The sequence below is a fragment of the Methylobacterium nonmethylotrophicum genome (genome assembly GCF_004745635.1).
Classification (GTDB): domain Bacteria; phylum Pseudomonadota; class Alphaproteobacteria; order Rhizobiales; family Beijerinckiaceae; genus Methylobacterium; species Methylobacterium nonmethylotrophicum.
In genome coordinates this window covers 56,250-113,920 of the sequence record NZ_SRLB01000004.1, presented here as the reverse complement: position 1 = coordinate 113,920, position 57,671 = coordinate 56,250, and the positions used below count along the sequence as shown (strand labels likewise).

At 71.9% G+C, this 57,671-nt stretch carries 44 protein-coding genes and 1 pseudogene (2 of these 45 cut by a window edge); 19 read left to right on the top strand and 26 right to left on the bottom strand.

The annotated features are described in order from the left end of the window. From EU555_RS05570 to EU555_RS05510, 13 genes are all read right to left on the bottom strand, one after another. On the bottom strand, positions 1-157 hold the 5' portion of the coding sequence (locus tag EU555_RS05570) for an amidohydrolase family protein (protein ID WP_135413679.1). It extends 1,130 nt beyond the left edge of the window; only the first 157 of its 1,287 coding nucleotides appear in the window; the start codon lies at positions 155-157; its stop codon lies off the left edge, out of view. Between the two features lie 23 nt (positions 158-180). After that, positions 181-1,125: an ABC transporter permease gene (locus tag EU555_RS05565; RefSeq protein ID WP_135413678.1), complete on the bottom strand. Its 945-nt coding sequence runs from the start codon at positions 1,123-1,125 to the stop codon at positions 181-183. Positions 1,126-1,129: 4 nt separating this feature from the next. Continuing rightward, positions 1,130-2,203 carry an ABC transporter permease gene (locus EU555_RS05560; RefSeq protein WP_135413677.1) on the bottom strand — a complete coding sequence of 358 codons (1,074 nt, stop codon included), beginning with the start codon at positions 2,201-2,203 and terminating at the stop codon, positions 1,130-1,132. Further along, complete coding sequence (locus EU555_RS05555) at positions 2,200-3,807, bottom strand: ABC transporter ATP-binding protein (RefSeq protein ID WP_135413947.1); 1,608 nt, start codon at positions 3,805-3,807, stop codon at positions 2,200-2,202. Before EU555_RS05555 ends, EU555_RS05560 begins: the two co-directional genes overlap by 4 nt. A gap of 19 nt (positions 3,808-3,826) precedes the next feature. Continuing rightward, a complete protein-coding gene (locus EU555_RS05550) occupies positions 3,827-4,837 on the bottom strand; it encodes a BMP family protein (protein ID WP_135413676.1) in 1,011 nt (336 codons plus the stop codon). Positions 4,838-5,023: 186 nt separating this feature from the next. Then, complete coding sequence (locus EU555_RS05545) at positions 5,024-6,484, bottom strand: DHA2 family efflux MFS transporter permease subunit (RefSeq protein ID WP_205820794.1); 1,461 nt, start codon at positions 6,482-6,484, stop codon at positions 5,024-5,026. Positions 6,485-6,599: 115 nt separating this feature from the next. Beyond that, the gene (locus EU555_RS36625) at positions 6,600-7,067 is read right to left on the bottom strand and encodes an RrF2 family transcriptional regulator (protein ID WP_135413674.1); all 468 of its coding nucleotides are present in this window, start codon (positions 7,065-7,067) and stop codon (positions 6,600-6,602) included. Positions 7,068-7,447: 380 nt separating this feature from the next. Beyond that, a complete protein-coding gene (locus EU555_RS05535) occupies positions 7,448-16,189 on the bottom strand; it encodes a hypothetical protein (RefSeq protein WP_135413673.1) in 8,742 nt (2,913 codons plus the stop codon). 106 nt (positions 16,190-16,295) lie between these two features. Then, a complete protein-coding gene (locus EU555_RS05530) occupies positions 16,296-16,721 on the bottom strand; it encodes a hypothetical protein (protein WP_135413672.1) in 426 nt (141 codons plus the stop codon). Positions 16,722-16,785: 64 nt separating this feature from the next. Beyond that, positions 16,786-18,642 (bottom strand): 2Fe-2S iron-sulfur cluster-binding protein, encoded by a 1,857-nt coding sequence (locus EU555_RS05525; protein WP_135413671.1) that lies wholly within the window; start codon positions 18,640-18,642, stop codon positions 16,786-16,788. Further along, on the bottom strand, positions 18,614-21,466 hold the full coding sequence (locus tag EU555_RS05520; protein WP_135413670.1) for an ATP-binding cassette domain-containing protein: 2,853 nt from the start codon (positions 21,464-21,466) through the stop codon (positions 18,614-18,616). Before EU555_RS05520 ends, EU555_RS05525 begins: the two co-directional genes overlap by 29 nt. Continuing rightward, entirely contained in the window at positions 21,463-23,616 is a 2,154-nt protein-coding gene (locus EU555_RS05515; protein ID WP_167858448.1) for a cysteine peptidase family C39 domain-containing protein, read from the bottom strand. Before EU555_RS05515 ends, EU555_RS05520 begins: the two co-directional genes overlap by 4 nt. 44 nt (positions 23,617-23,660) lie before the next feature. Next, complete coding sequence (locus tag EU555_RS05510) at positions 23,661-24,977, bottom strand: NHLP bacteriocin system secretion protein (RefSeq protein ID WP_135413668.1); 1,317 nt, start codon at positions 24,975-24,977, stop codon at positions 23,661-23,663. A 1,057-nt stretch (positions 24,978-26,034) separates the two neighbouring features. On the opposite strand from EU555_RS05510, the gene EU555_RS05505 reads away from it, so the two are divergent. From EU555_RS05505 to glnT, 5 genes are all read left to right on the top strand, one after another. Beyond that, positions 26,035-26,640 (top strand): helix-turn-helix domain-containing protein, encoded by a 606-nt coding sequence (locus EU555_RS05505; protein WP_135413667.1) that lies wholly within the window; start codon positions 26,035-26,037, stop codon positions 26,638-26,640. A gap of 179 nt (positions 26,641-26,819) precedes the next feature. Continuing rightward, on the top strand, positions 26,820-27,713 hold the full coding sequence (locus EU555_RS05500) for a class II glutamine amidotransferase (RefSeq protein WP_135413666.1): 894 nt from the start codon (positions 26,820-26,822) through the stop codon (positions 27,711-27,713). After that, on the top strand, positions 27,713-28,402 hold the full coding sequence (locus tag EU555_RS05495) for a GltB/FmdC/FwdC-like GXGXG domain-containing protein (protein ID WP_135413665.1): 690 nt from the start codon (positions 27,713-27,715) through the stop codon (positions 28,400-28,402). Before EU555_RS05500 ends, EU555_RS05495 begins: the two co-directional genes overlap by 1 nt. Further along, positions 28,402-29,742: an FMN-binding glutamate synthase family protein gene (locus EU555_RS05490; RefSeq protein ID WP_135413664.1), complete on the top strand. Its 1,341-nt coding sequence runs from the start codon at positions 28,402-28,404 to the stop codon at positions 29,740-29,742. Before EU555_RS05495 ends, EU555_RS05490 begins: the two co-directional genes overlap by 1 nt. A gap of 60 nt (positions 29,743-29,802) precedes the next feature. After that, positions 29,803-31,101, top strand: a complete 1,299-nt coding sequence (gene glnT / locus EU555_RS05485) for a type III glutamate--ammonia ligase (protein WP_135413663.1) — start codon at positions 29,803-29,805, stop codon at positions 31,099-31,101. Between the two features lie 299 nt (positions 31,102-31,400). Here the strand turns inward: glnT and hpaH are convergent, their stop codons facing one another. After that, positions 31,401-32,183 (bottom strand): 2-oxo-hept-4-ene-1,7-dioate hydratase, encoded by a 783-nt coding sequence (hpaH, locus tag EU555_RS05480; RefSeq protein ID WP_135413662.1) that lies wholly within the window; start codon positions 32,181-32,183, stop codon positions 31,401-31,403. 25 nt (positions 32,184-32,208) lie between these two features. Continuing rightward, on the bottom strand, positions 32,209-33,093 hold the full coding sequence (locus EU555_RS05475) for a dioxygenase family protein (protein WP_135413661.1): 885 nt from the start codon (positions 33,091-33,093) through the stop codon (positions 32,209-32,211). A 703-nt stretch (positions 33,094-33,796) separates the two neighbouring features. On the opposite strand from EU555_RS05475, the gene EU555_RS05470 reads away from it, so the two are divergent. From EU555_RS05470 to EU555_RS05460, 3 genes are all read left to right on the top strand, one after another. Next, positions 33,797-34,489, top strand: a complete 693-nt coding sequence (locus EU555_RS05470; protein ID WP_135413660.1) for a GntR family transcriptional regulator — start codon at positions 33,797-33,799, stop codon at positions 34,487-34,489. Positions 34,490-34,506: 17 nt separating this feature from the next. Beyond that, positions 34,507-35,316, top strand: a complete 810-nt coding sequence (locus tag EU555_RS05465) for a sugar phosphate isomerase/epimerase family protein (RefSeq protein ID WP_135413659.1) — start codon at positions 34,507-34,509, stop codon at positions 35,314-35,316. A gap of 64 nt (positions 35,317-35,380) precedes the next feature. Next, positions 35,381-36,214, top strand: coding sequence for a shikimate dehydrogenase family protein (locus EU555_RS05460; protein ID WP_135413658.1), 834 nt, complete (start codon positions 35,381-35,383; stop codon positions 36,212-36,214). Between the two features lie 37 nt (positions 36,215-36,251). On the opposite strand, the gene EU555_RS05455 is transcribed toward EU555_RS05460, so the two are convergent. Beyond that, on the bottom strand, positions 36,252-37,043 hold the full coding sequence (locus EU555_RS05455) for a GntR family transcriptional regulator (protein WP_135413657.1): 792 nt from the start codon (positions 37,041-37,043) through the stop codon (positions 36,252-36,254). A gap of 166 nt (positions 37,044-37,209) precedes the next feature. On the opposite strand from EU555_RS05455, the gene EU555_RS05450 reads away from it, so the two are divergent. The 6 genes from EU555_RS05450 (at position 37,210) to EU555_RS37460 (ending at position 41,923) form a co-directional block, all read left to right on the top strand. After that, entirely contained in the window at positions 37,210-37,878 is a 669-nt protein-coding gene (locus EU555_RS05450; protein ID WP_135413656.1) for an amino acid ABC transporter permease, read from the top strand. Between the two features lie 9 nt (positions 37,879-37,887). Next, positions 37,888-38,529: an amino acid ABC transporter permease gene (locus tag EU555_RS05445; protein ID WP_135413655.1), complete on the top strand. Its 642-nt coding sequence runs from the start codon at positions 37,888-37,890 to the stop codon at positions 38,527-38,529. Between the two features lie 37 nt (positions 38,530-38,566). Next, complete coding sequence (locus tag EU555_RS05440; RefSeq protein ID WP_135413654.1) at positions 38,567-39,400, top strand: transporter substrate-binding domain-containing protein; 834 nt, start codon at positions 38,567-38,569, stop codon at positions 39,398-39,400. Positions 39,401-39,452: 52 nt separating this feature from the next. After that, positions 39,453-40,175 (top strand): amino acid ABC transporter ATP-binding protein, encoded by a 723-nt coding sequence (locus EU555_RS05435; RefSeq protein WP_135413946.1) that lies wholly within the window; start codon positions 39,453-39,455, stop codon positions 40,173-40,175. A 37-nt stretch (positions 40,176-40,212) separates the two neighbouring features. Further along, positions 40,213-40,665 carry a type II 3-dehydroquinate dehydratase gene (locus EU555_RS05430; RefSeq protein WP_135413653.1) on the top strand — a complete coding sequence of 151 codons (453 nt, stop codon included), beginning with the start codon at positions 40,213-40,215 and terminating at the stop codon, positions 40,663-40,665. A gap of 526 nt (positions 40,666-41,191) precedes the next feature. After that, complete coding sequence (locus EU555_RS37460; protein WP_167858447.1) at positions 41,192-41,923, top strand: CatB-related O-acetyltransferase; 732 nt, start codon at positions 41,192-41,194, stop codon at positions 41,921-41,923. A gap of 334 nt (positions 41,924-42,257) precedes the next feature. Here EU555_RS37460 and EU555_RS05420 read toward each other — a convergent pair whose 3' ends face one another. Beyond that, positions 42,258-43,016, bottom strand: a complete 759-nt coding sequence (locus EU555_RS05420; protein WP_135413651.1) for a GntR family transcriptional regulator — start codon at positions 43,014-43,016, stop codon at positions 42,258-42,260. A 133-nt stretch (positions 43,017-43,149) separates the two neighbouring features. On the opposite strand from EU555_RS05420, the gene pcaB reads away from it, so the two are divergent. The 4 genes and pseudogenes from pcaB to EU555_RS05400 all read left to right on the top strand — a co-directional run. After that, on the top strand, positions 43,150-44,502 hold the full coding sequence (gene pcaB, locus EU555_RS05415) for a 3-carboxy-cis,cis-muconate cycloisomerase (protein ID WP_135413650.1): 1,353 nt from the start codon (positions 43,150-43,152) through the stop codon (positions 44,500-44,502). Positions 44,503-44,864: 362 nt separating this feature from the next. After that, the gene (locus EU555_RS05410) at positions 44,865-46,220 is read left to right on the top strand and encodes a cation:dicarboxylate symporter family transporter (RefSeq protein WP_135413649.1); all 1,356 of its coding nucleotides are present in this window, start codon (positions 44,865-44,867) and stop codon (positions 46,218-46,220) included. Between the two features lie 76 nt (positions 46,221-46,296). Continuing rightward, positions 46,297-47,718, top strand: coding sequence for a class II fumarate hydratase (locus tag EU555_RS05405; RefSeq protein WP_135413648.1), 1,422 nt, complete (start codon positions 46,297-46,299; stop codon positions 47,716-47,718). A gap of 125 nt (positions 47,719-47,843) precedes the next feature. After that, positions 47,844-48,321: pseudogene (locus tag EU555_RS05400) on the top strand (transposase); the annotation flags it as partial. 78 nt (positions 48,322-48,399) lie between these two features. Here the strand turns inward: EU555_RS05400 and EU555_RS05395 are convergent. The 8 genes from EU555_RS05395 to EU555_RS05360 all read right to left on the bottom strand — a co-directional run bounded on the left by EU555_RS05395 (position 48,400) and on the right by EU555_RS05360 (position 55,184). Beyond that, positions 48,400-48,885 carry a hypothetical protein gene (locus EU555_RS05395; RefSeq protein ID WP_135413647.1) on the bottom strand — a complete coding sequence of 162 codons (486 nt, stop codon included), beginning with the start codon at positions 48,883-48,885 and terminating at the stop codon, positions 48,400-48,402. Continuing rightward, the gene (locus EU555_RS05390) at positions 48,882-49,550 is read right to left on the bottom strand and encodes a GspMb/PilO family protein (RefSeq protein ID WP_167858446.1); all 669 of its coding nucleotides are present in this window, start codon (positions 49,548-49,550) and stop codon (positions 48,882-48,884) included. Before EU555_RS05390 ends, EU555_RS05395 begins: the two co-directional genes overlap by 4 nt. Next, positions 49,547-50,623: a hypothetical protein gene (locus tag EU555_RS05385; protein ID WP_135413645.1), complete on the bottom strand. Its 1,077-nt coding sequence runs from the start codon at positions 50,621-50,623 to the stop codon at positions 49,547-49,549. Before EU555_RS05385 ends, EU555_RS05390 begins: the two co-directional genes overlap by 4 nt. Next, on the bottom strand, positions 50,614-51,264 hold the full coding sequence (locus EU555_RS05380) for a PulJ/GspJ family protein (protein ID WP_135413644.1): 651 nt from the start codon (positions 51,262-51,264) through the stop codon (positions 50,614-50,616). The genes EU555_RS05385 and EU555_RS05380 overlap by 10 nt, the downstream gene beginning before the upstream one ends. Continuing rightward, entirely contained in the window at positions 51,261-51,689 is a 429-nt protein-coding gene (locus tag EU555_RS05375) for a prepilin-type N-terminal cleavage/methylation domain-containing protein (protein ID WP_167858445.1), read from the bottom strand. The genes EU555_RS05380 and EU555_RS05375 overlap by 4 nt, the downstream gene beginning before the upstream one ends. 67 nt (positions 51,690-51,756) lie before the next feature. Further along, positions 51,757-52,236 carry a GspH/FimT family pseudopilin gene (locus EU555_RS05370; RefSeq protein ID WP_135413642.1) on the bottom strand — a complete coding sequence of 160 codons (480 nt, stop codon included), beginning with the start codon at positions 52,234-52,236 and terminating at the stop codon, positions 51,757-51,759. Then, positions 52,233-53,480 carry a type II secretion system F family protein gene (locus EU555_RS05365; RefSeq protein WP_135413641.1) on the bottom strand — a complete coding sequence of 416 codons (1,248 nt, stop codon included), beginning with the start codon at positions 53,478-53,480 and terminating at the stop codon, positions 52,233-52,235. Before EU555_RS05365 ends, EU555_RS05370 begins: the two co-directional genes overlap by 4 nt. Before the next feature lie 15 nt (positions 53,481-53,495). Continuing rightward, a complete protein-coding gene (locus tag EU555_RS05360) occupies positions 53,496-55,184 on the bottom strand; it encodes a GspE/PulE family protein (RefSeq protein ID WP_245524155.1) in 1,689 nt (562 codons plus the stop codon). A gap of 378 nt (positions 55,185-55,562) precedes the next feature. Between EU555_RS05360 and gspD the strand changes: the two genes are divergently transcribed. Continuing rightward, on the top strand, positions 55,563-57,596 hold the full coding sequence (gene gspD / locus EU555_RS05355) for a type II secretion system secretin GspD (protein WP_135413639.1): 2,034 nt from the start codon (positions 55,563-55,565) through the stop codon (positions 57,594-57,596). Here gspD and EU555_RS05350 read toward each other — a convergent pair. Beyond that, on the bottom strand, positions 57,590-57,671 hold the final stretch of the coding sequence (locus tag EU555_RS05350; RefSeq protein WP_135413638.1) for a hypothetical protein. Its footprint extends 593 nt past the window's final position; only the last 82 of its 675 coding nucleotides appear in the window; the start codon falls outside the window, past its right edge — the gene reads right to left on this strand; it ends in the stop codon at positions 57,590-57,592. The genes gspD and EU555_RS05350 overlap by 7 nt on opposite strands.

The window sequence follows — 57,671 nt, the reverse complement described above, 5'->3', positions numbered from 1 at the left end:
GCGGGCTCACGAGGCGGCCGGCCGCGTCGATCTCCTCCACGCCCTGCGCCGGGAGCGCCGCCTCGATCGCCACGATGCGCCCGCTCGCGATCGCGATGTCGCGGCCGGTGCGGCCGTCCGGCAGGGTGGCGTTGCGGACGATGAGGTCGGGGGTCACGCGGGATCCTCCTTGGCCGCCGCCTATCGCTCGCCGCGGATGTAGGGACGCATCAGCGCCTTCGGGGCGGAGGCGTGGCGCGCCCCCACCAGGAGGGCGGCGATCGACAGAAGGTAGGGCAGCATCAGGAAGACCTGCCCCGGCACGAGCCCGCCCAAGGCCTGCTGGAGGCGGACCTGGAAGGCGTCGAAGGCGCCGAACAGCACCGCCCCGAGCAGCGCCTTCATGGGGCGCCAGCCGGCGAAGACCGTGAGCGCGATGCAGATCCAGCCGCGTCCGGCCACCATCTCGAAGAAGAAGGCGTTGAACGCCGACAGGGTCAGGAAGGCGCCGCCGAGCGCCATCAGGGCGGAGCCGGCCACCACGGCGCCGAGGCGCAGGGCATGGACGTCGATGCCCTGCGCCTCGACCGCGGCCGGGTTCTCGCCGACGGCCCGCACCGCGAGCCCGAGGGGCGTGCGGCCCAAGAACAGGCCGAGCGCGAGGATCGCCGCGATGGCGAGGAGGGTCAGGGCCGTCTGCTGGAACAGGATCGGCCCGATCACCGGCAGGTCGGACAGGACCGGCAGGTCGAGCGGCCGGAACGGCTCGATCCGGGGCGGGCTCGCGGCCGCCGGCAGGGCGAGGCGGTAGCCGAAATAGCTGGCGCTCGTGGCAAGCAGCGTCACGGCGAGCCCGCTCACGTGCTGCGACAGGCCGAGCTTCACCGTCAGCACGGCGAGCAGCAGGCCGAGGCCCGCCCCGGTGAGCGCCGCGACGAGGACGCCGCCCCAGAGCCCGGCCCCGAGATGGACCGCGAGCCAGCCGGTCATCGCGCCGGCGGTCATGATGCCCTCGATGCCGAGGTTGAGCACGCCGGCGCGCTCGCACAAAACCGCGCCGGCGACCCCGAAGATCAGCGGCGTGGCGATCCGCAGGGCGGCGGCCCAGAAGGCGACGGTCATGAGCAGGTCGAGGCTCGCCTGCATCGCGTCAGGCTCCCGCCGCCGGCCTGCCGACGCGCCGCAGCCGGTAGCGGGTCAGCAGACCTGCGACGAGCACGGCGATCAGCGACAGGGCCACGATCAGGTTGGCGATGTAGCTCGAGACGTTGACCGCCCGGCTCATCGAATCCGCGCCGACGAAGACCGCGGCCACGAACAGGGCCGCCGCGACCGTGCCCAGCGGCGAGAGGCCCGCCAGCATCGCCACGACGATCCCCGCATAGCCGTAGCCCGGCGACAGGTCGGCGGCGAGGAAGCCCTTCACCCCCGCCACCTCCCCGGCCCCGGCGAGCCCCGCGAGGGCCCCCGACAGGGCCCCGACGGCGACCAGCGTGCCGCCGACCGGCAGCCCGGCGAAGCGCGCGGCGGGCGGCGACTCGCCGACCGCCCGGATGGCGAAGCCCGCCACCGTGCGGGCCATGAGGCCGTGCAGCAGGACGGCGGCCGCGAGCGCGATGAGCAGGCCGGCATGCAGCCGCGTCTTCTCCATGAGGCGGGGCAGGGTCGCGGCCTCGAGGAGCGGCTCCGATTGCGGCCAGCCCATGCTCATCGGGTCCTTCATCGGCCCCTCGATCATCATCTGCACCAGGAGCAGCACCACGAAGTTGAGGAGCAGGGTCGTCACCACCTCGTCGGCGCCGATCGTCACGCGGGCGAGCGCCGGCCCGATCATCATGGCGGCACCCGCGAGCGCGCCCGCGAAGAGGACCAGGGGCAGCAGGAGGGGCGCCGGCCAATCGAACGCGCCCGCGCCGACCGCGATGGCGGCGAGCGCCCCGCCATAGAGCTGCCCCTCGGCGCCGATGTTGAAGAGCCGCGCCCGGAACGCGATCGCCGCGGAGAGCCCGGTGAGGATCAGGGGCGTGGCGCGGGTCAGCACCTCCGACAGGGCGAAGCGCGAGCCGAGCGCGCCCTCCGCCATCGCCGCATAGGCCCGCCCCAGGGGAGCGCCGGCCAGCATCAGCGGCACGGCAGCGAGGCCTAAGGCCGCCAGGGCGGCGCAGGCGGGCACCGCGAGCGCGAGGCTCCGGGAAGGGGTGCCGCGGGGCTCCAGGCGGATCATGCGGGCTGCCTCGCGCGCGCGTGGTCTTGCCCACGCTCCTGCGCCTCCCCGTGCTCGGCCGCCTGGCCGGCCATCATCAGGCCGAGGCGGGTCCGGTCGAGGGTCTCGGCCGGCAGGGCCGCCGAGAGGCGGGCGCGCGCCATCACGGCGATGCGGTCGGACAGCGCGAACACCTCGTCGAGGTCCTCCGAGATCAGCACGATGCCCGCACCCCGCCCACGGGCCTCGAGGAGGCGGCGGTGGATCTCGGCGACGGCCCCGACGTCGAGCCCGCGGGTCGGCTGCGCGGCGACGATCAGGGCTGGCGCGCCGTCGAGCGCCCGGGCGATGATGACCTTCTGCATGTTGCCGCCGGAGAGGAGGCGGATCGGCGCGTCGGGGCCGGGGCAGCGGATGCCGTAGGCCTCGATCGCTCCTCGCGCCCGCGCCGCCATGGCACGCCGCCGCAGGAAGCCGAGGCGCTGGAAGGGCCCGCGGATCTCCTCGATCGCCACGTTCTCGGCCACGCTCATCGCGCCGACCGCCCCCTCGCGGTGACGGTCCTCCGGGATGCGGCCGATGCCGGCACGGATCGCCTCGGTCGGATCGAACCGGGTCACGACCCGGCCCTGCAGCCGCACCGTCCCGGCTCTGGGCCGGGCGAGGCCGAAGAGCAGGCGCGCCAGCGCCGCCTGGCCGTTGCCGGCCACGCCCGCGACGCCGACGATCTCGCCCGCCCGCACCACGAGGTCGGCCCGGTCGAGGCGGCTGCGCAGGTCGGGCCCTGCCACCGCCACGCCCTCCAGCGCCAGCACCTCCGGCCCCGGCGGGCGGGCGGTCCGGCGCACCGGGGCCACCGCGCGGCCGACCATCAGGGCGGCGAGGTCGGCCCGGTCGGCCCCCGCGGTGGCGCGCTCGGCGACCTTGCGGCCGGCCCGCAGCACGGCGACCCGGTCGCTGCCGGCCGCGACCTCGCCGAGCTTGTGCGAGATGAAGGCGATCGCCAGCCCCTGGGCGGCCAGCGCCCGCAGCACCGAGAACAGCCCCTCGCTCTCGGCCGGCGTCAGCACGGCGGTCGGCTCGTCGAGGATCAGCACCTGCGCGTCGCGGTAGAGCGCCTTCAGGATCTCGACCCGCTGACGCTCCCCGACCGTGAGGGTGCCGACCGGCACGGCGAGGTCGACGGTCAGGCCCGCCCGCGCCATCAGCGCCGCGAGCCGGTCGCGGGCCTCGGCAATGCGGCGGCGCAGGCGCCAGAGCGGCTCGGTGCCCAGCGTGATGTTGTCGAGCCCGGTCAGGGCCTCGGCCAGGGTGAAGTGCTGGTGCACCATGCCGATGCCGGCGGCGAGCGCCGCCCGCGGCCGCCCCGCCGGCAGCGGCACGAGCCGACCGGCCGCGTCGGCCACCCGCACCGTGCCGGCATCGGCGGTGTAGTGGCCGAACAGGATGTTCATCAGGGTGGTCTTGCCGGCCCCGTTCTCGCCGAGGATCGCCAGGATCTCGCCCCGATGCAGGGTGAGATCGATGCCGTCATTGGCGAGAAGCGGGCCGAAGCGCTTGGTGATCCCGCGCAGTTCGAGGGCGACGGGGCGCGGCGCCCGGGTGCCGTCGACGGCCCCGTCGATGGCGGCCGTTCCCGCCACGTCAGGCGGTCGGCTTCGGTTCGGAATCGTCGATGGCGACCTTGAAGGCACCCGAGCGGATCTCCGCCTCCCGCGCCCGCACCTGGTCGATCACCGGCTGCGGCACCAGGCCGGGGTCGAGCGGGGCGAGGGAGCAGCCGCCCTTGGCCATGCCGCTCCAGGGACCGTAATCCTCCGCGCTCCAGCTCCCGTCGATCACCTTGGCGACCGCCCGGTCGATGGTCGGCTCCATGTGCCAGAGCGCGGACGCGATCACCGTGCCGGGATACTGGCCTGCCGTGTCGATGACGTTGCCGATCGCCTTGACGCCGCGCTCCTTGGCGGCATCGGAGACGCCGAAGCGCTCGGCGTAGAGCACATCGGCCTTGCGCTCGATCATCGCGAAGGCCGTCTCCTTGGCCTTGGGCGGGTCGTACCAGGAGTTGATGAACGAGACCAGGAACCTGACGTCCGGGTTGACCGACTTGGCCCCGGCCATGAAGGCGTTCATCAGCCGGTTGACCTCCGGGATCGCGTAGCCGCCGACCATGCCGATGACGTTCGACTTCGTCGCCTTGCCGGCCACGATGCCGGTCAGGTACGAGGCGTCCTGGATGTAGTTGTCGAAGACCGAGAAGTTCGGCCCTTGCGCCGGGAAGGACGAGCCCATCAGGAAGGCCGTTCCCTTGTAGTCGGTCGCGATCTTGCGCGCGGGCCGCTCCAGGCCGAAGGCCTCGGCGATGACGAGGTCCTTCTTGGCCTCGGCGTATTCGCGGATCACCCGCTCGGCATCGGTGTTGGCGACGTTCTCGGAATAGACGTAGGCGATGTCGCCCCGCGCGACCGCGGCCTTCAGGGCGAGGTGGATGCGGCTGACCCATTGCTGCTCGATCGGCACGGACGCGACCAGGGCGACGGAGACCGGTCGCGCCTTGGCGGCCCGGGCCGGACCGCCCATCAGGCCGGCGATCCCGGCGGCGCCGATCCCGGCCAGTACCCTCCTGCGGCTCCCGCTCAGCCGGTCGAGATCCATCGCACGCCCCGCATCAAGGCCACGATCCGTGGCACAGCCTTCCCGCCCGGAGAGGACCATGACCATCCGGCGTGGACAAGGCCCATCTTTGAGCAGTCCTGTGCTCGAAATCGGCACCGACGACAGGAGAGACGTGCCGTGGACGCGACCGCAAGGCGCGGCCGCGTCATGCCGAACCGCTCCGGCTCACCCGGCCCGCCCGGAGGACCTCGTCCTGAGAAGGGGAAGCGGGAGCAGGGCCACGAGCGTGATCGCCGCCGTCAGCCACCAGGCGCGCTCGTAGGCGGCGAGCCGGCCGAGTGCCGTGTCCGGCGCGCCGATGACGGCCACGAAGATGGCGACGCCGAGCGCGAGGGCCGTCTGCCTGATCATGTTGAGGACGCCCGACCCGGTGGCGAAGGCGGAGGCCGGCAAGGCCGCGGTCCCGGCGCCCATCACCGTCGGGAAGGTGAGCCCCACGCCGATGCCCGAGAGCACCATGCCGGTCACGGCGACCGGCATGCTCGGCTCGAGCCCCGGCACCATTGCCCACCACGCCATGCCCGCCGCGAACAGCGCGACGCCGAGCGCGACGACGGAAGCGGGACCGATGCGCGCGATGAGGCGCCCGGCGAGGAGGAGCGAGGTGACCGGCACCAGGAACGGGCCCGGCGCGATGGCGAGGCCCGCCTTGAGGCCGGACCAGCCCCAGCCGTCCTGCAGCCACAGCGCGATCGACAGGAGCATGGCCCCGAAGGCGACCGAGTAGGGCGCCAGGACCAGGACCGCCCCGGTGAACGGCCGGATGCGCAGGAGCGCGGGGTCGATGAACGGGTTCTCGGAGCGCAGGCAATCGGCGACGAAGAGCGCGAGGAGCAGGAGCGCCCCTCCGAGGGTGAGCGCCGTCGGCCAGGACGCCCAGCCCCACTCCGGCGTCTTCATGATGCCGTAGGTCAGGACCCCGATGCCGAGCGTCACGAGGGCGGCCCCCCAGGCGTCGGGCCGGCGCGCCGCATGCCCCGGCACCGGGGGCAGGTGGCGCAGGCCGACGACGAGGGCCACGACGCCGATCGGCACGTTGACGAGGAAGATCCAGCGCCAGCTCCAGGCCACGAGGAAGCCGCCGACGACGGGGCCGAGCGCCGCCGCGAACCCGCCGATCGCCGTCCAGGTGCGGACCGCGTGGCCGCGCCGCTCGGGTGGGAAGGCCGCGAGGAGCAGGCCGAGCGAGGTCGGCGTCATCAGGGCCGCGCCGGCCGCCTGGACCACCCGGAACGCGACCAGCATCGCGACGCTCGTCGCCGCCGCGCAGGCGGCCGAGGCGAGCGTGAACAGGGCCACGCCGAGGAGGAAGCTCAGGTCGCGGCGGTGCCGCTCGGCGAGGCGGCCGAAGAAGACCAGGAGCGCGGCGTAGACGATGGCGTAGCCGTTCAGGATCCAGGACAGGCCCGCGAGGTCGGCACCCGTGAAGTCCCGCGCGATATCGGGAAGCGCGACGTTGACGATGAACAGGTCGAGGTTGGCCAGCACGATGCCGACGCAGACGATGGCCAGCACCTGGTCGGGCCGGATCGGCCGCGCCGGGGGAGAGGCCGCGCCTTGGGCCGCGGCGTGCCCGGGCGCCAACGGATCCCGGGTGGGCGGCGGAACGAGTGGGTGGGCGGTCACGTCACACCTCCGATACGTAACTGGGTACGTTTTGTTTTCTGCGCGGCAGTCCGGTTTCCAAAGCTGACCTGCGCGGGCGGGCCCGCGCTTCGTCCGCTTGGCGTCTCGTTTCGCCTCAGGTGTTGACCGCAGGACCGGCGGCCGCCTCTGCGAATCCTGCCTGGCCGGGCGGCGGAACCTGTGCCGCCAGGATGTCGAGAGAGGTTCGCCGGAGCACCTCCGCCACCGCCTCGTCGGCAGCCTGGAACAGCGGCGGCAGCGCGCGGGCCATCGCCTGCTGCACCGGACAGCGCGGGTTGCCGCGCTCGCGCAAGGCGAACAGCGCCCCGTTGGGCTCGACGGCGCGGTAGATCTCCTCCAGCGAGATCTCCGCCGGGGAGCGCGAGAGCTCGACGCCGCCATGCCGCCCCGGCCGCAGGCGAACGAGGCCGCTGCGCTCCAGGGTCTTCAGGATGCGACGGACGACCACCGGGTTCGTGTCGAGGCTCCTCGCGAGCAGTTCCGCGTTCGCACCCTCGGCACCCCGCCAGGCGACGACGCAGAGAGCCTGGACGGCGCTCGCAAGGAGGCTGTTTGCTGCCATAACAGAACTATCTCGGTTCTGGTTTCAGAGGTCAAGCGAGACGCGCGGCTCGCGCCCGCGAGGATCATGTCCCGGGGCGCGGTGTCACGACGTCCCGGACGCGCGAGACATCGAGCCGGCCGGCGCGTCCCCGCAAGTGACGGCCGCCTGAGGAGGGCACGGGCGCGCCCCGTTTGCGACGCGGCGACCTCGGTTGCCTGACGCCTCGTGCCTGCATGCGTGCGACTCCGCCGGCCTGCGTCCGGTACAGGTCCCGGTGCCCCGGCCGGTCCGGTCCCCCGGATGCATCGCGGGCACCGTCCCGCTCGGCGTTGGGACCCGCGAGGCGGTGATCGCGTGATGCGGTCTGCGCAGGAGCGTCCGCAAACCGCGAGGGGTCATCAGAACGGGCTCTTGAGGACTTTCCAGGCGTCGTCAAACCCGTGCTCGATCTTGCCTCCGGCCTCCTCGAACGCCGAGCCCGCCTTCTTGAAGGCGGCGACGACGTCCGCGGTGGGGAGCTTGAGGTCGAACTTGAGTTCCGCCCCGAACAGGGCGAGCCCGATGAACGCGTCGATGCCGAACGCGATGTTGCCGCCGTCGACGCCGACCTTGATGTTGGCGTCGAGCCCGGTGGCTCCGGGCGACGCGATGGCGGCCCCACCCGATGCCTCGTAGCCCTTGTACAACAGGGTCCCCTCCTCGCCCGCCGACACGTAGGCGCCGGCGCGCGCGCCGTACTTGACCTCCGCGCCGGTCAGGCCGAGGGAGGCGGCCGCGCTGGCATCCGCCCTCACGATCGCCATCAGCGTCGTGGTCTGGACGCCGTCGAGCCCGCCCGCGAGGGTGCCCTGCTCGCTCTGGGTCGCCGTCACGCCGCTCTGGACGCCGACGTAGCCCTTCAGCTTGATGCCCGTGATGCCGGCCGTCACGTCCCCGTCCGCCAGCGCCTGCGCGAAGGCCTTCACGCTGGCGTGGCCGCCGAGATCGAGCGTGGCGCTGGTGCCGGCGATGGCCGTCGCGTGGACGCTCACGCCGGTCGCCGTGACGGCGGCCGCGGCCGAGGCCCCGGCCTGGGCCAGCACCGTGCCGATGATGCCGGATCCGAGATCCGCCGTCGCCTGCGCGGCGACGCCGGCCGCCGCGCTCTCGGACAGGAAGGTGTGGGTCTTCAGCGTGACGTCTATGCTCTTCTCGAGTCCCTCCTTCTTCGGGTCGTTCGTTCCCTTGCTGTCCGCCTCGGCGGCGTTCTTGCGGAAGTAGTCGATCTGACGCGATTGCGCGTACTTGTCGTGGAAGTCGGTCAGCAGGTCGTTGCTGATCTGGAAAGCCTGCTGCGCCACCTGCTCGGGTGTCGGCTCCGGGACGGACTGGCCCGGGAGCAGGGCCGCCGCGCTGGTTCCCGAGCCCGGGTTGGCCCGGATCTCCGCCGCGATGACCTTGGGCATCAGGGCCTGCATGACCTCGGAGATGGTCTGGGCCTCCGCGCGGGTGCCGGCATCGGCGGCCGTCCCCGCGATGAGGCCGAGTTCGGCCCCGAGCCCCGCCACGATCCCGACCCCGTTCGTCGCTTCCAGCCTGTCGCGCAGGCCCGCGGCCGCATTCGCCGCGGCCAGGTGATCGGCGGCGCCGAAGCCGCCGGCCTTCGCGGCGGCCGCCTCGGCCTGGCCGACCGCCACCGCCGCGAGGTCGAGCTTGGCGGCCACGAGCTGGCCCGCCGTCGTCTCGTCGTAGCCGAGAGCGCTCTGGCCGGCATTCGCGGAGGCGAGGGCGTTCACCGCGTTGAGGAGGACCGAGAGCCCGACATCGCCGCGCATCTGGCCGTGCGCCACCAGGGTCGCGATGTCGACCTCCGCCTTGCCGCTCAGGAGCCGGCCCGTCATCTCGATCTTCAGGCCTTCGCTGAGCCCCGCGGCCGCGAAGCTCGCGAGCGCCAGCGCCGCGTCCGTCGAGACGTGGGCGGAGGCCGCGGCCCCCTCCAGCGCGGCGATCAGGTCGCCCTGCCGGGCGGCGCTCGTCGCCGCGTCCCCGGTGGCGAGCCGGGCGCCCGTCGCGAGCGCCAGCGACGCCACCTCGCCGCCCAGCGCCTCGACCACCGGCACGATCCTGCCGCCGGTCGCCATCGCCACCCCGTACTGCGTCTCGATCGAACTCCGGAGGAAGCCGAACTCCTCGCTCGGGGTGGCACGACCCGACGCCGGTGGGGTCTGGATCGGGGTCGGCGCGGTCCCCGGGCCCGCTACGGCCAGGGAGGTGTAGGTGGCCGCCGGCGAGACGGGCGCCTTGTCGGCCGTCGACCCGCCCTGCTTGGCCTGCGAGAGGGTGTGCGCCAGCGCGGCGGCCTCGGCATAGAGCCGGGAGACCACGACCCCGCCCTCGAAGAGCCCCGGCAGCACCGTCGCACCGGCCCCGGGCCCCGCCTTCTGCACGAGCGCGACGGCTTCGTCCGCGCGATCCAGGGCCTCCGCGCCCGACAGGTGTCCGGCGGCGATCTCGCGCGCCAGGTCGGCCTCCGCCCGCCCGTCGAGGAGCGCGTCCGCGAGCGCGCGGGTCGCCGCCGCGTTCCCCTTGTTCGCGAGGTCCATCAGGGCCTTGGTGCCGCCGCCGATGCCCATGTCGAAGGTCGTCTGCATCGCCTTGCGGGCCGCGACCTCATCCGCGACCGCCGCGTTGCCGCCCAGGAGCTTGTCGAGGGCTGACAGGGCCGCGACGGGATCGGCGTGGAGGCCGGGCGCCATCGTCTCGACGACGCCGATCGCCGCGGTGGCGTCCTGGCCGGCCTTGCCGAGGGCGGCGATCCGGTCCTGCACGACCTTGCTGCCGCCGAGCGCGAGGTCGAGCGCCTCCAGGCGCCCGATGCCCGAGACCGCGGCGGCGGAGGCGGCGGTCTCGATCTGCGCCGCCACCTGGGACACGGTCAGGCTCCCGGTGATCCGGCCGGCGTCGTCCACGCCGCTCGCGATCGACCCGAAGGCGGTCGCCTCGGCGGCCCGGCCCGGATGGGCCGCCCCGTCCGCCAGGCCCTTGGCCAGGGCATCCGCCCCGCCGACCGCGGCGATGATCCGCGCGGCCCTCGCGAGTTCGGCCCCGTGCGCGCCTTCGAGGAGCGAGGTCAGGGTCCCGAGATTGGCCTGGGCGGCCTTCGTGCTCGCCGTCTGGGCGGGTTGCCCGGCGAAGTCGGCCCTCAGCGCCGCCGCGGCGGCGTCGAGCGTGGCCTCGACGATGTCGGTCGCGGCGCCGAGGCTCATCCCGAGGGCGGAGGCGCGGTCGGCGGAGCGGGCCGCGAGGGTGCCGAGGGCGTCCTGCGCCACCTTGAGGGCGTCCGCGGCGCCGAGCGCCCCGTCCCCGACCAGCCGCACGAGATCCGCCTCGGCCGCGCCGCTCGCCAGCCGCCGCGCCAGTTCGGCCGCGAAGGGCCCGCTCCCGCCGGCCGCCCGGTCGGCGGCGAGGAGAGCCGCGTCGACGGAGGCGTTGGCCGCCGCCGCGCCGGCCTCCACGGAGAACAGCGTCGGCGGCGCCGACGGACTCGGCTGCGCCAGCGCGGCATCCATGCCGGCCTGCAGCGCGGCGGCGCCGCCGAGCGTGCTCACGATGCGGCCCGCCCCGGCGAGGTCGGCCGCGTGCGCGCCTTCGAGGAACCCCGCCACCGTCCCGAGATTCCGCTGGGCGTTCGAGGCGCCCACGGCCTGGGCGGCCTGCCAGGCGGAATCCTTGGCGAGCGCCGCCGCGGCGGCGTCGAGCCTCGCCGCCGCGATGTCGGTCGCGGCGGCGAGGCTCATGCCGAGCACGGTGGCATGGTCGGCGGAGCGGCCCGCGAGCGTGGCGAGCGCGTCCTGCGCCAGCGCGAGGGACGCGCTGGCGCTCATCGTGCCGGCCCCGACCTTCTGCGCGAGGTCGAACTCGGCCGCCCCGCTCGCGAAGCGCCGCGCCAGTTCGGCCGCGAAGGGCCCGGCGTCCCCGGCCGCCCGGTCGGCGGCCAGCAGCGCCGCATCGACGGAGGTGTCGGTCACGGCCGCGGCGGCCTCCACCCCCAGCACCGTCGTGGCGGCGCTCCGGTCCGGCTGCGCCAGGGCGGCGTCGATGCCGGCCTGGAGCGCGTCCGCCCCGCCGGCCGCGGCGGCGACCCGCCGCGCCCTGGCGAGACCCACGGCGTACTGGCCCCCTTCGAGCAGCGCGGCGAGCGCGCCCAGATTGGCCCGGGCGGCCTGCGTCGCCCCGGCCTGGCCCGGATCGGCGGGGAGCGCCGCGACCTGGTCGCGCGCCGCGGCGTCGAGCTTGGCCGCGGCGACGGCCTGCGCCGCCTCAAGGTTCATGCCGAGGGCCGTGGCGTGATCGGCCGAACCGGCGGCGACGCGGAAGACCGCCTCCGACAGGATCGAGGCCGCGGCCTCGGCGTTCAGCGCGCCGGACGCGACCATCCGGGCGAGTTCCGCCTCGGCCGCGCCGCCGCCCACCTGCCGGGCGATCTCCGCGAGGATTTCCGGCCGACCGCCCCCGCTCCGCGCGAAGGCGGTGAGCGCGGCGACCTGGCCGACGCCGGCGCGCGTCGCCTCCGCCTCGATCACCGTGACGACGGCGTCGCCCGCGAGGGTGCCGGCGGTCAGGGCTTGATGGAGGTCGCGCGACGTCGCCCCGTTCGCGAGCCGCGCGGCCATCTCGGCGGCGAGCGCCGGCCGGCCGCCCAGCGCCGCATCGAGGGCCACGAGCGTGGCATCGACGGACCGGCCGGCGGCGGCCGCTCCGGCCTCGATGTCGCGGATCGCCGCGGCCGCATCGGTGCCCGGCCGGTCGAGCAGCCGCCCGATCTCGCCCGCGACGGCGTTGCCGCCGAGCGTCCCGTCGAGCCGCGCCAGCGCCGCGGCCGGGCTCATGCCCGCCGCGGCGGCCTCCGCGGCGACCAGCTGCGCGGCCCCCAGGCCCGTCAGGGTGCCGCCCGCCACCTGGGCGGCGAGGTCGCGCATGGTGGCGCCGCTCGCGAGCCGCGCGGCCATCTCGGCCTCCAGGGCCTTGTTGCCCCCCATCGCCTGGTCGAGGGCGAGGAGCGCCCCGTCGACCGGCCTGTTCTGCGCCGCGAAGGCCGCCTTCAGGGTCTGGAGCGCGGTCGCGGCGTCGGCGCCGCCCGCGAGCGCCGCGCGGGCGATCTCGGCCTCCAGGGCCTTGTTGCTGCCGAGCGTCCCGTCGAGCCGGGCGAGCGCGGCGACCGGGCTCTCGCCCAGGCGCGCCGCCGCCGCCACGATGGTCTGCGCGGCGGCCTGGTCCGTCATCGCGCCGCTCCGCACGGCGGCGCCGAGGTCGTCCGCCGTCGCGCCGGTGAAGAGCCGCTGCCCGATCTCGACCCGGACGGCGGTGCGGCCGCCGAGCGCCTGGTCGAGGGCGAGGAGCCCGGCATCGACCGACTTGCCCTGCGCCTTCCAGGTGCTCTCCAGGACCGGGATCGCCACGCGGGCGTCGTCGACGGTCCCCGCGCGCAGGAGACGGACGAGCTCGCCCTCTACCGCGGCGTCGCCGGCGCTCGCCGCCTCCAGGGCGGCGAGCGCGTCGAGGGCACGGCCGCCGCCCCGCGCGACCGCCGCCTCGATCGTCTGGACCGCCGCCTGCCCGGTCGTCGCCCCGCTCTGGACGAGGGCGCCGAGATCGCGGGCGGCCGAGCCGTCGTATGCACGCCGCCCGATCTCGCTCGCGACCACCTCGTTCCTGCCGCCGAGCGCCAGGTCGAGGACGAGGAGCGCGGCGTCGACGGGCTTGCGCTGCGCGGCCCAGGCCCGCTCCAGCGCCCGGAGGGCGTCGAACTGCTCCTGGATCGTCCCGGTGGGCAGGAGCCGCCCGATCTCGCCCTCGATCGCCGCACCGGCGCCCATGGTGCCGACGAGCTTCGTGAGGGCGGTGAGCGGGTTCGCCCCGGCGCGCGTGGCGACCGCCTCGAGGGTCTGCACGGCCGCCGCATCGGTCAGGCTGCCGGCCTTCACCAGCGCCGCGAGATCGGCCGCGGTCGTGCCGTTCGCCAGGCGGGCGTTGATCTCGGCGGCGATCTCGGGCTTCCCGCCCGTCGCCTTGTCGAGGACGAGCAGGGCCGCGTCGACCGACCGGCCCGAGGCCGCGACGCCTGCCTCGAAGTCCCGGATGACCGTCGCGATGCCGGGACCCCAGAGCGGCATCAGCCGCGCGATCTCGGCCTCGACGGCGGCGTTGCCGCCGAGCGCCCCGTCGAGCCGGGCCAGGGGCTGGACGAGGCTCCCGCCGAGGAGGCCGACCTCCGCCTCGATGGTCCCGATCGCGGTCTTCTCCGTGATCGCGCCGGCCCGGACCAGGGCGGCGAGGTCGCTCGCGGCCGCCCCGCTGGCGAGCCGCGCGGCGATCTCCGCCTCCACCGCCGGGTTTCCGCTGCGCGCCCCGGTCAGGACGATGCTGGCATTGTCCCCGGTCAGGGTCCGGCTCTTGCTGCCGCCGTCGAGGCTGACGAGGGCGGCGTCCACGGAGCCGCGATGGGCGGCCACCGCCGCCTCGAGCGACGTGATCGCGGTCGCGGGGTCCGCGCCGGCCGCGAGGGCCAGGCGCGCGACCTCGACCTCGACGGCGGTGCTGCCGCCGAGCTTGCCGTCGAGCCCCGTCAGCGCCCCGGCCGGATCGACGCCCGCGCGGGAAGCCGCCGCCTCGATCGCCGTGATCGCGCCGCTCTCCGTCATGGCCCCGCGTTGCACGAGCCCGGCGAGGTCGGACGTGGCCGCGCCGCTCGCGAGCCGCGCCGCCAGCTCGGACCGGATCGCCGCGTGGCCCCCCGCGATGCCGTCGAGGGCCGCGAGGGCGGCGTCGACGGATTGTCCGGACGCCTTCGTCCAGCGCTCGACATCCTGCACCGCCTTGGCGGCGTCCGCCCCCGGCTGGGACATCAGCCGCACGATCTCGCTCCGGACCGCCGCGTCGCCGCGCATGGCCCCGTCGAGCCGCGCCAGCGCCTCGATCGGGTCCGCGCCCGCCGCCGCGGCGGCGGCCTCGATCGTCCGGGCGGCCGCCGCATCGGTCAGGGCGCGAGACTGGACGCGGGCCCAGAGGTCGCTCGCCGCGCTGCCGTTGCCGAGACGGGCGGCGATCTCCGCCTCCACGGCCTTGCTGCCGCCGCTCGCCTGCTCCAGCGCGAGGAGCCCGGCCTCGATCGACGTCTTCTGCGCGGTCCAGACCGCTTCGAGCGCCTGGATCGCGCCCTTCGCCTCCGCGGCGCTCGCCGCCGGCAGGAGCCGTCCGATCTCGGCCTCGACGGCGGCGCTGCCGCCGAGCTTGCCGTCGAGCTGCGCGAGCGCCCCGATCCGGCCGCCGGCCGCGGCCGCGGCCTCCGCGGTGCTCGCCTGGATGGCGGCCTGCGCGGTGAGGCTGCCGCCCCTGACGAGGGCCGCGAGATCGGTCGCCGCGGCGCCGCTCGACAGGCGCGCGGCGATCTCGGCCTCGACCGCCTTGCTGCCGCCGCTCGCCTGCTCCAGCGCGACGAGCCCGGCATCGACGGACCGCTTCTGCGCGGCCCAGCCGGCCTCCAGGGCCTGGATCGCGCTCTTCGCGTCCGCGGCGCTCGCCGCGGGCAGGAGCCGCCCGATCTCCGCCTCGACGGTCGCGCTGCCGCCGAGCCTGACGGCGAGCTGGGTCGCCGCCGCGATCTGGCCCGTGCCCGCCGCCGCGGCCTCGGCCTCGATCGTTCTCACGGCCGCCTGCTCGGTGAGGCTGCCGCCCTTCACGAGGGCGGCGAGGTCGGACGCCGCGGCGCCGCTCGCGAGGCGGGCGGCCATCTCGGCCTCGACCGCCTTGCTGCCGCCGCTCGCCTGCTCCAGCGCCGCGAGACCGGCATCGACGGAGGTCTTCTGCGCGGCCCAGCCGGCTTCCAGCGCCTGGATCGCGCTCTTCGCCTCGGCGGCGCTCGCTCCGGCCAGGAGCCGCCCGATCTCCGCCTCGACGGCGGCGTTGCCGCCGAGCCTGACGTCGAGCTGGGCCACCGCCCCGATCCGGCTGCCGGCGGTGGCCGCCGCCTTCGCGGCGGCCGCCTGGACGGCCGCCTGCGCGGTGAGGCTGCCGCCCTTCACGAGGGCGGCGAGGTCGGACGCCGCGTCTCCGCTCGCGAGGCGCGCGGCGATCTCGGCCTCCACCGCCTTGCTGCCGCCCGTCGTCTGCTCCAGGGCGACGAGGCCGGCATCGATCGACTTGCGCGCGGACGTCCAGCCCGCCTCCAGCGCCTGGATCGCGCCCTTCGCCTCGGCGGCGCTCGCGGCGGGCAGGAGCCGCGCGATCTCGGCCTCGACGGCGGCATCGCTCCCGAGCTTGCCGGACAGCCCGGTGACCGCCCCGATCCGGCTCGCCCCGGCGATCGTCGCCTCGGCCTCGATGGTCTGGATGGCGGCCTGCCCGGTCAGGGTCCCGTCCTTCACGAGGGCGGCGAGGTCGGTCGCGGCCGCGCCGCTCGACAGGCGGGCGGCCATCTCGGCCTCCACCGCCCTGAACCCGCCCGTCGCCTGCTCCAGCGCGAGAAGCGCCGCATCCGCGGACCGGTGACCGGATTGCGCCGCGCTTTCGAGGCCGGTGATCGCCGCGGTCAGGGACCCGCCGGCGAGCTTCAGCCGCGCGATCTCGACCTCGACGGCCTCGTTCCCGCCCCTCACCTGCCGGTCGAGGTCCGACAGCGACGTGATCTGCTGGGTCCTGCCCGCCCGGGAGGCCTCCGCCTCGATCGTGGCGGCCGCCGCCTGGCCGGTCATGTCGCCGGCCTGGACCAGCCGGCCGAGATCCTTCGCCGCCTGGCCGGTGGCGATCCGGGCCGATTCCTCGGTCGTGAAGGCCGAGACCAGGGACGCGCTCGCATTGTGCTGCTGGAGCGAGGTCCGGATCTGGACGAGCTGCTGGTCGGCCGAGTGATGCCGATCCGCGGCCGCGTTCGCCTCGACATAGGCGATGACGTCGCTCGCCTGAACCTGCCGGGTGATCACGAGGGCGGCGATCTCGTCGGTGCGGTTCCCGCCCGCATCGTGCGCGATGAGATCCTCGTGGATCAGGTCCTGCGCCCGCTTCTTGGGATCCGTGGCCGCCGCCGTGACCCCGCCGACGATCATGTCGAGCGTGTCGTCGTCGAGTTCGCGGATGGTGGAGGGCTGGACGGGCGTCTGGCTCATCGGTCGGGTTCCCTTGGCGGTGCGGTTCCTGGATCGATGTCGCCCGCCGGGCGGGCTCATCCGGTGCCGGTCAGCCCGCCGGGCAGGCCGGTGTGGAGCGCGCCGCTCAGTTGAGGCTCGTCGGGGGAACGGTCTCGCCGGTCTCCGGCGCGGTCTCTTGCCCAGTCTCTTGCCCAGTCTCTTGCCCGGCCTCTTGCATGGTCCCGGCAGCCGGCCCGGCGGGCCCGGCACCCTGCACCTCGCGCGCGAGATTGATGATCCGGGCCGCGAAGGTGATCACCCGCTGCCGGAACTCCTCCTCGTCGGAGCGCCCCTTCGACAGGACGCCGATCACGGCCCCGAGGCGCTGCGGGTCGAGCGCGGCGATGCCGGGCAGGCAGACCAGCATCGCGGTGAGGCCGACCGCGTGCGCGGTCTGGATCTGGTTGGCCGACGCGATCTGGGTCAGGCTCTGCCCGAGGAGGGCGGTCAGGGCCTGGACCGCCTGCGCGGTCTCGCCCGCCTCGCCCGGGGCCGTCTTCGTCTCGCTCATGGTCGCTCACCTCTCTCGGCTGGTCGGGCGCCGCGGCCCGGGGACGATCGTCGGACGGCTGGGGTCAGGCCGGCTGCAGGCGTGCGCCCTGCAGCCGGTTCGCCTCCGCCGTGGAGGCATCCGCGATGGCATCGAGGGCGCCGAACACGCCGTGGGCGTCCGGAACGACGCAGGCCCGGAGCGGCCGGCCCGTCCCGGGCAGGGTCACCTCGCCGGACGGGAGCGCACCGGGCGGCACCTCCGCGCGCTGGCAGACGCTCTCGGTGACGACGACCTGCGCGCCCTCGCGGCGGGCCACCTGGCAGAGGTCGGCGGCGTCCCGCACGGCGGCCCCGACGGCCGTGAAGGCGACCTCGTCCCCGTGGCCGAGGTCGCCGAGCGTCACCACCCCGTCCTGGATCCCGACCACGAAGCCGACCGGCGCCCCGCCGAGCAGGCGGGCCATGTGCTCGATAGCGACCCCGATCATCGCGGCCGCGTGCAGCGCCTGCCGGCAGCTCCGGGCCGGATCGCCCCCGTCGAGCCCGAACAGGGCCAGCATCCCGCTGCCCGAGAAGCGGTTGAACGCGCCGCCGGCCCCGGTCACCGCCTCGATCGCCGCGTCCAGGAAGCGGTTGCTCGTGAACAGCAGGTCGGCGCCCCGCGCCTCCGCCTCCTCCTCGGCGACGTCGCGCAGCTCCACAAACAGGCACACGACGTAGTGCCGCCGGCCGGCGCGCACCCGCCGCCCCCCATACGCGTAGTCCGTGCCGGCGCCCGGCGGGACGATCGGGACGAGGGTCACGTCCGCGCAGGGCCGGACCTGGCAGCCGATCCGGATCCGCGGGGTGCGGGACGCCCCGATGCGCTGGAGGATCGCCCGCTCGGTCGCGTCGGGCTCCGGCAGGGCCTCGGCCCCGCTCAGCACTGAGACCCGGCAGGTCCCGCAGCGGCCCCGCCCGCCGCAGACGCCGGCATGCGGGACCTCGTAGAGCGTGCTCGCCTCCAGGAGGCTGAGGCCCCGCGGGACCGTGATCGTCCTCCGGTCGGGATAGGTGAGCCGCACCACGCCGCCCCGCCGCTCCCGGCGGTCGCGCCAGAGCCGGGCGAGCAGCACGGCGCCGATCATCGCCGTATAGGCGGCCAGGAGCCCGTTGCGGAGCTGCTCGAGGCTCGCGCGCTCGGCGAGGGTGCCGAGCTCGGCCGAGGTCAGGTTCTGGTCCTGCCACTCGGGCCGGGCCGCCAGCCCGGCCACGACGCGCCCGGACTGGTAGAAGCCGAGGAGCGCCAGCGTCGGGACCAGCACCGCGAGGGCGAGCAGCACCGGCGCCGCCGGCCGGAACCAGCGCTTCAGCCGCAGCCAGAGGAACAGGCCGATGCAGCCGTGCACCCAGGCCAGGACCAGGACGACACCCTGGTTGAGCCCCTGGGCCGGGCTGTTGACCCAGAACTGGTGCAGCTCCTGGACGTAGCGCTTGTCGGTGCCGTAGAGGGCGAAGTCGATCCGCGTCACCACGACGTGGTTGACCAGCATGACCGGGAGCAGGAGCCCGATGAGGAGCTGCGGCACCTCCATGCGCCGGAGGCGGAACATGCGGCGCTGGTAGAGCGCGACGAGCCCGAGGGCGAGATGGGCCAGGATCGCGCCGTACAGGACGGTGCTGACCGCGGGGTTGCGCCACACCTGCACCAGCCCGGACAGGGCCGCCTCCATCGTCCCGAGCGAGACGTTGCCGAGGGCGTGGTTGAGGAGATGGCAGGCGACGTAGCCGAAGACGACGAGCCCGCTCCACAGCCGCACCGCGCGCAGGTTGCGAAGGTTGCGCGCTGCCGGGGAGGCCCGGGCCGGCGCGTCGGCGGCGGGGGCCTCAGCGGTCGGGGCGGCGGGCGCGGGAGCGCCGGGTCGGGGCGGCTCAGAGGCCGCGGCGGGCGAAAGCGGCAAACGCACCTCCTGCGGCCATCAGGTCCTCGAAGCGGCCGGATTCGACGATCCGGCCGCCCTCCATGAAGTGGATCACGTCGGCGTGCCGGACCGTGCTCAGCCGGTGGGCGACCACCAGCCGGCTGACGCCGAGCCGCTCGATGTTGGCGGTGATCACGGCCTGCGTAGCGGTGTCGAGGGCGCTCGTCGCCTCGTCGAGGAGCAGGAGCTTCGGTGACCCGAGCAGCGCCCGGGCGAGCAGCAGCCGCTGCACCTGCCCGCCCGACAGGGTGGAGGTGCCCTCGTTCACCAGGGTGTGCAGCCCCAGCGGCAGGGCGCGGATCTCCTCGGCGATCCCGGCCAGCTCTGCGGCGCGCCACGCCTCCTCGACCCCGCCCTCGTTCGCGCCCACGAGATTCTCGAAGATCGAGCCGGCGAGCAGGCGTCCGTTCTGGCGCACGACCCCGATCCCGCGCCGCATCGCCGCGAGGTCGAGGGTGGCGATGTCGCGCCCGTCGATCAGGACGGCGCCGGCCTCCGGCCGCTCGAAGCCGAGGATCAGGTTGAGGAGCGTCGACTTGCCGGCGCCGCTCGGGCCCGTGAGGGCGACGAAGCGGCCGGGCTCGACGCTGAGCGAGACGCGGTCGAGGAGCGGCGGACCGCCGGGCGCGTACCGGAAGGTGACGGCCGCCAGTTCGAGCCGCCCGCCCGGGGGAGCGGGCGGACGGGCGGTGGCCGCCGCCTCGGGAACGGTCGCCAGCAGCGGCAGGGCCCGCTTGAGGGTCGGCTCCGCCTGGATCCACTGCACGAGCCCGCGCGCGACCGTCTGCGTCGCGGCCAGGAACTGCTGGTAGGAGAGGATGAACGCCATGAAGGCGCCGGTGGTCATCCGGTCCTTCGCGTCCATCCGCCAGGCCAGGAACGCGAACATGAGGGCCAGGGCCAGGCTGTCATAGGCGGCCAGGACGGTCTCGAACCGGATCGCGGCGACCCGCGCGCGCAGGCCGCGGGCGCGCTGGACGGCGCTGTTGCGGCCCCACAGCGCGAAGGCGCGGCGCTCCGCCCCGAAGGCCCGCAGGACCGGGACGCTCTGCACGATCTGGAGCGTCAGCGCCGTGACGCTCGCCGTCATCGCCTCGCCGGAGGTCAGCGCGCCGAGCTGGGCCCGCCCGGCCAGGAACGCGACGCCGAGGAGCACCGCGAGCAGGGCCAGCGCGACGGCGGCCGCCAGCGGCGCGTAGGCGACCAGGAGGACGAGCGAGCAGGCCGCGTAGATCGCCCCAGTCAGGCTCGTCACCAGGGTGCCGGTGAGCGAGCGGCGCACCGGGTCGATCGACATCAGGCGGCTCGTCAGGTCGGCGCTGCCGAAGGCCGTGAGGGTGCGGGCGGGGAAGCGCAGCACCCGGTCCATGATCCCCGCCTGGAGCCAGGCGGCGAGGCGTCCGTCCATCCGCAGCCGGGCGCCCTCGGCGGCGGCCTTCAGGAGCGCGATGCCGAGGTTGAGGAGCGCGAGGGCGAGGCCGAGGAGCAGCAATTCGCCCGCGAGGCCGTCCGGGATGAAGGTGTCGACGATGATCCCGGTCGCGACCGGGACCAGGAGGCCGAGGAGCGCCGCCGCGAGGCTCGCCAGGACGAGCGTCGCGAGCTCGGGCCGAACCCGGCCGAGCCCCGCCCCGACGAGGTCGCGCCACCGCAGCGGGTGGGCCGGCAGCGCCTCGGTCACCGTGAAGGCCCGAGCCTGCAGCGCGGCGGCGGTGCCGGCGTCGAGCGGCCGCGCCGGCGCCCCCCGGCGCAGGAGCCGGTAGCGCCCGCGCCGGTCCGGCAGCAGCGCGACGGGCGCGCCGTCGCCCGCCAGGAAGCCGAGGAGCGGGCCGCGGTCGCGCCGCCACCACGCGCCCCGCAGGGTGACCGAGCGGGCCAGGAGCCCGCGCCGCTCGAGCCGCGCCTCCAGCGGCAACGCCCCGCGGGACGACACCTCGTGGGGCCGCGCCGGCCCCGGCCCGGCGACCGCGTCGAGGGCGTGGTCGAGATCGTCCGCCGCGTCGGACCCGGAATCCGGCGCCAGGACGCCCCCGCCACCGGCGGCCAGGATGCCGAGGAACGACCGGCCGGCCCGGGCCAGGTCGTCCGCCGTCAGGCGCTCCTGCGCGTCGAGTCGCGCCTCCTCGGCCGACAGGTGCCGCTCGGCCAGGGCGAGCACCGCGCGGCCCGCCAGATCCGCCAGGCCGTCGAGCGCGTCGCGCCAGGCGCCCGCCAGGAGGTCCGCGGTCGGCAGCGCCCGCGCGGCGGCGTCCCGCTCGGCCCGGATCCACGTCGCGGGCGTCAGGGGAGTGGGGGCCGGGCCGAGGCTCGCGGCGTCCAGGAAGCGCAGGCCGTCCGGGGAGGCCGGCGCGATCCACACGACGCCCCGCAGCGCGCTGCCGGCCGATCCCGCGGCCGTCGCCACCTCCGTCCCGGGCTCCCACGCGGCCGCCTCGGGCCGCGGGCCGGCCTGTCGGGCCAGTCCCTCCGACAGGGCGGTCACGAAGGCGTCGAGCGCCGCCGCGAGGCCGGCCCGCCGGGCGGGATCGCGGCAGGCGGCCGAGAGGCCGTCCTCGGAGAGCGGCGCGAGGCCGGCCCCCTCCGGCGCGACGAGGCGCAGCCCGGCCGGGATCCGCGGGCCGAACAGGAGCGATCCCCGGCCGAAGGCCGCCAGGAAGCGGCGGGTGGCGCCGCAGCCGGCATAGACCTCGACGAACCCGTCCTCGACCGTGAGCGCCCCGGCCAGGGGAATCCCCTGGCCGGTCCCGAGGCGCACGGCCTCCGGCGGCGGGGGAGCGGGCATGACGGCGAACGCGGTGCTCATGCCTGCACCAGGGCCCGGTAGGCGCCCGAGCGGGCGATCAGCGCGTCGTGGGTCCCGGTCTCCACCACGCGGCCCCGGTCGAGCACCAGGATCGCGTCGCAGTCCCGCACGGTGGCGAGGCGGTGCGTGATGACCACGCAGGTGCAGCCCCTCCGCCGGATCGCCGCCATGATCTCGGCCTCGACGGGGGCGTCGAGGGCGCTCGTCGCCTCGTCGAGCACGAGGACCAGGGGATCCACCGCCAGGGCGCGGGCGAGCGCGAGCCGCTGGCGCTCGCCGCCGCTGAGGTTGGCGCCGCTCTCCCCCACCCGGGCGTCGTAGCCTCCCTCCCGCCCGGCGATGAAGGCGTGGGCGCCCGCATCCTGCGCCGCCCGCAGGATCCGCTCCTCCGGCAGCGAGGCGTCCCACAGGGTGATGGTGTCGCGCACCGTGCCGGCGAACAGTCCCGGATCCTGCTCGAGATAGCCGATCGCCTTGCGCAGCCTGGCCCGCGGCCAGTCCCGCAGGAGCGCGCCCCCGAGCCGGACCTCGCCCGCCCGCGGCTCGATGAGCCCGACCATCAATCGCCCGACCGTCGACTTGCCCGACCCGCTGGCGCCGACGAGCGCGATCCGCGATCCCGCCGGGAGGCTCCAGGTGACGTCCGTCACGAAGGGGGGGTCGAGGGGCCCGTAGCCGAAGGCGACGCCGTCCAATTCGAGCGCGAGGCCGTGGTCGAGCGCCGCCGCGTCGCCGCGCTCCCCGTCCGGCTCCGGCTCGGCCCCGTAATGCGCGACGTCGTCGAGGCGCTCGGCGATGCCGCGGACCTGCTGCAGCTGGCCGCCGATCCCGACGAGGGCGAGGACCGGGCCGGACAGGCTGGCAAGGAGCGTCTGGACCGCCAGGAGGACGCCGATCGTGGTGGCGCCGTCGATCACCCGGCGCCCTCCGGCCACCAGGACGCCGACGGTCGCGAGCGCCATGACCAGCGCCGCGGCCTGGCCGAGCCACAGCGAGAGGACGCGCGCGCGCTGGTCGGCGTCGATCACCCTGGCATGGTGGCCCATCCAGCGCGCCAGGAAGAGCCGCTCGGTGCCGCCGGCCTTCACGTCCGCCGCGGCGGCGACGCCCTGGATGGTGGCGGCCTGCCAGCGCGACTCGTCCTTGACGAGGCGCATCCCGACATCCTCCAGGATCCGGCCGGCCGCGACCGTGATGAGCAGCACCAGCGCGGTCGCGGCCGCCGCCAGCAGCCCGAGGGTGCCGTCGAGGGCGACGAGCGCGCCGCCATAGGCGCCCACCGAGACCAGGGCGACCGCGGCCGGCACGAGGCTGCCGGCGGCGATGCCGCTCAGCCGGTCGATCAGGGTGAAGCGGTGGGCGATGTCGCCGGCGAAGCGCTGCGCGAAGAAGCCGAGCCGCAGGTGCAGGAGGCGCCACATCTGGGCGACCGCCATGCTGGTCGAGAAGGCCGCCTGGCTGCGCGCCAGCGTCACCTGCTGGAGGTAGGTCAGCGTCGCCCGCAGCAGCGCGAAGGCGGCGAGCGCCCCGATCAGCGGCATCAGCCAGGACTGGGTCTGCGAGGCCAGCACCCGGTCGATGAACAGCCGCGTGAACCCCGCCGCGACGATGCCCGGCACGACCAGGAGGATCCCGGCGAGGCCCGCGAGGGCGAGGGCGCGCCGACCCCCGCGCATGCGCTCGCCGAGGAGCGCCGCGAGGCTCGGGCGCGCGCCCTCCCGCACGAAGCCCGGGCCGGGCTCGAAGGTGAGCACGACGCCGGTGAAGGCGTCCTCGAACTCCTGCCGCCCGACCTGCCGCGGTCCGACGGCCGGGTCGTTGATGGCGCTGCGCCCGCCGGGCCGGTACCGCTCGACGACCACGAAGTGGTTGAAGTTCCAGTAGGCGACGAAGGGCGTGGGCAGAGTCGCGAGGTCGCCGGGCTCGACCCGCAGGCCCCGGGCGATCAGGCCGAGCGCGCGCGCCGCGCGCAGGATGCGCGAGGCCCGGACCCCGTCGCGGCCGACCCCGCACAGCTCGCGCGTCTCGGCGAGGGTGAGCCAGCGGCCATGCGCCGCCAGGATCATCGCCAGGCAGGCCGCGCCGCACTCGGCGGCTTCCTGCTGCAGGAAGGTCGGCACGCGCACGCGCCGGCGCGGACGCCAGGACATGGCCGGCTTACGAGAAACGGCCGGCGCGACGGCCGGTCCAGCGCTCATCGGCCGGACCACCCGAACAGCGCCCGGCTCGCCGGCAGCAGGACCTGCAGGGCGGGCTCCGAGAGCGTGACGATCTCGGCCCGGCAGGGGCTGCCGCTGCTGACGAGGAGGTTCGGTCCGGCGGAGGTCGACCAGCGCAGCCGGGACCGGGTGGCCGGATCGGGCTCGAGGGTGGCGCGCACCTCGAACGGGGCGCCGCCATTGGCCAGCGTCTGCACGAGCTGCCGGTTCTTGAGCGTGCGCAGCATGCCTTCCTGCGTCGCCGGTACGTCCGACACGTACACGACCTTGCCGCGGATGAAGCCGTATTCCTCGCGCTTGACGGTCGAGGGCATGATCTCGACGTCCATGCCGGGCCGCGCCTTCTTGCCGTCGGCCGGGTCGACGTAGAGGGTCGCGATCAGCGGCGCGGCCGGCTCGTCGCCGGGATTGGACAGGCCCTCCGGCACGATGGCGACGAGGGCCGCGCCGCGCTCCACCAGCTCGCCGCCATTCACCTTCAGCTCGCCGACGGCGCCGTTATAGGGGCTCGTGACGACGTCCACCCGGCCGAGGCGCTCGCGCAGCATCTCGACCTTCCGCTCCGCCGAGGCGACCTTCAGGTCGAGGGACAGGCGCTCGCGCTCGCGCTCGGCGGCCTGGGCACTGGCCTCGACGTCGAGCTGCTTGAGGCCGCTCCCCGTCTTCGCCAGCTCCTCCTGCGCCGCGTTCGCCTCGTTGCGGGCGTCGAGGAGGCGCTGCCGGGTGATGACGCCGCGGACGGCGAGGCCCTCGAAGTCGCGCAGCCGCTCCGTCAGGGCGGCGACCTTCTGGGTGGAGAATCCGGCGCTCCGGGTGAGGGTGTCGCGCTGCTGGGCGCGAAACGCCTCCTGCTCGGCGGCGATGCGCCGCTGGAGGGCGAGCGTCCTGTCGAGCTGGTCGCGCGCGTCCTTGAGCTCCGCGGCGGCGGCCTCGATGTCCTGCTTCAGGTCGGGCTGCTCGATCGTGGCGATCACGTCGCCGACGCGCACGCGGTCGCCCGTGCGGACGGAGAGCGCCCGGATCTGGCCGGCGGCGGTGGCGGCGACCTCCTTCACCCCGGCGACGTCCAGCAGGATGCCGTTCGCCGCAACCTTGACGGGCAGATGCACCAGGATGCCGGCGACCACGGCTGCAACCACCAGGGCGCAGCAGCTCAGCACCAGCGCCCAGTAGGCCGGCCGGACGATCGCGGCCGCCATGTCGAGGCGGTCCGGAGCCGCCATGCGCTCCAGGGCCGATGCCCGGAAGAGAGCATTCGTCGAGAGATCCGCTCCGGTCGAACGAATGGGCACGCGCCAGCCTCCGGGCAGCAGCAACCTTGTGACATCAGCCTTGCGACGACGCGCCGGCCGGCCCCGCCGACGGGGGACCAGGGAGCCGGCGGTCAGGGTTCGACATCGCCGGTGCCGCCGAGGCGGGCGGCACGCGGGGGCGCGACGGCGCCGGATGCGCGACGCGGGGTCGGGCGCGAAGACAGGATGGCGAGATCCATGGCGGCCGCGTCAGTCATGACGGTGACGGGTCCCGGGAGCATCGCCGGGGACGGATCGTTCATTCCAGGCATTCGAAGGCGCGGTGAGGGCGGAAGAGGCCGCGTGCCGGGTCGCGGACCGGATCGGCGACGACACGGCTGCAACGCAGGCGGCCGCGGCGACCAGCATGGCGGCTCTTCGGTCGGTGATCATGAGCTGCCGTCTCGTTCTCCAGGATGACGGTGCCGGCCACCCCACGAGCCCGGGACGGCGCCGGTGCGGCCGGGACGTCCGTCCCGCCGCCTCCCGCAAGGGGGCGGGCACCCGCGATGCATCCAGACGCCCGAAGACCCGTTTCGATGCGTCCAAATCATGCGCTGCGCGGGTATTAGGGAATGAACGCGCGGTTGCTGTACACGGAGAAAATTGCGCATATCCCTCTGCCGGTGCCGGCAATGAAGCGGGCCTGCCGTCCTGCCCGTCACGGGGCGGGCATCCGCGAGACCGGGCCATCATCCGAAATCCGATTGATCGCCTCGCGATGCGGATTTCGGCGTCGCGCAGGCGTGCGGAGCGAAGCTCCGCCGTCGCCGGCCGCGGCACGCCGCCCGGTCCCGGTCATGAACCCCGACCGCACTCCGTGAGCCGAGACCTGTGCCGGTTCGAGCCCGGCCCGGGCCTTGCTCGACCGCCCCGCAGGTCGGAGCGCCCGGTCCATGCGGATGGAGCGGCCGCGTGACCCCGAGAGGCGCGACAGCCGGGTCTCGTCGTGGCGCGACCTCATTCTACCGGGCGGAAGCGCCATCCGCTATGACGGGGCCGATCGCGCGCTGGGAGCCGCCCGGCGTCGTCTTCGTCCGACGATCGTGGGCATGCCATGTTGAAGACCGGGTCGAACGCGCCCATCGAGGACGACAAGAGCCTGGAGCGCGCCCTGGGGCATCAGGTCCGGATGCTGCGCCGCGAGCGCGACCTCTCGATCGCGGACCTGGGAGGTGCCGCCGGCATCTCGCACGGCATGGTCTCGAAGATCGAGAACGGGCAGATCTCCCCGTCGCTCGCCACCGTCAATGCCCTGGCACGGGCGCTGAACGTGCCGATCACCGCCCTGTTCGCCGCGTTCGAGGAGAGCCGCGATTGCTCTCACGTGAGGAAGGGGACGGGTGTCGTCATCGAGCGGCGCGGCACCAAGGTCGGCCACATCTACGAGCTTCTCGGTGCCGGCATCCGCGGCGAGACCGTGCTCGAGCCCTACCTGATCACCCTGGAGGAGAATGCCGAGGCCTATACGGGCTTTCGCCACGCCGGCGTCGAGTTCATCTTCATGCTGAGCGGCGAGGTCCGGTATCACCACGCCGGCCAGGACTACCACCTGAAGCCCGGCGACGCGCTCCTGTTCGACGCCGAGGGGCTGCACGGGCCGCGCGAGCTGATCGAGCGGCCGATGACCTACCTGTCGATCATCGCGTATCCGCGGACGTAGGACCTCCGGGCCGCCTGGCCCGTCCGGTCATCCATGGCCGCTTGGCGGCCCCGGTCATTCATGGCCGCCTGGCGGGCCGGAGGAGTTTTCCTGGCAAGAAATTTTTGTGATCCATAGTTGACGAGTGCCGGCCTCCGTGCGAACCGTATTCCCATCATGCGGTGCTGGGAAACCTCCGGATGTGCGGGATCGTCGGCCTGTTTCTCAAGCATCCGCAACGCGAGCCGCAGCTCGGCGCGCTGCTCGCGTCGATGCTGGCGACGGTGACGGAGCGCGGTCCCGACAGTGCGGGCTTCGCGGTCTACGGCGCCCCTGCGGAAGACCTCAAGATCACCTTGCGGGGGCCGAACGAGGCGGCTCTGGGGGCCGCCATCGCGGCGCTCGAAGCCGCGACCGGCCGGCCCTTCGCGGCCGCGCTGCGCGACACCCACGCCGTCCTGCCGGTGCCCGCCGGGACGGAGGGCGAGGTCCGGACCTGGCTCTCCGCCAACGCCCCCGGCATCGACGTCGTGTCGGCCGGGCGGCGGATGGAGATCTACAAGGAGGTCGGCCTGCCGGAGGCGGTCGCGACGCGCTTCGACCTCGCCGGGATGGCGGGCAGCCACGGCATCGGGCACACCCGGATGGCGACCGAGAGCGCCGTGACCACCAGCGGCGCGCATCCGTTCTCCACCGGCCGCGACGAGTGCCTGGTGCATAACGGCTCCTTGTCGAACCACAACGACCTGCGCCGCCGCCTCACCCGCGCCGGCCTGTCCTTCGCGACGCAGAACGACAGCGAGGTCGCCGCCGGCTACCTGACCTGGCGCATGCGCGAGGGGGCCTCGCTGCGCCAGGCGCTCGAAGCGAGCCTCAGCGACCTCGACGGGTTCTTCACCTTCGTGGTCGGCACCGAGACGGGCTTCGCCGTCCTGCGCGACCCGATCGCCTGCAAGCCCGCCGTGATGGCCGAGACGGAGGATTACGTCGCCTTCGGGTCCGAGTACCGGGCGCTGGTCGGCCTGCCGGGCATCGCGGCCGCCAGCGTGTTCGAGCCGGAACCGGCCCGGGTCTATGTCTGGGAGCGCCACTGATGCCCACGATCGACCTGCGGACCTCGGCCCTGCGCGACCTGAACCGGGCGCTGCACGCGCTCGCGCCCGACACCGACGAGACCCGCTGGATCGTCGTGAACCCGGAGGGGCGCCACGCCGTCGCGGTCGGGCTCGACGCCGCGGTCAGCGTCGAGATCGAGGGCCATGTCGGCTATTACTGCGCGGGCATGAACAAGCGGGCGAGCGTCGTCGTCAACGGCAATGCCGGCGTCGGCGTGGCCGAGAACATGATGTCGGGCTTCGTCCACGTCCGCGGCGACGCCAGCCAGGCGGCGGGCGCGACCGCCCATGGCGGCATGCTCCTCATCGACGGCAATGCGGGCGCGCGCTGCGGCATCTCGATGAAGGGCGTCGACATCCTGGTGAAGGGCGCGATCGGCCACATGTCGGCCTTCATGGCCCAGGCCGGCACCCTGACGGTGCTGGGCGATGCCGGCGAGGCGCTCGGCGACTCGCTCTACGAGGCCCGGCTCTACGTGCGCGGCAGCGTCGCGAGCCTCGGTGCCGACTGCATCGAGAAGGCGATGCGCGACGCGCACCGCCAAGAGGTCTTCGCCCGGCTCACGGCGGCAGGGCTCGCGGGCGAGGTCGATCCGGGCGAGTTCCGCCGCTACGGCTCGGCCCGCTCCCTCTACCACTTCCACGTCGACAACGCCGGAGCCTATTGATGGCCGAGCATCCCCGGACGGCCCCGCGCCTGTCGGCGACCTTCACCCCCGAGGTGATGGCCGAGATCCGCCGCGCCGCGGCGACCGGCCTCTACGACATCCGCGGCGCAGGGGCGAAGCGCGCCCTGCCGCATCTCGACGACCTCCTGTTCCTCGGCGCCTCGATCAGCCGCTATCCCCTGGAGGGCTACCGCGAGCGCTGCGGCACCGAGGTGGTGCTGGGGGGCCGCTTCGCCTCGAAACCGATCCGCCTCAAGACGCCGGTGACGATCGCCGGGATGAGCTTCGGCTCGCTCTCGGCCAACGCCAAGGAGGCTCTGGGCCGCGGCGCGAGTCTTGCCGGCACCTCGACCACCACCGGCGACGGCGGCATGACCCAGGAGGAGCGCCGGCACTCGAAGACCCTGGTCTACCAGTACCTGCCGTCCCGCTACGGCATGAACCCGGACGACCTGCGCCGGGCCGACGCGATCGAGATCGTGGTCGGCCAGGGCGCCAAGCCCGGCGGCGGCGGCATGCTGCTCGGCCAGAAGATCACCGAGCGGGTCGCCGGCATGCGCTGCCTGCCGCCGGGCATCGACCAGCGCTCGGCCTGCCGCCACCCGGACTGGACCGGGCCCGACGACCTCGCGATCAAGATCGAGGAACTGCGCGAGATCACCGACTGGGAGAAGCCGGTCTACGTCAAGGTCGGCGCCTCGCGGCCCTATTACGACACCGCGCTCGCGGCGAAGTCGGGCGCCGACGTGGTGGTTCTCGACGGCATGCAGGGCGGCACCGCCGCGACGCAGGACGTGTTCATCGAGCATGTCGGCATCCCGACGCTGGCGGCGATCCGCCCGGCGGTGCAGGCGCTGCAGGATCTGGGGCTCCACCGCACGGTGCAGCTCGTCGTCTCCGGCGGCATCCGCTCGGGCGCCGACGTCGCCAAGGTGCTGGCGCTGGGGGCGGATGCGGTCGCGATCGGCACCGCGGCGCTGATCGCACTCGGCGACAACGATCCCCGCTGGCAGGCCGAGTACGAGGCTCTGGGCACGACCGCCGGCGCCTACGACGACTGGCACGAGGGGAGGGACCCCGCCGGCATCACCACGCAGGACCCGGCGCTCGCCGCCCGCCTCGACCCCGCGCTCGCCGGGCGGCGGCTGGCCAACTACCTCGCGGTGATGACCCTGGAGGCGCAGACCATCGCCCGGGCCTGCGGCAAGAGCCACCTGCACAACCTGGAGCCCGAGGACCTCGTCGCCCTGACGATCGAGGCCGCCGCGATGGCGCAGGTGCCGCTCGCCGGGACCGGCTGGATCCCCGGCAAGGAACCGTCCGGCAACGGTCTGTTCTGACGCGAAATCCGGAGCCGCCGGACGGCGGCTCCCGCCGAGGCCCGCCGGAGAGTTCACGCGATGCCGCTCGATCTCGAGGTTGCCGCCAGGGAGCGCGGCATCCGGTACTTCCTCGTGTCGTACACCGACCTGTTCGGCACCCAGCGCGCCAAGCTGGTGCCGGCGGCGGCGATCGCCGGCACCTGCCGCAACGGAGCGGGGTTCGCGGGCTTCGCCACCTGGCTCGACATGAGCCCGGCCGATCCCGACCTCGTCGCGGTGCCGGATCCCGACGGGCTGATCGCGCTGCCGTGGAAGCCCGAGGTCGGCTGGCTGCCGGCCGACCTCGTGATGGCGGGCCGCCCGGTCGCGCAGGGGCCGCGCAACCTCCTCAAGCGCCTGATCGCCGAGGCCGCCCGCGACGGCCTGCAGATGAAGACCGGCGTCGAGTGCGAGTTCTTCCTCATCACCCCCGACGGCACGGCCCCGGCCGACACCGCCGACCGGCAGGTGAAGCCGTGCTACGACCAGTCGGCCCTGATGCGGCGCTACGACGTCGTCAGCGAGATCTCCGACGCGATGCTGGCGCTGGGCTGGAATCCGTACCAGACCGACCACGAGGACGCGAACGGCCAGTTCGAGATGAACTGGGAGTACGACGACGCCCTCGTCACCGCCGACCGCCACGCCTTCTTCAAGTACATGGCCCGCTCGATCGCCGAGACGCACGGCCTGCGGGCGACCTTCATGCCGAAACCCTTCGCCGACCTGACGGGGTCGGGCTGCCACGCCCACGTCTCGCTGTGGCGCGGGCCCGAGAACGCCTTCGCGGACCGGACCGACGCCGTCGGGCTGTCGCAGGACGGCCATCACTTCATCGGCGGGCTGATCCACTCGGCCGAGGCGCTGGCCGCGATCACCAATCCCTGCGTGAACTCCTACAAGCGCCTCAACGCCCCGCGCACGGCCTCCGGCGCGACCTGGGCGCCCAACGCCGTGACCTATGCGGGCGACAACCGCACCCACATGATCCGCATTCCCGGCGGCGGCCGGTTCGAGTTCCGCCTCGCCGACGGGGCGGTCAATCCCTACCTGCTCCAGGCCGCGATCCTGGCCGCCGGACTGGACGGGATGCGTCACCGCCGCGACCCCGGCCCGCGCCTCGACCTCGACATGTACACGCACGGCCACACGGTCGAAGGCGTGAAGCGCCTGCCGCTCAACCTGCTCGACGCGTTGCGGGCGCTCGAAGCCAGTCCCGTCCTGAACGAGGCCCTGGGCGCCTTCGTGCCGAGCTACCTCAAGCTCAAGCGCCAGGAATGGGACGCCTATTGCCGCCACCTGACCCAGTGGGAGCGGGACACCACCCTGGATTGCTGAGGCCGGGGCGCCGGAGGCTGGCCGACCCGCATGGATCTGCGACATGGAACGAGGCCGGCGCGGCCGAGACCCTCACCCCGGACGAGACCCGCGGCCGCTTCGTCGCGAGATGCATCGTCGGTTCGCGAAAGCGTGCCGGACGCTCGGCCCGAAGCTGCTTCCTGCCAAGGCGCGGACGGTCTTACGCTGCGCCCGCCGCCTCGGCGGCGAGGAGCCCGGGAGGCCGCAGCGCGGGCCGATCGGCCGACCCCTCGCGCGGGGCGCGCCGGAAGCGGCTCTCCGGCAAGGCCGTTCCCGGCTCACACGAAGGAGACGCCGATGGCGCCGAGCGGGCCGTAATCGGCCTGGATCACGTCGCCCTTCCTGATGTCGACGGGCCGGGTGAACGAGCCGCCGAGCACGATCTGCCCTTTCTTGAGCCCCGCATCGACGGCGGCGAGCTTGTTGACCAGCCAGGCGATGCCGGCGGCCGGATGGCCCATGATGGCGGCCGAGACGCCGGATTCCTCGATGATGCCGTTCTGCGACAGCGTGGCGCCGATCCAGCGCACGTCGACGTCGAAGGGCCGGATCGTGCGCCCGCCGACGACGATCGCCCCGAAGGCGGCGTTGTCGGCGATGGTGTCGACGATCGCCCGCGGCACCTCGGTCCGGTAGTCGATGATCTCGAGCGCCGGGACCACGAACTCGGTCGCCCGCATCACGTCGTAGATGCGGCAGCCCGGCCCGGACAGGTCCTCGCCCATGATGAAGGCGAGCTCCACTTCCAGGCGCGGCTTGATGAACAGGTCGGTGCGGATCTGGGCGCCATCGTTGAACAGCGCGTCGTCGAGGATGCGGCCGTAATCCGGCTCGGTCATCTTCGAGGCCATCTGCATGGCGCGCGAGGTCAGGCCGATCTTGTGGCCGGCGAGCCGCGCGCCGGCGGCGATCCGCGCCTCGGCCCAGAGGTCCTGGACGCGGTAGGCGTCCGCGATCTCCATGTCCGGAAACGTCTTCGACAGTTGCGGGCAGGGCACGCGCTCGCGCTCGGCCCTGAGGATGGCCTCGGCGGCCTTGCGGTGATCGTCGTCGCTCAGCACGGCTGTCTGCTCCGGGTTGCCGGGTTCACTTGATCGGAGGGCGCGGCAGCACGGCCTCGCCGGGCTCCATGACGTAGGTGTAGTCGAGGGCGTACCAGGGCGCGGCCGCGTCCGGACGCGGCGCATCGTGGCGGACGAAGTCGCCGAGGAGCGCTCGCGTCACGCCGAACTGCACGTCGGACCCGATATGCGGGTCGTTGGCATCGTAGACCTGCGAGATCAGCACCTTGAAGCCGGGCTTGACGATCAGGGCGTGCAGGTGGGCCGGGCGCATCGGGTGGCGTCCTTGCGCCGCCAGCAGCCGCCCGACGACCCCGTCGGTGGGGATCGGATAGCCGACCATCATCACCGAGCGGAACCAGAACCGGCCCTCCGCGTCGGTGGTGAACTTGCCCCGCAGGTTCATCTCGGCCTGCTCGGGATCCTGGTTCTCGTAGAGGCCGACCGGCGAGGCGTGCCAGACATCGACCTCGGCACCCACGACCGGCCTGCCCTCGCCGTCGACCACGCGGGCATTGACGAAGAGCGGGTCGCCCGGCGTGTCGGAGCGCAGGATCGTGCCGCCATTCTCGACCCGCGGCGCGTTGAGGCGCCAGAACGGCCCGAGCAGCGACTGCGAGGTCTCGGTGTTGCCGTGGTCGCCGTTGTTGAGGAGGCAGACGAGGGACGACACGCCGAGCGAGCCGGCCATCAGCACGAACTCGTTGTGGCTGTCGGAGGCCAGCGCCCCGATCTCGTTGAGGATCGCGGTCGCGTCGCGAAACTCCGGCTCGGTGAGGCGCACGTCGCGCACGAAGCCGTGCAGGTGGGTGACGAGCGAGACCATGATCTCGCGCAGGCGCGGGTCGCGCGTCCGCGCCATGACCTCCAGAACGGCAGGCGTCACATCCTGCTGGCGCGCGATGCGCATGGCTCGGCCTCCCTGACTTGACGCTCTGGTCACATATCATCGATTATTCGTCAAGAAGCGATTTTTTTTATGTGGGGCATCGGCATCTGCGCGAGGCCGGATGGGGCGCCTCGGGCGGGTTCGTGGGGCGGGCACAGGCTTTCCGGGCCAGCGAAGGATGGTAGCCAATAATGAAGTCACACGATTTCCGCTTGATCTATCTAAATAAACTAAGCGCGGAATCCCCTCTCCCGTGTGGGAGAGGGGTAGGGGATCGAAGATCCCGCACGGGCCTGAAGGCCTGCGTGAGGGTGGATCGGCTTCAGAACAAGACATCAAGCGTCGAGCTGTACAGCTCGACGGCTCAGGATCATTGCGGGACCCGAGCCACCCTCACCCCCGTCCCCTCTCCCACACGGGAGAGGGGAGATGCGCTCTTTCTTTCATCGAGTCGATCAGGTCGAACTCGTATTGCAGCCTATTTTTGTCTTCCTTGCGGTCCAGGGCGGCCCCCGATCACAGGATGCACTTGCTTGCGTCCCCATCCCTCCCCGCATGCCCCCGCACGGACAACGCCACCGCGTTTGACAGGAAAAATCGTTTTTCATAAGAATCATCGACGAAGAGCGGAATCGCTCTCTCCGGGAGAGACGTCGTGACCGAGGCGAGGCGCCGACGCGCTGCGGGTGACCGGGACGGGGCGCGCCCCGATCCTGGATCGGCCATGCCGGGCCTCGCCCTGGTCGACGACGGCAAGAACACGATGGCGAGCCAGCTCGTCGACCGCTTGCGCGAGGCGATCGTGTCCGGCCAGCTCGAGGCGGGCAGCAAGATCAACCTGGAGCGCGCCCGCGGGAGCTTCGGGGTCTCGCTGAGCCCGCTCAGGGAGGCGCTCGCCCGGCTGATCTCCGACGGGCTCGTGGTGTTCGAGGACAATCGCGGCTACCGCGTCGCGCCGGTCTCGCTCGCGAACCTCGAGGAGATCACGCGGCTGCGCGAGGAGTTCGAGACCCTCGCCCTGCGCGAGGCGATCGCGATCGGCACCGTCGACTGGGAGGGCGACGTGATGCGCGCCCTCCACCGCATGAACCGGATCGGGCGCGACCCGGAGCAGCCCGAGACGCTGGAGCGGTGGGAGACGTATCACCGGGAGTTCCACCTCACGCTGATCGCCGGCTGCCGCATGCCGCTCCTGCTCAATTTCTGCGGCGTGCTCCTGAGCCTGAACGACCGCTACCGGCGCTCCTTCCTGCGCCGCACGCCCGGCGGCGACCGGAACGTCGCCCACGAGCACGGCGAGATCGCGCAAGGCGCGGTCGCGCGCGATGCCGACTTCGCCTGTGCCCGTTTGCGCGAGCACATCCACCGCACCGGCACCAACCTGCAGCGGCACCTCGCCGGCAAGCTCAAGCCCTGATCCGTCGAGCGACCGCCATGCAAACCTCCCCCGACCAGCCGCTCGGCCTCGCGCACTTCACCTGCATCGGGGTGCCGCCCGTCGACCTCGTCCGGCTCGCCGCCCGGGCCGGCTACGCCTCGGTGGGCCTGCGGCTCCATCCGGCCTTTCCGGGGGCCCCGTTCTACGAGCTGCCGCCCGGGAGCGACGCCTTTCGCGCCATGCGCCGGGTCCTCGCCGACGAGGGCCTGCGCGTCTACGACATCGAGTTCGTCGTCATCGGGGAGGATTTCGTCCCGGCCTCCCTCGCCGGCATCCTCGAATCCGCCGCCGGGCTCGGCGCGCAGCGGCTGAGCGCCTGCGGCGACGACCCGGACCGCGCCCGCCTCGTCGCGCGCTTTGCCGCGTTGTGCGACCTCGCGGCCGGGTTCGGCATGGGGGTGGACCTCGAATGCATGGCGTGGCGGCAGGTCGCGAGCCTGCCCGAGGCGGTCCGGGTGGTCGAGGCCGCCGGCCGGCCGAATGGCGGCGTCCTCGTCGACGCGCTCCACCTCGCCCGGACCAAGGGAACGCCCGAGGACGTCCGCGCCGTGCCGCCCGGCCTCGTCCGCCATGCGCAGCTCTGCGACGCCCCGGCGCACGCGCCGGGGACGATGGACGCGATCATCCACGAGGCCCGGGCGGGGCGTCTTCCCCCGGGCGACGGGGCGCTGCCCCTGGCGGCGCTGGTCGCGGCACTGCCGGCGACCACCACCCTCTCGGTCGAGGTTCCGATGACGGGTTCGGTCTCCGCCGAGGAGCACATGCGGGCCAATATGGTCGCGGCCCGGCGGCTGCTGGCGTCGTGAGCGACGCAGGCCCGCGCAGGGTCAGGTACGATGTCGGTCCGTTCCCCACGATGAGGTCACGCCCATGATCCGAGGCACCACTACCCTGATCGCGCATCTCGGCTACCCGACCGAGTCGTTCAAGGCGCCGATGATCTACAACCCGTGGTTCGAGAAGCACGGCATCGACGCCGTGGTGATGCCGATGGGCGTCAAGGCCGAGGATTACCCGGAGGTCTTCCGGTCGGTGTTCCGGCTGACCAACATCCGCGGCGCCCTCGTCACCATGCCGCACAAGATCACCACGATCGCGCTCCTCGACGAGGTGAGCACCACCGCCAGGATCGCCGGGTCCTGCAACGCCGTGCTGCGGCGCCCGGACGGGACGCTGCTCGGCGACATGTTCGACGGGGCCGGCTTCGTGCGCGGCATCCAGCGCAAGGGCCGCGACCTCGCCGGCGCCCGGGTGCTGGTCGTCGGCAGCGGCGGGGTCGGCTCGGCCATCGCGGCCTCGCTGGCGGCGGCCGGCGTCGCCGCCCTCGGCCTCCACGATTTCAGCCCGGCCTCGGCCGAGGCGCTGGCGGGGCGCCTGCGCGAGCACTACCCGGCGCTGGAGATCGCCACCGGCAGCAACGACCCGGCCGGCTACGACGTCGTGGTCAATGCCACGCCGCTCGGCATGAAGGAGGGAGATCCCCTGCCGATGGACGTCGCCCGCATCGCCCCCGGCACCTTCGTGGGCGAGGTGGTGATGAAGCAGGAGCACACCCCGTTCCTGCGCGCCGCCCAGGAGAAGGGCTGCCCGGTCCAGGTCGGCACCGACATGCTGTTCGAGCAGATCCCCGCCTACCTCGAGTTCTTCGGCTTCGGCACCACCACCGCCGAGGAGCTGCGCGCGGTCGCCCGTGTGTCGTACTGAGCGGTCAGGCCTGCGCGACGGCCGCACCGGTCGCGACTCAACGGCGTCGCGTGGTCCGGACGGATTTCGCCCGCGCGGGGACGTCCCGGGCGGGAGGCGCGGGGTCGGGCACGTCTGGTCCGGACGCCCATGCGGGCGGCCCGTCGACGAGGGCGCAGTCGAGGCAGCCGTCGATATGGACCTTCAGGATCCGCGTCGCGCGCTCGGCGTCGCGCGCCAGCGCGCAGGCGAGCAGGTCGGCGTGCTCCCGGATCGACGATTCGCCCCGGAAGATGGCGGCGAGCGACAGATAGCGCAGGTAGCGGTCGTGGATCGAGCCCAGCGTCTCCATCAGCACGCGCGAGCCGCAGGCCGAGGTCAGCGCCTGGTGGAAGGCGCGGTCGCAGGTCCGCACCAGGGCCGGATCGGCATCAGTCCGGGTCAGCATCCGGTGCTCCGTGACCGCGAGCTTGTGATGGGCCGCCACGACCCGCGCCTCCCAGTCGAGGTCGCCCGCCGCGAAGGACAGGGCCAGCGCGTGCCCCTCGAGGAGCTGGCGCAGGGCCGCGATCTCCCGGAACTCGGCGGCGGAGGCCGGCGCGACCTCGAAGCCGCGCTGCGCCTCCGCCACGACGAGCCCCTCGGAGGCGAGGCGGTTCAGGAGCTCGCGCATCGTGCCGACGCTGACGCCGTAGCGCCGGCTCGCCTCGTCGAGGCGCAGCCGCTCGCCCGGGGCGCGCTGGCCGAACAGGATGTCGGCCCGCATCCGGGCATAGGCGACGTCGCCGACCGTCTCACCGCCCGGCCCGGTGGCGACGCCTCCGGCGCCGGCTTCTGAGGGAGCACCCATGAGACCTCTTTGGCACCATGAGACGTTCGATGCAACGTATGAGGGATTGCCTATCCTTGGGTGATCCCGTAATCATCCGATCATAGGCGCACCGGCTGAAAGCTGGCCAGGATGCTCCGGAAAGCGGCGAGGCCGACCGGGCGCGCCGCACGGGGGAAGCGACCACGTGAACTACACGCTCGATTTCGGGCCGGTCGTCGCGGGCCTGCCCGACCTCCTGAGGGGCTGCGCGGGCACGCTGTTCCTCGCTGTCTCGGGGATGGCGATCGCGCTCGTGATCGGCGTCGTCGGCGTCGTGCTGCGCGACTCGCCCATCCGCCCGCTGCGCTTCGCCGTCATCGCCTTCGTCGAGCTGATCCGGAACACGCCGTTCCTCGTCCAGATCTACTTCGTGTTCTTCGCCCTGCCGCTGATCGGCATCCGCCTCGCCCCGACGCCGACCGCCATCATCGCGCTCGGGCTGAACGGGGGCGCCTACGCGATCGAGATCATCCGCGGCGGCGTGCAGTCGATCCACAAGGGCCAGGTCGAGGCCGGCTTCGCCCTCGGCCTGCACAAGCGCGACGTGTTCCGCTTCATCGTCCTGCGCCCGGCGCTCCGGGCCGTCTACCCGTCGCTGACCGGCCAGTTCGTCATGCTGACCCTGACCACCAGCATCGCCTCGGCGATCGCGGCCTATGAGCTGACCTCGGTCGCCAAGCTGATCGAGAACGAATCGTTCCGCAGCTTCGAGGTCTACGGCACGATCACGATCCTGTACTTCCTCATGTCCTGGCTGATGATGCGCGCCTTCGGGCTCGTCTCGCGCCGGTACTTCAGCTACCCCGTGAAGTAGGGCGCGACGATGGGCTGGCCCGAATTCCTGTTCCTGCTCGAGGGCATGAAGTGGACGCTCGCGCTCTCGGCGATCGGCTTTATCGGCGGCGGCGTGGCCGGCCTGGCCGTCGCGCTCGCCCGCACCTCGGGGAAACCGGTGCTGGAGCGCGCGACGGCGGCCTATGTCAGCCTGTTCCAGGGCACGCCGCTCCTGATGCAGCTCTTCGTCGTCTATTTCGGCCTCGCCCTCGTCGGGCTCGACCTCGCCCCCTGGGAGGCGGTCGCGGTCGGCTTCACGCTGCATGCGAGCGCCTATCTGGGCGACATCTGGCGCGGCGGCATCGAGGCCGTGCCGCGCGGCCAGATGGAGGCCGCCCGGGCGCTCAGCCTCGGCTACGTCTCGCGGATGAAGGACGTGATCCTGCCGCAGGCCCTGCGGGTCTCGCTGCCGGCGACGATCGGGTTCCTGGTCCAGCTCATCAAGGGGACGTCGCTCGCCTCGATCGTCGGCTTCACCGAGCTGGCGCGGGCCGGCAACATGGTCTCGAACCAGATCTTCAAGCCGCTGCTCGTCTTCGGCATCGTCGGGGCGATGTACTTCGCGCTCTGCTGGCCGCTGTCGCTCTACGGCTCGTGGATGGAGCGCCGGCTCGCGGCTCCCTCGCGCTGACCGGGCACCGCACAACGCAAACAGGGGAGGGGACACCATGCAACGCCACACACTCAGCCGCCGCACGCTCGTCGCGGGCGCCGGCGCCGCGCTCGCCCTGCCGGGCCTGATGACCGGCCGGGCGCTCGCCATCACGCCGGACCAGATCAAGAAGCGGGGGCGCGTCATCATCGGCATCCAGGGCGACAACCCGCCCTGGGGCTTCGTCAACAGCACGGGCAAGCAGGAGGGCATCGACGCCGATATCGGCGAGCTCTTCGCCAAGGAGCTCGGCGTGCCGGTCCAGTTCATGCCGCTCGAGGTGGCCAACCGGATCCCGGCCCTGACCTCGGGCCGCTGCGACGTGCTGTTCGCCACGATGGCGATGTTCCCCGACCGCGCCAAGGCGGTGCAGTTCTCCAAGCCCTACGTCGCCAACCAGATCGTGCTGCTCGCGCCCAAGACCGTCACGGTGAAGACGAACGCCGACATGGGCAAGCTCACCATCGCGGTGCCCCGCGCCGCGGCCCAGGACACCGAGGTGACGCGCAACGCGCCGCCCGGCACCAACATCCTGCGGCTCGACGGCGACGCCGCCGCGATCCAGGCCGTGGTCTCCGGCCAGGCGCAGGCGGTGGGCGGCAACATCTTCTACATCCGCCGCCTCGACGAGGCGAAGCCCGGCGTGTTCGAGCAGAAGCTCACCTTCACGAACATCTACAACGGCGCCTGCACGCGGCTCGGCGAGAAGGAGATGAACGCGTTCATCAACGACTTCATCGACAAGATCAAGGCGAACGGCGAATTGAAGAAGATCACCGACAAGTGGATGAAGGCCGAGCAGCCGCCGATGCCCGAGCGCATCGAGGGCGTCCCCTTCACGGCCAGCTGAGAGGGAGTCGACCGCGGTGTCACCGAACCAGGCGACCGGCCCCCTCATCGCGATGCACGGAGTGGACAAGTGGTACGGTGACTTCCACGCGCTCAAGGGCGTGACCCTGGAGGTCCGCCGGGGCGAGAAGATCGTCCTGTGCGGCCCCTCCGGATCGGGCAAGTCGACGCTCATCCGCTGCATCAACCACCTCGAGACGATCCAGAAGGGGCGGATCGTCGTCGACGGCATCGCCCTCGACGACTCGGCGCGGGCCGTCGACGCGGTGCGCCGCGAGGTCGGCATGGTGTTCCAGAGCTTCAACCTGTTTCCGCACATGACGGTGCTGGAGAACTGCACCCTGGCGCCGATGCGGGTCCGCGGCACGAGGAAGGCCGAGGCCGAGGCGACCGCCCGCCGGTATCTGGAGCGGGTGCGCATCGGCGAGCAGGCGCTGAAATACCCGGCCCAGCTCTCGGGCGGCCAGCAGCAGCGCGTCGCGATCGCCAGGGCTCTGTGCATGGAACCGAAGGTCATGCTGTTCGACGAGCCGACCTCGGCCCTCGACCCGGAGATGGTCAAGGAGGTGCTCGACACCATGATCGGCCTCGCCCGCGACGGCATGACGATGGTGTGCGTCACCCACGAGATGGGTTTTGCCCGCCAGGTCGCCGACCGGGTGATCTTCATGGCCGACGGTGCGATCCTCGAGGAGGCGGATCCCGAGACCTTCTTCCGCAGCCCGCAGCATCCGCGCGCCCGCACTTTCCTCGGCGAGATCCTGGCGCATCACTGACCCGCGGCCGGGCCGGTGCGAGAACAAGAGGTCTGTGATGAGTGAGCCGCTGATCTTCGTCCTGAACGGACCGAACCTCAACCTGCTCGGCGAGCGCGAGCCGGAGATCTACGGACGCACGACGCTCGCCGAGATCGAGGCGGCCTGCCGCTTGCGGGCCAAGACGCAGGGTCTGGCGATCGAGTTCCGCCAGACCAACCTCGAGGGCACGCTCATCGAGAGCGTGCACGAGGCCCGCAAGCGTGCCGCGGGGATCATCATCAACCCGGCCGGCTACAGCTTCACCTCGATCGCGCTGCTCGACTCGCTCAAGATGTTCGACGGCCCGAAGATCGAGCTGCACATCTCGAACATCCACCGGCGCGAGGAGATCTACCACCGCTCGCTGGTCTCGCGGGCCGCGACGGCCGTCATCGCCGGGCTCGGTCCGAGCGGCTACGGGGTGGCGCTCGACGCGATGCGCCTGCTCCTCGACGAGCGCCGGGCCTGAGATCGGGGCCTGCCCGTGCGGCCGCGGTGTTGCGCGCATCTCCTGATCCGCCTCCCATCCCCTTGCCGTCGCCGGGATCGCCCGACCCGATCACGCGTGCGGCGCACGTCGCCATGCGGCGGCGCCGCACGCGCCGGGTCTTCGGGCTGATCCGGCCGGTGCGCCGACGAGGTGCGCCGCGGCAGGCCGACCCACACGCCCGTCATCCCTGTATCGGTGAGCCCGCCCGTCGAGAGCCGACCTCCGACGGTCCGCTGACGGGTCATGCCGGCTGCCCTGGATTCCGACCCGCAGCGACGCAGTCGGGGTCATGACCCGTGCCGTGCGGATGACGCATCCGAGCCTCGCCACCGCCGGCACCATGGCGTATGGCTTCGATCCGGCGACAGGGAACCGCCGCGCGATCAGATCAGGGGCGGTCTGATCCGTCGTGAAGAGAACGGGGGCAGGACGCGCGAGGAAGCCGTGATGCGAGCACGTTATGCCGTTTCGGTATCCGCACGATCCGATGCCGGGGGATAGGGCAATGAATGGACCTGTAACGCTCGCCAATGCGACGAACGTGAGCGCATTGGCCCTCGACTACGCGATCGAGTCCGAGAAGCCGGGTACGTCACGCATAGCCCCGGGAGCCACCCTCGAAGAATGCGTTCGTTTCTGCGAAAACTTCGTGGCCGCCCAGTTCATGGGCTCGTTTTCCTATCTCGGCGCCGGCAGCTGGGTCGCGAACACGGATCGCATCGGCCGCTACTGTTCGATCGGACAGGGCGTGCTCATCGGCGCCGGGCCGCACCCGGTCGACTGGCTGTCGACCTCGACCTTTTTCTATCGCCGGGCGATGTGGACGTCGCACCCGACAGTCGAGCAGTTCTATGAGAACCATCCCGTCGACCCGCAGTTCGAGCAGTCGCCGTGCAGGATCGGAAACGATGTCTGGATCGGGTCGCACGCCGTGATCATGATGGGTGTCAATGTCGGCGACGGAGCCGTGATCGGTGCCAACGCGACCGTGACAAAAGATGTCCCGCCCTATGCCATCGTGGCGGGCAGCCCCGCGAAGGTGATTCGCACCAGATTCTCGGCCGAGACGATCGAACGCCTGCTCGCGTCGCAATGGTGGAATCTTCATCCCTCTCAGCTCAAGGGGCTCAACTACAGCGACATAGAACAATGTCTTGCGACATTGGCCAACGCAAATCTCGCTGAAAATACGTATCAGCCGCGGAGGTTGCGGGCCGAGGAGTGGATCGTGCTGTGAGGTCGCCTCATCCGGTGAGGCGAAGCATGATCACCGGCTAGGCGACTCCTGCTCCGGGCGCCGATCGGTCGTGCCGGTTTGCGCGCCGACCGGAGCGTACGTCACCGGGATCGTCCTCCGGAAGCAGACCGCGTCGACAGCGAGTTCCAAAACGCCTTCAGGAATTCCCTGCTGTTTCGGGCCGCGGTCCTGCTTCGCCATCGATCAACGATCATGCGTCGTACCCACAAGCCGCTCAGGCCGTGTCGGGACGATCAAGTGTCCCTCACAAACCCCGATCGCCGGCATGGCCCAGTGTGGCGGCCTCGGCGCAGCGGGAGTTGTGTGGGGTGCACTAACTCGATGGTTTCGATCGTGTGTCGCCCTGCCGCTTGAGAACGCTCTGATAGCTGTAGCGCTCAGCGGGGTGAATGCTGAGCGAGATTTCTGCCATGCTGTAGGGGCTGAGGAAGTATTGACGGCGGATGGCAAGTGCGTGGCTTCCCGGCTCCGCCTGCAGGGCGGCGGCGCAGGACGGGGGCACCCCCACCGCGCGGATGCGCTGGCGGATCTCGACGATGCGGCGGCCGGACACCGCTTCGAGAAGTGTCCCGTAGATGCCCGAATGCGACGCGACGCGCTCGCGCAGCAGGTCGCCGTAATCTGCGTCGAGATAGACGTCGGTCCAGCAGATCGGTAGCGCCGCCGGGCTGTCGGGGATGCGGCGCAGGAACGACACGCGAAGCCAGCGCCGTCCCGGCTGGCAGTCGAGCGATGCGGCGAGATCGGCATCGGCGACGATGTCGGCGACGCCTTCGAGATGCCGCTCGGTCTCGGCGCCGAATTGCTGCACCGCCTCGATGGATTCGAGGTTCTGCGAGAACCCCGAGGCCGGCGACGCGGCGGTCGCCTCGACCCGGGTTCCGGCGCTCTTGCGGCGGCTGATGAGCCCGGAATTCTGCAATTCGCGCATCGCTGCGCGCACGGTCGCCCGACTGACCGCGAACTGATCCGCGAGCGCGTGCTCGTTCGGCAGGAGCGAGCCCACTGGGTATCGCCCATCCGCGATCGCCTCCATGAGCAGGCGTGCGACGTATGCGTAACGGGTTTCCAAGGAGACGGGACCTCCACCAGAGCCGGCCGGCCCGGGAGAAGAGGGAAGCCCCCACGGCCCGTCAAGGGGCTTGACAGGCACTATGTCCGAACATAATTCTTTGTACGAACATAACCTGCGGGAGGAAGGGGCCATGGCTGCCACCGTCATCGATTCCCCGCTGTTCCGCGATGCCTTCGGCACGCCGGCGATGCGCGAGGTCTTCTCCGATCGTGCCCTGATCCAGCGCTACATCGCCGTCGAGGTCGCGCTCGCGAAGGCCGAGGCTGCCTGCGGCGTGATCCCGGCCGAGGCGGCGGAGGCGATCGCCCGCGGCTGCTCCTTCGAGGGGCTCGACCTCGACCGCCTGCGCCAGGAAACCGACAATGTCGGCTACCCGATCCTGCCGCTCGTCCACCAGCTCGTGCACCAATGCGGCGAGGCCGGCCGCTATGTCCATTGGGGCGCGACCACCCAGGACATCATGGACACGGCCACCGTGCTCCAGGTCCGGGCCGGCCTGGAGATCGTCGAGGCCGACCTCGCCGCCCTGCGGGCGATCCTGGCCGACCTCTCGGCGCGCTACCGCGACACGCCGATGGCCGGGCGCACGCACCTGCAGCAGGCCCTGCCGGTGACCTTCGGCTACAAGACGTCGATCTGGCTCGCCATGATCGACCGCCACGCCGTGCGCCTCGCGCAGCTGAAGCCGCGCGTGCTGGTCGGCCAGTTCGCCGGTGCCGCCGGCACGCTCGCGTCTCTCGGCGCGGCGGGACTGCACGTGCAGGAGGCGTTCTGCCGGGAGCTCGGCCTCGGCGTGCCGGCCTCGACCTGGCACGTCGCCCGCGACGGCTTTGCCGAGACCGTCAACCTGCTGGCGCTCATCACCGGCTCGCTCGGCAAGATCGCCCTCGACATCATGATCATGGCCTCGACCGAGTTCGGCGAGGTCACCGAGCCCTTCGTCACCGGGCGCGGCGCCTCCTCGACCATGCCGCAGAAGCGAAACCCGATCTCCTCCGAGCTGATGCTCGCCGCCGCCAAGGGGGTTCGCCAGCAGGCCGGCCTGATGCTCGACGCGATGGTCCAGGATTTCGAGCGCGCGACCGGCCCGTGGCACGCCGAGTGGATGGCGATCCCCGAGAGCTTCGTGCTGACCGCCGGCGCCCTGCACCAGGCCAGGTTCGCGCTCGGCGGCCTGATCGTCGACGAGGCGCGGATGCGCGGGAATCTCGGGCTCAGCCGCGGGCTGATCGTCGCCGAGGCGGTGATGATGGCGCTCGCCCCCCATACCGGCCGGCAGCGGGCCCACGACCTCGTCTACGCGGCCTGCCGCGTGGTGAACGAGCGGGGCGGGAGCCTCGCCGAGGCCCTGACCGCCATGCCCGAGGTGACGGCGCATCTCGACCGCGCCGCGATCGATCGCCTGACCGATCCGGCGAACTACCTCGGTGCCGCGCCCGACATGGTCGACCGCGTGCTCGCCGGAACGGCCCGCGGCACCTGACATCGACGGTTCGGGTCACCGGTCCGAAGTCATCGCAAAGTATCGTTCGGCCGAGATCGTGGCGGCGGCCGAGTGCTGACACCGCCCCCCGGGCAATTCCTTCCGGAAACGGTTTTAAAAGTTCGTGCGGCGGAGCGACGCTCCGCACGCTTGAGCGAAGCCGAAATCCGCATTGCGCAAGCGATGCCGCAGGGATCGCCGGAAGCAAGCAGTCGGATTTGGTACGAGACCGGAGATCATCACGATGATCGTCGATGCCGCCTTGCCGTGACCCTCGTCATCACCGAGCGCGCCACCCCGCCGGGTTCCCGTCCGACGGCAGCGAGAGCGCGTGCCCTCCCGATCCCCGACCTGAGGAAGCCATGTCCGACGCCACCCTCGATCCACACGCGATCCCGCCGACACCACGGCCGGCCGCTGCCGCCGCCGCCGCGACGCCGAGAAAGAAGGCGCTCTGGCGCAATCTCGGCGTCCAGATCATCATCGCGATGGCGCTCGGCGCCGCCGTCGGCTTCCTCCTCCCGGGCGTTGCCGTCCAGCTCAAGATCCTGGGCGACATCTTCCTGCGCCTGATCAAGACGGCGGTGGCGCCGCTGGTCTTCCTGTGCGTCGTGGTCGGCGTCACCTCGGCCGGCGACTTCAAGCGGGTCGGCAAGGTCGGCCTGATCGCGATGATCTACTTCGAGATCGTCTCGACCCTCGCCCTCGGCCTCGGCATGCTCGCCGGCAACCTGCTCGGCGTCGGCCAGGGCATGGCCGATTCGACCCGGGCCAGCCTCGCCCACGGCAAGGCGCCGAGCGGCGCGAACGCGCCGCACTCCACCCTCGACTTCATCCTCAACGTCTTCCCCGACAACTTCATCGGCGCCTTCGCCAGGGGCGAGCTGCTCCAGGTGCTCGTCATCGCGCTGATCTTCGGCGCGGCGCTCCTGCACCTCTCGCCCGAGAAGCGCCAGCCGATCGAGACCGGCCTCAACCGGATCTCCGACGCCTTCTTCGAGTTCATCCACCTGATCATGCTGGTGGCCCCGATCGGCACCTTCGGGGCTGTCGCCTTCGCGGTCGGCTCGAGCGGCACCACCGTGCTCCTGTCGCTGATCTACCTGATCCTCAGCTTCTACGCCGTGGTGATCCTGTTCATCGTGGTGGTGCTCGGCGCGATCTCGGCGATGTTCAAGATCAACCTGTTCCAGCTCCTCGACTTCATCCGCGAGGAGATCTACATCGTGCTCGGAACGGCCTCGTCCGAGAGCGTGCTGCCGCGGCTGCTCGAGAAGCTGCCGGCCTATGGCTGCTCGCGCCAGAGCGTCGGCCTCGTGCTGCCGACCGGCTACGCCTTCAACCTCGACGGTACCTCGATCTACATGTCGATGGGCATCGTCTTCCTGGCGAACGCCTACCACGTGCCGCTCGATCTCGGGCAGCAGCTCGGCATCCTGGCCGTCATGCTCCTGACCTCGAAGGGCGCGGCCACCGTCTCGGGCGGCAGCTTCGTGGTCTTCGCCGCGACGGTGGCGGCGACCGGGATCCTGCCGCTCGAAGGCCTGCCGATCCTGTTCGGCGTCTACCGCTTCATGTCGATCGCCGTCGCCACGACCAACGCCATCGGCAACAGCGTCGCCACCGTGGTGACGGCCAAGCTCGCCGGCGAGTTCGATCCCGCCATGGCGCAGGAGGCGATGGCCCGCCTGCGCGCCGAGCGCGCCGCCGCGGCGTGACGCGCCCGGGGAGCCCGCGGGCTCCCCCGTCCTCCGCCGGCCCGACCGGCATGCCCGCAATCGAAGGATCCCGCCCATGACCGACCACCCGGGAATCCGGATCGAGCACGACGCCTTCGGTCCGGTCGAGATCCCCGCCAACCGGTACTGGGGCGCGCAGACCCAGCGGGCGCTCGGCGTGTTCGAGATCGGCGACGAGCGCTTCCCGGCCTGCCTCGTCTGGACCTTCGGGCTCCAGAAGCTCGCGGCGGCCCGCGCCAACCGCCGTCTCGGAACGCTCGACCCCTCCCTCGCCGAGGCCATCGAGGCGGCGGCCCTGGAAGTGTGGAAGGGCCGCTTCGACGACCATTTCCCGCTGCCGATCTGGCAGACCGGCTCCGGCACCCAGACCAACATGAACGCCAACGAGGTCATCGCCAACCGCGCCAACGAGACCTTGGGCCAGCCTCTGGGACGACGTCGGCCGGTCCACCCCAACGACCACGTCAACCGTTCGCAATCCTCGAACGACAGCTTCCCGACCGTCATGCATCTCTGCGTCGGCATCGAGCTGCATGACCGCCTGCTGCCCGAGCTCCGGCTCCTGCGCGACACCCTCGCTGCCAAGGCGGCCGAGTTCGACGATGTCGTGAAGATCGGTCGCACGCATCTCATGGACGCCGTCCCGATGACGGTCGGGCAGGCCTTCGACGCCTTCGCGCGGCAGGTCGGCCTCGGGATCGCCCGGATCGAGGCCGCGTCCCCGCGCCTGTACCGGCTCGCTCAAGGGGGGACCGCCGTCGGCTCCGGCCTCAACGCGCCGGCCGGGTTCGACGAGGCCTTCTGCGAGGAGGTCGCGGGCCTGACCGGGCTGCCCTTCGTTCCCAATCCGAGCAAGTTCGAGGGCATGGGCGCCCACGACGCCCTCGTGGAGGTCTCGGGCGCGCTCAACGTGCTGGCGGTCTCGCTGATCAAGATCGCCAACGACATCCGCCTGCTCGGCTCCGGGCCGCGCACCGGCCTCGGCGAGCTCGTCTTTCCCGACGACGGCCTGTCGTCCTCCATCATGCCGGGCAAGCGCAACCCGACGATCGCCGAGGCCCTGCTGCAGGTCGCCTTCCAGGTCGTCGGCAACCACGCGACGATCTCGGCGGCGGGCGCGTCCGGAACCTTCGAGCTGAACGTCGCCAAGCCCGTGCTCGTCCACAACCTGCTGCAAGCGATCCGCCTGCTGGCGGACGGATCGCGCGTCTTCGCGACGAAGCTGGTTCACGGCCTCGCCGTCGACCGGGAGCGCCTCGCCGCGAATGTCGCGAACGCCCTGCTGCTGGCAACGGCGCTCAATCCGCTGCTTGGCTACGACCGCGTCGCCGCGATCACCAGGACGGCGATGGCCGAGAACGTGACCCCGCGTGCGGCCGCCATCGCGCTCGGCTTCGTGACGGGCGAGGAGTACGACCGGATCGTCGATCCGCGGACGATGATCGCGCCGGCCGGGCGTCGAGAGCCGGCTCGGTGACCCCTGCGGCAGCGTGCCCGCCCGCCGTCACGGTCGAGGAGATGCGCCGGCGCGACGCCTCGGGTTCCATCCTTCCCCTCGCCCCTGAACCGCCCCCGGGTTTCCCCGGAGGCTGCTTGGCTTGAGGCCGGCTGACGGGCCCGAACCCGACGGATCGCGGCAGGGCGGGAACCAAGCGCCACCTCGTCATCGACGCCTTTTCGACCGGGGCCCATTGCCACGACAGGGCGCTGATGGTCCCGACGCTGGACGCGATCCCGCCCTTGCGCAGCGGGCGGCGGGGACGCCCGCGCCGGCGCCCCGACAAGCTGCACGCCGACAAGGCCGACGATGCGAGAGTGCAGCGGCAGGAATGCCGGGCGCGCGGGACCACGCCGCGGATTGCCCGACGTGGCATCGAGAGGAGCGACAGGCTCGGGCGGCATCGCTGGGTGGTCGATCCTTCGACAGTCTCAGGATGAGGGCAGCCACGCCTGGTTCAATTGCGCCCGCCGCTTGCCCGTCCGCTACGAACGCCGTGCCGACATCGACGAGGCCTTCACCTTCCTCCAGGCCCGCATCATCACCCTCAACCAGATCCATCGGTTCTGTTCGACGCTCTAAGCGCTTTCTTCGCGGACGACGCAATCCAGGCAATCTTGATATGATGTCGCCATTCGGTCTAAATAAAGAGATCAAGATTCATTTGAGGCTCATCTTAAATTCGAATTTATCATCAATGATAGTGATTTCTTTGTCATCGATATTTGCGACCTTCCATGATGTTCCGGGAATTATGTCTCCTCGACGCGCTCTTACAGTCCGAGATCGCACGCCATACTCGATGACGGCGATTTTTGCAGCTGCGGCCTCCAACGGCACAATGATGCCCACGAGACGAGCCGGCTCGATGATTTCCGATGCTGCGGCGTGGCTTCGTTCGGTCGAAGCGGCCGCACTCCTCTGGGCATCCATGAACAAGCTTTGGACCTTCTCGTCAGATCGTCTTGTAGCTCTAACAAATTTATCGCTTAAAGTCGCGAACTCGGCTTTCGTTGGCAAATATATCTGCGGAAATGGTTCTTTGGAATGGTGATATTCCTTATATAAGATCATTATGCCACATAAAAAAACGAATATATTGAACAAAAAAAGAAATGAAATCCGTATCAGCTTGACCGACATCATGGATGAGGCGCCTGAGAAGGAGCTACTCCAGTCATCGTGTTTCGCTGCCTGACAGCATCCGACAAGCGCTTGGAATACACCCTGACTGTTACCGTCATTTTGATCCGTGCTTTGCTGTCGGCGGCATCGGCGCCCGGGGCACCCCCTCGGCGAAACTGGCCGCTGGCCGTCCGATTGTTGATCCGAACGGCATCGATCATGATGGCCGGCGTCGAACTTTCGATGATGTTGATGATGTCGAATATCTGCCCATGGGACGCCGTCACCGCAATGGAAGCCCGGCCTGCCGTCAACGATCCTTCTTCCAGTTGCGGTAGGAGTCGCACGCTGTCGATCTGAATGTCGTCTACTCCGAGCGTGTCGTTGAGATTTCGCACGACCTTCTGCACGTGGTTAATGCCCGCATCCGGCGTTGGGGCCAGCACCTGCCCCAGGGCGACCTCCGGCAGCACAAGCGGAGAGGCCCGATCGGATTGCCTGGCACGCGACGACAATGCCGAGACGCTGGCACGCAACCGGTCGATCTCATCTCGCCTTTCAAAATAGGCCGATATGATATTGGCTACTGCGGCGATCGATGAAAGCACGACGCCGGCAGCCAGAACAGCACTCAGAATTCTTCGCGTCTTTACCGCAAAGGAGCTCTCCGGCACGGCGCGCATCATGGGATCGTCCCACTGGCTCCCGTCTCCCATCCGGTCAGCGTGAAGCCGACGGCGTAGGTGCGGCGGACCTCGTCGGTGCTCGACGTCGCGGCAAGGTCACGTGCACGGTACATCATGGTTGACGCGAGAGCTGCAACCAGATCGAGATCCTTCGGGCCCGAGACCGCAACGTGGCCTTCCCCGCGATCCCGGCTGATCTCCAACTCGAGGACAACGGTCCCAGCCGGCAATGCGCGCGCAAGTGTCTGCATGATCTTGGAGACGCTTCGAGACTCATCCATGCTCGATGCAACTTTATTTAATATCGCAACTTGTCGGGCGGTCTGCTTTTCGGCTTGCGCGCTCCGCCGTAGCGACTGTTTCAGGGAGGTTTGTTCGGCGAACAAACGCTCAATCTCGGTGGATTGCGTTGCGGTGATGAGGGCGGAGAACCCGACGACCTGCACAGCACAGGCGACGATCAGCGCGATCAGCATGCGACGTTGCCAGCGCCAGACTCGGCGCTTCTTCGTCTCTCGGATCACGACGAAATTCCGGTCGCCGAGCTGGACGGCGTCGGGCTCGATCCCGAGCGCGCGAGCGGCGTGGATGTGCCTGTCGACCAGTGTACGGGACACGCACCGCACCTCGATTGGCACGGATGACGTCTGCGAACCTGCGGCCGCAACGGAATCGGTCTGGCGCGCTGCAGCGTAGACCTCTTCGGTCGCGAACGGTGTCCAGACCCCGATGTTCATGCTCAGGGCTGCGTCGAGGGAGGCGATAACCGCGCCGGGCACCTCCAGCCTGCGGCGCAGCACGTGCTTCTGATCGATTTTCAGGATGACGAGTTCTGATCGGGAACGCGCCAGGAGCCGATCCAGTGAGACCGTAGGATCGTCCGCCACGATGGCATCCTGGTCGCACAGAATGGTCGGTGGCGGCTTCGATCCGCCCAGTTCTGCGAGACTCCGGCGAAGGGATGGGGACAGAAAGGAGAGCAGATCTTCCAGCCAGAGATGAAGCAGGCGCTCACTCGCCCCGACCATCGTGCGAACGCGACGCTGCATGCCCGCCGAGGATGTCAGTTCCATTGCGGACACCCCGAGGTCAGCGGCTGCAGAACGCAGATCTGCGGCAAGGTCGACGCAACGGGGATGGTGCGGGATTGTCGATGCCCCGTGGCGGCATCGACCAAGCTGATCTCGACCATCGCAAGGCCTGCCACCGATCCAGACCAGTGATCGTGCCAAGATCTGATTCCGATCTGCGCGGCCTCCGCATAGCGAATGCGAAACGACCGGACGTCGGCCATCACCGTCTCGCGGTCGGTGCCGCCCGCGGGTGACGGCCAGCGCAGAACGATGCGTCCGCGGTCCGCTTCGGTCGGCTCGAAAGCGAGCCTGAACGGTGCCGGGCGCATCAGGCCGAGGATCCGCGGCCCCCGCGAGACGATCCGGATCGCCCGATCGGTCCCCGAGACGGACGACTCCGGGGACGCCGCCGGTTGCGCCGCTGCCTTGAGAGTCATCTCACGCTCCGGACCGAGGAGCAGATCCTCCAGCAGCGCGAACAGGGCCTGGGTCTCGTCGGCCGAGCGCGCACGCACGCTCAGGCGGGCATCGAGGCCTGCCGCATCCTGCACGAGATGCGTCAAGGCCGCCAGGGCCATTGCGGAGATCATCAGGGCGATCAGCACCTCGAGCAGCGTGAACCCGGCGGAGCCCTGTCTCATCGGCCCTGCTCCCTGAACAGGAACATCGTCTCGAGCGCGACCGTCACGTTCTGTCGCGACTGCGTCATGACCTTGAGGTGCACCGGCACGGTGCTCGGTGCTGCCCGCCGGGCATTCTCGTCAGGGTCGGTGAGGGGCGTCGTCTCCACCGTCCATCTGGCGATCGCGTCCGAGCCGGCGGTTCTGCCGAAGCGCCCCGAAAACTCAGCTCTTGTGATCGTGACGAGATCTTCGGCACGCCGGAGAAGGTCATGACGGGCGTCCGCGAGAGAGGCGCGCGAAGCGGCGCCGGAGAACACGGACACCGTGGCGGGCAACGCGATCGCCAGGAGCGCAATGGCAGCGAGCGCTTCCAGCAGCGAGAACCCGCGGGACCGGGACCTCGCGTCCGCCGCCGATCTCGTGCCGATGGGCGCTTGGTCCATCGGATCTGGAATCCGGGCGTCTGCGGCTTCCCGGCAAGACATCACGGGCCGTGCGTCGGGAGGTTGATCAGCGTTCACGCGAGACGGCTCCGGTCAGCCACGAGACGCTGAGCGATCGACCTGGCGCTCGTCCGCCCGCGATGGTCACGCGTAACCGGCCCCCCGTCGCGGTGCCGTCGGGCAGGAACAGGAGAGCCCGGCGGCCATCCCGCTCCGCTTCCTGCGCCGTCGTCAGGATCAGGTCCAGGCTCGGGTCGAGCCTGACCCGCCGGGACGTTCCGGCGAGCAAAACCGTCCGATGCTCGAGATCGAAGACCAACCGGGTCGTGCGCCCGTCCCGGATGGCGGTGGCGCGAGCCCGGGCGATCAGGTCGGCGAGGGACGCGCTCGAGCGGGCCAGCAGGTTCCGCTCCCGGACGGGGCCGACCGCGAGCGGAACGAGCGCGGCGGAGACGGCCAGGACGGCCAGCACGACGAGCATCTCGATCAGCGTGAAGCCCGCCGATGTGCGGCGTGTCCCGCGGTGGGGGAGGCGGGGCCGTGTCATCGCAGGGCCACCGCGTTGAGCCCGACGATGGCACTCATCAGCGACAGGACGACGAACCCGACCAGAAAGCCGAGAAGAACGGTGACGGTTGGGGTCACGAGGTTCGTCAGCGTGCGGAGCTGGCGCCGCCCACGCTCCTCCAAAAGGTCGGCCGCGTGCTCGAGGAGGAGCGGCAGGCGACTGGTCTGCTCGCCCACCCGGGCGAACCGGGCGAGTTCCCGCGGCAGGTCCGGCAGGTCGGAGGCGATTGCGTCGCTCAGGGCCGAGCCTTCCGCCAGCTTGCGCTCGAGGCTGCCGGCGCGGCTCCGGATCGGCTCCAGGCTCAGGGCCGCGACGGCGAGTTGCACGGCCCGGCCGATCGGAACCCCACCGCCGATCTGCGCCGACAGGGCGCGTGCGAACTGCGCGGCATCGTGGGCGAGCATGAGCGGGCCGATCATCGGAAGGCGCAGGCGCGCGCGGTCGAGCAGCGGGCGAGCCGCAGGATGGATGACCAGGCCCAGGGTCCCGAGGGCCAGAAGCAGCGCGGCTGCCGCGAGCGCGACGACGTGGTCGCGGAAGACCGCGCTTGCTGCGAGCACGAGCTGCGCCGTCCAGGGCAGCGTGTCGCGGCCATCCCCGACAATCTCGTCGAGAGAGGGGATCACGATCTGCAAGAGGACGATGATCACGGTCAGGGCCGTCGTCACCACGAAGGCCGGGTAGACCAGAGCGGAGCGGATCTCGCCGCGCTGCTGCTGCTGCTGCGACAGCCGCGCCGCCAGCCGCGACAGCACGGCGGCGAGCTCGCCGGAGCGCTCGCCGGACTCGATCAGCGACAGGGCGGCGGGCGGCAGATGCGGGAGGTTGTCCGCCAGCGCCTGCCCCACGGGCGCGCCCTGCTTCAACGCCGCCTGGATGGCGCGCGTCGTGCGGCCGAGCCTTGCCCGCGGACGTCCTTCCGCCGAGATCTCGACGGCGTCGGCGATGGTGAGACCGGCCTCCAGGCAGCGGGCCCACTCGGCGATCAGGCTGTGGGTCTCCCGTGGGGTCGGGGGACGGTTCGACCCGAGCCCGGCGCGCCAAGCGCGGGCCGGGCTGCCAGGAGCGCCGGTCCCGCGACCGGGCGCGGTCGCCGCTACGGCGATGATCGTCAGGCCTCGTCCCGCCAGATCGGCGAGAGCCGCGTCGCGCGAGGGTGCCTCCACGAGGCCGTCATGCGGTCGGTTCTGGGGATCGACGGCGTGGAAACGGAAGCAGGGCATGCGACGCGCTCCGGATCAGGTTGCCTGCCCGAGCACGCGCTCGATCTCGCTCAGGCTGCTCTGACCGGCGCCGAGCAGATCCACGGCGTTCTCGACCAGCGTCCGCATGCCCCGGCCACGCGCGACCTCCTGCAGTCGCAGGGCGTCGCCGCCCTTCGCGATCTCGCCGCGCACCGCCTCGCAGACGGGCAGGAATTCCGTGACGGCGATGCGGCCGGAATACCCGCTGCCGCCGCAAAGCTCGCAGCCACGTCCCACTGCGCCCATCGCCCGCGTCTCCCGAGGAAGACCGAGCGCGGCCAGCCGGTCCGGCGGCAAGGGCGCGAGCGTGCCTCGGCAGGGCGCGCAGGTCCGCCGCAGCAGGCGCTGGGCCATGACGGCCCGGACCGTCGAGGCGAGGAGGTACGGCTCGACACCCATGTCGATCAGCCGGGGGATGGCGGCCGCGGCCGTGCTGGTGTGGACGCTCGCCAGGACGAGGTGGCCGGTCATCGCGGCCCGGGCCGCGATCGCGGCCGTCTCCCCGTCGCGGATCTCGCCGATCAGGATGACGTCGGGATCCTGACGCAGCACGGCCCGCAGGGTACGGGGGAAGTCGAGGCCGATGCGGGCATTGACCTCGATCTGGGTGATGCGCTCGTCGAGCTGGTACTCGACCGGGTCCTCGATCGTGACGATGTTCCGGTCGGCGCGCACGATGGCCCGGAGGGCGGCGTAGAGCGTCGTGGTCTTGCCCGAGCCGGTCGGTCCCGTCATCAGCACGAGGCCGTTCGGCTGGGCGAGGGCGGTCTTGAGATCGGCCATGAACGCCGCGGACACGCCGAGCTCCTCGAGCCCGAAGGTCAGCGCCGCCCGGTCGAGGATGCGCAGGACGACGCCCTCGCCGGCCACGTGCGGCATCGTCGCTGTCCGCAGATCGACCTCGCGCCCGGCGACGACGGCGCGCGCGCTGCCGTCCTGCGGCAGCCGCCGCTCCGCGATGTCGAGGCCGCTCATGATCTTGATGCGCGAGACGACGGCCTCGTAGAGCTCGAGCGGAGGGGCCGGCACGTCGTGCAGCAGGCCGTCGACGCGCAGGCGCGCCCGTGCGCCGCGGCGGCTGACGGTGAGGTGGATATCCGAGGCGCGCCGCTCGACGGCCCGGGCCAGCAGGTCCTGGACCAGGCGGATCACCGGAGCGTCGCTCGCAAGATCGCGCAGGCGGTCGATGTCCTGGCTATGGACCTCCCCGCCGAGGGCGACCTCAGCCCGTGCCGCGGGACGCGGCGCGGAGATCGCACTCAGCGCCTGGCCGATGTCCCTGGGGCGCGCGATCAGCCGGCGCACCGTGAGCCCCGTCTTGAGCGCGATCGCCGGGGCCGAGAAGGGGTCGAGCGGATCGAGGGCGGCCAGCGTGAGGACCTCGCCTTCGACCCCGAGCGGCACGACCTCGGCGCTCCGCAGGAAGGCCGGCGGCAGGACGTCCGCGAGTACCGGGTCGCAGGGATACGCCGTCTCGTCAGCAACGGGCCAGCCGGTGACGCTCGCCCAGGCACGGGCGAACTCGTCGTCTGTGAGGAGGCCGAGGTCGTTGAGGACGCGGTCGAGCCGGCGCCCCTCCGAGCGCGCCACCCGCTCGGCCCGCTCGAGCGCCCGCTGATCGATCACGTCCCACGACAGGAGCCGATCGATGAACTGAGAGAGGCTGGGCTCGGTGGATGACACGCCCTTGCTCGCGATCGTGGGGGTTCAGGGTACTATCGTGCGCCCGCGCGACTATCGCATATCCGCGTCTGTGACGTTGTGGTACCTAGGACACGATCGTCGAGCCAAACGCATTCCCTAAGGGTATTTATCTCACCGGGCTGGCATGTGCCGCGCGAGGCGGGTACAATCCCGGCTGGCCCAGAGGAGTTTTCTCGATAAAGATCTATCATCGCCGCATTTCTTTGTTCCATAATCGCTCACGCGATCTTTATTGGCGTCGGCCTCGTGGGAAGACATCGAAAATTCCGGTTCGCGGTCGCGCTCTCTGTCTTGCCGGCCACGCTATGCCTGTCATCCGGGTGGGGGGCTCAGGATTATCCTGACGACTCGCCCTACATGAGCGGGGGCGCTCCCGAGATGACCATCGGGCGTCCTGCGACTGGAGCAGCGCGGGCCGTTGCGGGGCGGCCACCGGCCCGGGGATTCGTCGACTGGGGGGCGCAGATCCCCAGCGTCGTGCGCAGCGCGGGCGACGTCGCCAGGGGTTCGGGTGCGGTCGAGGTGACCGAAGGCGGGTCGGACGTCCGGCTCAACTTCGTGAACGTCGACCTGCAGGAATTCGCCCGTGCCGTCTTCGACGAGGTCCTGCACGAGACGGTGATCGTCGATCCGGGGGTGACCGGGCGGATCACGGTGCGCACGAGCAGCCCCGTCTCTCGGAAGGCGGCGGTCGGCCTCGTGCGCGAGGCGCTGCAATCGAGCGGCGCCACCCTGAGCAGGCCCGGAGGGGTCTGGCGGATCGGACCGGCGCCGCGCAATACGGCCGTGCGCGAGATGGTGCGGGTCATTCCCTTGCGCTTCATCAGCATCGCGGACGCGAAGCAGGCGATCCAGCCCTTCGCGAGCGGCACCGGCGCCGAGGTCGCGGCGAGCGGGGCCGGGCGCTTCCTGATCCTGGCCGGCCGGGCCGCCGAGATCGACAGCCTCGAGCAGGTGATCACGTCCTTCGACGTCGACGAGCTGCGCGGGCGCGCCTTCGCGCTGATCCCGCTGCGGCAGGCGAACGCCTTCGCGGTCGCCCAGGACCTGCTGCGGATGGTCGGCGCCGAGGGGCTCGCCCAGGGGGTGAAAATCTTCCCGGTCGAGCGCATGAACGCCGTCATGGTCGCCTCCTCGGACCCGGACCTGATCGATCGTGCCCGGAAATGGGTGGGCGGCCTCGACCAGAGCGGACAGGACCGGCGGCGCGTCTACGTCTATCCGGTGCGCAACCGGCGCGCCGCCGAACTGGCCAGAGTCCTCGACGGCATGCTCCAGGGCCGTGGCCGCGTCGATGCCGGAACCGAGGCGGGCGCGGTCGCGCCGGGGTTGACGCCGCAGCAGGGCAGCCTGTTCGGCACCGGCCCGGGCGGCCGGACGTCGTCGGGAGCCTCGCTCCAGATGACGGCGATGCCGGTCCCCGAGCAGCCTCGCGAGGACATGGCGGGCAGCGGGGCGTCACGGGGATCGGCCGCGCGGGACAGTGCCGCCGGCATCGACGTCCGGGCCGACACGACCACCAACACGCTCGTCGTGGTGTCCCGGCCGGAGGACTACGCCATCGTCGCCTCGGCGATCCGCAGCCTCGACGTCCTGCCGACGCAAGTCCTGATCGAGGCCACGATCGCCGAGGTGCGGCTCAACGACGAGCTGCGGCACGGCGTGCGCTGGTTCTTCCAATCCGGCCATCACGGGATCGGCCTCGGGGCCGGGGCGCCGGTGACCGGCATCGAGGGGGCGAGCGGGGCCACGGGCCTGACCTACTCGTTCGGGGTGCCGAGCGCCAAGGTCGCGATCTCCGCGCTCGAGAGCGTGACCGACGTCGAGATCGTGTCCTCGCCCGCACTCACGGTCCTCGACAACCAGACGGCCACGCTCAAGGTCGGCGAGCAGGTCCCGATCGCGACGCGGTCCTCGCGCAGCGTGATCAGCCCGGACTCGCCCCTGGTCAACGACATCGAGATGAAGGACACCGGCGTGATCCTCCAGGTCACGCCGCGGGTCAATGCCGGCGGCCTCATCATGCTCGAGGTCAAGCAGGAGGCGAGCGACGTCGTCCCGACCACCACCTCGAACCTCAACTCGCCGACCATCCGCCTGCGGCAGGTCACCAGCACCATCGCGGTCAAGAGCGGTGCGGAGATCGTGCTCGGCGGCATCATCCAGCGCAGCCGCCAGCAGGAGAGCGACGGCATCCCGGTGCTCAAGGACATCCCGGTGCTCGGCAATGCGTTCACGACCCTCAACAGCCGCGGCGGCGGGCGGACCGAACTGGTGATCATGATCCGGCCGACAATCATGGCGAACCCGCGCGAGGTCCAGGCCGTCACGAGCGAGATCAAGCAGCGGATGCGCAAGACCGCGCGGCCGGTCGTCCGGGCGCGCTACTGAAGGTCGTCGTTCGGTCCGTCTTCGAGGTCGACGCGCTCGACGGCGATGAAGCGGCGGGTCTCGGGATCGATCAGG

Excerpts from the sequence above, each read along its gene's own strand:
- EU555_RS05460 (WP_135413658.1), top strand. The coding sequence starts at position 35,381 with ATGATCCGAGGCACCACTACCCTGATCGCGCATCTCGGCTACCCGACC.
- EU555_RS05520 (WP_135413670.1), bottom strand. The coding sequence starts at position 21,466 with ATGAGCACCGCGTTCGCCGTCATGCCCGCTCCCCCGCCGCCGGAGGCC.
- EU555_RS05465 (WP_135413659.1), top strand. The coding sequence starts at position 34,507 with ATGCAAACCTCCCCCGACCAGCCGCTCGGCCTCGCGCACTTCACCTGC.
- EU555_RS05395 (WP_135413647.1), bottom strand. The coding sequence starts at position 48,885 with ATGATGTCGGTCAAGCTGATACGGATTTCATTTCTTTTTTTGTTCAAT.
- EU555_RS05550 (WP_135413676.1), bottom strand. The coding sequence starts at position 4,837 with ATGGATCTCGACCGGCTGAGCGGGAGCCGCAGGAGGGTACTGGCCGGG.
- EU555_RS36625 (WP_135413674.1), bottom strand. The coding sequence starts at position 7,067 with ATGGCAGCAAACAGCCTCCTTGCGAGCGCCGTCCAGGCTCTCTGCGTC.
- EU555_RS05410 (WP_135413649.1), top strand. The coding sequence starts at position 44,865 with ATGTCCGACGCCACCCTCGATCCACACGCGATCCCGCCGACACCACGG.
- EU555_RS05560 (WP_135413677.1), bottom strand. The coding sequence starts at position 2,203 with ATGATCCGCCTGGAGCCCCGCGGCACCCCTTCCCGGAGCCTCGCGCTC.
- EU555_RS05430 (WP_135413653.1), top strand. The coding sequence starts at position 40,213 with ATGAGTGAGCCGCTGATCTTCGTCCTGAACGGACCGAACCTCAACCTG.
- EU555_RS05505 (WP_135413667.1), top strand. The coding sequence starts at position 26,035 with ATGTTGAAGACCGGGTCGAACGCGCCCATCGAGGACGACAAGAGCCTG.
- EU555_RS05405 (WP_135413648.1), top strand. The coding sequence starts at position 46,297 with ATGACCGACCACCCGGGAATCCGGATCGAGCACGACGCCTTCGGTCCG.
- gspD (WP_135413639.1), top strand. The coding sequence starts at position 55,563 with ATGAGCGGGGGCGCTCCCGAGATGACCATCGGGCGTCCTGCGACTGGA.
- EU555_RS05435 (WP_135413946.1), top strand. The coding sequence starts at position 39,453 with ATGCACGGAGTGGACAAGTGGTACGGTGACTTCCACGCGCTCAAGGGC.
- EU555_RS05470 (WP_135413660.1), top strand. The coding sequence starts at position 33,797 with ATGCCGGGCCTCGCCCTGGTCGACGACGGCAAGAACACGATGGCGAGC.
- EU555_RS05445 (WP_135413655.1), top strand. The coding sequence starts at position 37,888 with ATGGGCTGGCCCGAATTCCTGTTCCTGCTCGAGGGCATGAAGTGGACG.
- EU555_RS05455 (WP_135413657.1), bottom strand. The coding sequence starts at position 37,043 with ATGGGTGCTCCCTCAGAAGCCGGCGCCGGAGGCGTCGCCACCGGGCCG.
- EU555_RS05495 (WP_135413665.1), top strand. The coding sequence starts at position 27,713 with ATGCCCACGATCGACCTGCGGACCTCGGCCCTGCGCGACCTGAACCGG.
- EU555_RS05385 (WP_135413645.1), bottom strand. The coding sequence starts at position 50,623 with ATGGAACTGACATCCTCGGCGGGCATGCAGCGTCGCGTTCGCACGATG.
- EU555_RS05375 (WP_167858445.1), bottom strand. The coding sequence starts at position 51,689 with ATGGACCAAGCGCCCATCGGCACGAGATCGGCGGCGGACGCGAGGTCC.
- EU555_RS05565 (WP_135413678.1), bottom strand. The coding sequence starts at position 1,125 with ATGCAGGCGAGCCTCGACCTGCTCATGACCGTCGCCTTCTGGGCCGCC.
- EU555_RS05515 (WP_167858448.1), bottom strand. The coding sequence starts at position 23,616 with ATGTCCTGGCGTCCGCGCCGGCGCGTGCGCGTGCCGACCTTCCTGCAG.
- EU555_RS05390 (WP_167858446.1), bottom strand. The coding sequence starts at position 49,550 with ATGATGCGCGCCGTGCCGGAGAGCTCCTTTGCGGTAAAGACGCGAAGA.
- EU555_RS05380 (WP_135413644.1), bottom strand. The coding sequence starts at position 51,264 with ATGAGACAGGGCTCCGCCGGGTTCACGCTGCTCGAGGTGCTGATCGCC.
- EU555_RS37460 (WP_167858447.1), top strand. The coding sequence starts at position 41,192 with ATGAATGGACCTGTAACGCTCGCCAATGCGACGAACGTGAGCGCATTG.
- EU555_RS05535 (WP_135413673.1), bottom strand. The coding sequence starts at position 16,189 with ATGAGCCAGACGCCCGTCCAGCCCTCCACCATCCGCGAACTCGACGAC.
- EU555_RS05500 (WP_135413666.1), top strand. The coding sequence starts at position 26,820 with ATGTGCGGGATCGTCGGCCTGTTTCTCAAGCATCCGCAACGCGAGCCG.
- pcaB (WP_135413650.1), top strand. The coding sequence starts at position 43,150 with ATGGCTGCCACCGTCATCGATTCCCCGCTGTTCCGCGATGCCTTCGGC.
- EU555_RS05365 (WP_135413641.1), bottom strand. The coding sequence starts at position 53,480 with ATGCCCTGCTTCCGTTTCCACGCCGTCGATCCCCAGAACCGACCGCAT.
- glnT (WP_135413663.1), top strand. The coding sequence starts at position 29,803 with ATGCCGCTCGATCTCGAGGTTGCCGCCAGGGAGCGCGGCATCCGGTAC.
- EU555_RS05440 (WP_135413654.1), top strand. The coding sequence starts at position 38,567 with ATGCAACGCCACACACTCAGCCGCCGCACGCTCGTCGCGGGCGCCGGC.
- EU555_RS05370 (WP_135413642.1), bottom strand. The coding sequence starts at position 52,236 with ATGACACGGCCCCGCCTCCCCCACCGCGGGACACGCCGCACATCGGCG.
- EU555_RS05475 (WP_135413661.1), bottom strand. The coding sequence starts at position 33,093 with ATGCGCATCGCGCGCCAGCAGGATGTGACGCCTGCCGTTCTGGAGGTC.
- EU555_RS05530 (WP_135413672.1), bottom strand. The coding sequence starts at position 16,721 with ATGAGCGAGACGAAGACGGCCCCGGGCGAGGCGGGCGAGACCGCGCAG.
- EU555_RS05490 (WP_135413664.1), top strand. The coding sequence starts at position 28,402 with ATGGCCGAGCATCCCCGGACGGCCCCGCGCCTGTCGGCGACCTTCACC.